Origin of the sequence: Psychrobacter sp. UBA5136, assembly GCF_002414005.1 — a bacterium.
In the GTDB taxonomy this organism is placed as follows: domain Bacteria; phylum Pseudomonadota; class Gammaproteobacteria; order Pseudomonadales; family Moraxellaceae; genus Psychrobacter.
The window spans coordinates 1-47,308 of record NZ_DHYG01000033.1 but is presented as its reverse complement, the minus strand read 5'-3'; the positions used below and the strand labels follow the sequence as shown (position 1 = coordinate 47,308).

Sequence of the window (47,308 nt, the reverse complement as noted above, 5' to 3'; positions counted from 1 at the left end):
TTTAGGATATTTTGACTATACAGTTTGATGCGATTTGATATCAACATCATAAATATCGCTTAACTGCTCACTAGTCATCACACTATCAGGTGTTCCTTGAGCAATGATTTGTCCACCGTTTAATAGCACCACCTCATCGGTATAGCGATGCGCTTGGGTCAAATCATGCAAGACAACAAGGATACTTTTTTGTTGCTGACGTACCAAATGATGCAAATATTGAAGCAAAAAACGCTGATGACGGATATCTAAATGATTGGTCGGCTCATCGAACATCATAATTTTAGTATCTTGCATCAGTGCCCGTACAATAGCCAAGCGCTGTTTTTCACCGCCTGATAAGGTTTGCACGCGGGCATTAGCCAAACTTGATAATTCAAATTCCTGTAATAAATTTTGCGCGCGCTCAACATGATTGTTATGTGGTCGCTGATACCATGCTAGGTTTGGCGAAACGCCTAATAGTGCATAGTCGAGCACCTTTAACGGCAACTCAAAGCGCTCATGTTGTCCAACCCAAGCAATATGGCCTTTATTCATAACCTCATTGACCGCTTGACCTTGGATAGTGATATGCCCGCCAGCTTTAAGACCAGTACCCGTATGCTGACCCAACACCGTATGCAGCAATGTACTTTTTCCCGCCCCATTTGGCCCAATAAAAGCAACCAGTTTTTGACTGGTTACTGTTAAATGATCTACCTTTAACAATACCTTGTTACCATGCGAGATATGTATGTCTTGCATGCATAGCAATTCAGCGTCCTTACTATAAACATCAGTATGAACGTTAATATTTGGGCTAGATGTAGAGGTAAAAAACGTATCAAACATAACTATTACTCTATTGAAATGGGCTTAACGGCGGCTACTACGCACAAACAACCAAATAAAGAATGGACCGCCAAGTAGCGCCAAAACGATGCCAACTGGCACATCCACAGGATAAGCAATATGCCGCGCCGTACCATCGATGACAAGTAGTAAGATCGCCCCAAGCCAGCCAGACCAAATCATCAGCCGCATACGGCCGCCACCAAACAAAATAGCCAGTAGGTTTGGCACCATCATGCCAATAAAGCCAATGACGCCTGCTAAAGACACTGCTGCCCCTGTCAGTAATGCCGAGGCAATCACGACCAGACAACGAACCACGCCCACCTTGATACCCAAGGATTTAGCAGCGGCTTCACCCAGCATAAGACCATCCAATTGGCGACCTAACGGTAGTAAAATAGCCAACCCTAATACCATACTGCCAATTGAGTAACGCAGCGGCACAAAACCTGCTTCCGTCATACTGCCTGACAGCCAATTGGTCGCCGAGCGCAGCACCATATCATCAGACATAAACAAAATCAGGCTGACCACAGCGGCACAAAAAGCGCTGATAACAAACCCTAATATCAGTAAGCCCATCTGCCCGCCACCCAAAAAGCGATGGCAAGCAAGAATAAACAAACACACCAAGACGCTACCAATAAAGGCAGCAAGCGGTATGCTAACGCCACCAAAGCCTAGCGCCAGCACCAATACAACTCCAAGCGCGGCGCCGCCTGAGGTACCGATTAAACTTGGATCAGCCAAAGGGTTTTCAAATAAAGCCTGGAGTGCGGCGCCACTAACTGACAACGCCATCCCCACTAATAATGCCGTCACCACCCGCGGATAACGTAGCTGCCAGATGGTGTCATCCAGATGGTTAGGACTTGACCAGTCGCCAAAGCCAATACCAAGACCCAACCAAATGAGCAGCCCAGATACGACAGCGGCGAGCATGTAATACAGTCTGGTCTTATATTTAACACTTTGAGTAGGGATAGAAGCAGAAATCGTGTGAGCCATTTGAAATATCGTTTTATTGGTATAAGTTATTATTTGTTGGGCTGCTTATTTGCTTAGGCTATTTTGCTAATGAATGCAGTCTTTTTAAAATTTGCGGTGAGTTTAAGCCATACCGTAAGAAGTCATCAGCTGGCCAAAAGTATACGCCACCATTTTTACCAGCAGCACTAGCCGCAATCTCTGGGCGCTTACTAAATTTACTAACGCCGCCGACGACCGCCTGATTATGATCGGCGATGATAATGACGTCAGGTTTGGCCGCAAGCCAACCTTCACGTGACATGGGTTTTAGCCCTGTGACGTTTGCAGCATTTATGCCGCCAGCTCGGCGAATCAGCTCATCCCCTACCGTCCCTTTTCCTGCCACGATACGGCCATCGTAACTCAGCAAATACCGCTTGCCAGTTTTTGCTAATGGACTCATTCCGGCATTCCAACGCTTCGCAAGCTGCGCCCCTTGGGATTTTTTACCCACGTAGCTGCCAATGGTTTTGATACTACTGGTAAAGGTGGCTACTTCCTCTTTAGGCGCCACATTAACGGCTTTAATCTTTAAACCATTTAGCCGCTGATAAATACTCGCCGGCTGTACCATATAACTCCCAAGCGCCAAATCTGGTTTGACGGCCAAAACCGACTCGGCGGTGATATTGCGGTGCATGCCCACGGCTGGCACGTTTTTTAACGCTGGGTTGTTATTGGTCGCATCTTTACCAACCAATTTATCGCTCGCGCCTAGTGCCACCACGATATCTGCAACATCTGGGCTCATCGCGACAATGCGCTCATAAGCTTGAGCGGAAAGCGATGGCACGGCAACTGTTCCAATCATGATGGCCATGTTAAATGCTGCTCTGCTAAAAGATGAGCTTGTTGTTAAAGAACTTTTTGCTATTATTTTTTTTGTATATTGTGCTAATTGAAAAGACATACGCATTCCTAATTTGCTAACGTAAAAACGACCCGATTGATAGGACAATTGGCGTTTATGAATTATCCAAAAGCGCTCACACAACCGCGATGCTTTATCCGTTATGTGAGTGGCAGTTGTATGAGTATCAGTTATATAACTGGCAGCATCGCAAAATTTAATGACTGATTTTTTATGACTGGTTTACGCGCCCTCTGCTTCAACCATTATCACGGGCACTAACGCTTCTGTGTGTGAGTGTTTTTCGACAATCTGAGCGACGATTTGCTGCCACTCTACAAGCTCAGGCGTGCCTTCAATGCGCTGACCAAATACGCTAAATACACTAGATCCTTTATTATCAAAACCTTCAATACAAGTCACGATGCCATCTTTGGTTGGACGCTTAACGCACCATACTTGCGCCAATGCCTTGTCCTTTAAGTGCAAAGTGAAGTCATTATGGTCTTTATCTAACACATTAAACCAATCGCCCACACGCTTGAGCGTCTGTACGGTGCCCGTTTGAATTTGTACCAAACCACTATTGCCAACAAACGTCATAATTGGACATTTGGCATCGCGGGCCTTTTCATACACCGCTTCGATAGCGCTCATATTCAGTCGATGCGTCATTTTTTCAGGTGCCTGCTGGTAGCTGCTAGCACGATCGATATCAAGATTTTTTAGTAATGAATGAAACTGGTGCACATCCGTCATCTCTTGCCAGCCTTTTTGTAGCTGCGTACGCTCCGCCTCGCTCAGCGCCTTATAGCGCCACTCATTAAGCGGCTCTTGCGCTTTTAATGTCACCTCAGCTGCACCAACCGTTTGCAACTGCGCCCCAATCATCGCTTGCCAACGGCTAATATTCTCATCACTTAATTCTCGTAGATATACTTTATCAATCGCGCCGCCCTCTGCGTTATAAAACTGAATACTATAAGAAGGCTTGTCGACACGGCTGGTATCGGTTACTGCCAGCATGTGCTGCCATTGCCACATAAAAAATCGCAGATCTAAACCACCGACATTGAGCGCCAAACCCATCTTTTCACCAAGCTTAAGATTGTGATATGGCGCGGTTTTTTCATGTACGGCCAGCTCATTTCTGACGATGCTTTCAACCTCGCCAAAGTTTTCAAATTGCTTTAACACCGCTTTGCACTGCTCACCAATGTACTGACTGTAAGGTGATGCGAGCATTAGCTCAAACTCACTCACTCCTAGCGCCGCTGCCCCTTCTGTCGGAAACAGCATCGACGTTCTTGCTTTGAGCGTTTGGTACTGTTGCCACAGCTCAGTATTTTTTTTGGTTAACGATAATGGTTGACGCATAATTCTCTCCATAAAATAGTTGGTAATAAAAAACCAATCAGCTTAGCTTTATCAGTTAAAGAAACAAATGCATAAAAAATAGCAGCGATATTGAACGGAAAATATTATGGCAACATTTTTTCGGTTTGTAAATAAAAACAATTATCATTTACATGTTGATAATTATTATCGTTTGAAATATGATGTCTTGGCTTTGTTACTGCCGATAATGAATTGCGTAACAAATCCTTGAAGAATTACACCCAAGAAAGTCTCTTTATAAGCATTTTTGCCTGTAAAGCATTTTGATAGAAAAAAGTATTCAGCAACTCTATTTTCCTTCTTTATTTACGATGGTTGTTTTATTTATGTCGATTTTAGCGCCTCAACTTCCTTTAACTTATCCAAGATTGCCCACTGCTCCATCACAGCTGCGCCGTAGCCCTTTAGCTATTAGCATCGCGTTAGCATTGTTTGCATTAGCGCCAGTTCCAGCGCAGGCCGCTCCACTTCTCGCAGAAAATAATGTTGCCACCACTGACGACGCCATGCCAAGCATACGTTTAGACCCCATCGTCGTAACTGCCACCCGCTCTGAGCGCGCCTTAAGCGATGCGCCAGTTGCAATGCAAGTGCTTAGCCGCCAACAGCTCGATGACAACCAAGCTCATACGTTAAAAGAAGCGCTAGCCCTCCTGCCCAATGTTTACTTACGCGAAGTCCATGGCAAGACAGGCTACGAGGTCAGCATGCAAGGCTTTAGCGGTGATCAGGTATTGGTATTGGTTGATGGCTTACCGATTACCGCCAGCACTGGCTCGACGGTAAATTTAAATCAATACATGAATATGGATATCGAACAAATAGAAGTGGTACAGGGAGCGGCGTCAGCGCAGTTTGGTAGCGCGGCAATGGGCGGCGTTATTAATATCATCACCAAACCTATTGGCGCGGCGACGGGGCATGTCATCACCGAGGTTGCCAGTAACGGTCAGCAAAATCCGTCTGGTAAAAAGTTAGATGCCAATAAGCGTTATGTAGAAGCCAGTATTGAGGGCGCATTGGATAAAGACCAGCGTTTTCATGCTCGCCTATCAGGCTCGTATCTTGATAATGATGGCTTAAGCTTAGACCATAAAGCATGGCCCAGACTAAAAGATGCCAGCGAGCAATCACAAGTCAGCGCCCGCCTGAGCTTCCGCCCTGACGGTAAAGGCATATCAGACGATAACAATGACAGCGACGATAGCCGATTAATCAAAAATTCTCAGTATTGGTTGGAGGCCAGCCACTATATAGAGGATGATATTAGCCGTTTTAATTATTATGTGGCGCCGCGCTATTTGGCCCAGCAACGAGATGAGCAGATTACTAAGCAGCGCTTTAGTGTTGGGGCGCGTGCTGATATCACGCCGCATAAAGATGATGCTAGCAAGACTTATCGATTGTCGGCGCAAGCGCTCCATGAAGCGTATCAAAGCAAATCCAATACCAAAACGCAGCAAACCCTCACCAGTGCCCGTGATACAGACATTAGTACCACGCTGGCACAAGCACAGCTCGATTTCCCGGAGTTGGCTTTATCCGATAAACATATTCACTTTATCCAAGTCGGCGGTCAGGTTCAGCAAGACAAGCTCAGCCAAACAAAAAATCAAGTCAGCGAGCTTATCAGCGATGAGGTCAGCCGCGATGTCGGCGAGCTTTACCTACAAGACGATTGGCTGATTGGGGGTAATTGGGAGGTGCTAAGCGGTATTCGCTATCAAAACGATGAGGACTTCGGCGACCATATTGCACCAAAGGTATCACTCAAATACAACCATTTAGATGCGAGCGGCCGTGACCATATCTTTCGCGGTAGTATCGGCGGCGGTTATCGCGTGCCCAATCTAAAAGAGCGCTACTACGTCTTTGACCACAGCAATTTGGGCTACAAAGTCATGGGCAATCCGAACTTACAACCCGAAACCTCAACCAGTTATCAAATCGGCTATCAAGGTCAGCTAAGCGATAGTATCAATTTGACGGTCAATGGTTTTTATAACGAGGTTGACGACCTAATCCAAACCGACGAGGACAACGCGACCTTTGATGGCAACATTGCCATTTATCAATATATGAACGTCGATAGCGCCAAAACCTATGGCGGCGATATTGCTATTGACTGGCAAGTGGACGAGCGCGCCAAACTGCAAGCCAGCTATGCTTATTTAAAGACCCACAATAATGTGACCGATACTGAGCTGACTTATAAGCCCAATCATAAAGCGATGCTGGCACTTGATTACCGGATTAGTGACAAATTACAGCTGATTCCGCGCCTCAATTATGAATCTAAGCAGCTCATTAGTACCAGTGAGCAAGCGTATTCACCTGCTTGGTGGACGCTTGATAGCAAGCTTAATTATGACGCCACCGCAAACTTAAGCGTGTACGCGGCGATTAATAATATCTTCGATGTGCAGCGAGATGTCAGCGATGCCAGTGACTATCGCCCAATTGACAATCGCGAATGGTTACTGGGCGCCAGCTATCACTGGTAGTTCTTTATTAACAACAATTCTAAATTTACCGTATCCGTACCACTATTTTTCCGCCGCTGTTTTTTACATTTTATATAAAACCACCATTATTAAGGAGCATGTCATGACTCAAATCATTCCCTTATTTAAGACCAAACCGAAAACACTGCTGATGCTAATAACCACCAGCATTTTAACACTCAGCATGACCGGCTGCGGTGGCGGCAGTGATGGCTCGAGTAATGACAATACTGGAAATGGCGGCAATAGTGGCAACAAGCCGCCTGTAAGCACAGCTAGCTTTAGCGAAACGGCCACTTGGCAGGTCACCAACTTGGCGCTGGGCTCAGCGACGTGTTATGACTTTGATGCCAGAGCAGAAAGTTCGTGTGAGGAAGGCAAATGGGATATTAAGTTTGAAAATGCAGCGCGGGCACCTAAACTGTGGTCAAATAGCGGCGATTCTGGCACAGGTAAAGGCGGGGTATTTGGTTTGATTGATTGGTCAGATTTAAGTCGTTATAAAAACGCCACTCAAGATCCTGATACAGGTCGCGACATTACCATGCATTATAACGAAGATCGCAGTGGCGGGATTTTCGATGTCAAGCCTTGGTTTGAGTACAATTTAAAAGGCAAGCATCAGCTTTACCCTAATAACCGCGTCTATCTTATCACCACGGATAATAGCAGCGCTATGACAGACAGTAGCGTCCAGCAGCCTATTTATACGATGCAGATTATCAACTATTATAACGAGGCTGGTGCCTCTGGTTATCCGACGATTCGCTGGATTGATACCGCGCTACCAAGCAAGGTACAGACAAAAACCATTAATGCTGCAAACAATGATAACTGGGTGTATTTCGATCTAAAAACAGGCCAAAGTAGCAGTGACAGAAACAGCGCTTGGCAGATTGGCTTTAAGCGCAATGATGTGATTTTAAATGGTGGCGATTCTGCTATTGGCGCCAATAAAGACAAAGTCGGTGGTTACCTTGCTGCCACGCCAGCCGGATATTATGACGCACAAGGCGAGCCTGTGACGAGTCAGTTTATCACCGATGGTAGTGCGGTTACCTTATCCAACCTCACCAGCACTGCAAACTATGACAAACCACTAAGCGCCAGAAGCTGGGTGGTTGACAGTAAAGGCTCGGATCTCAATCCTGCTTATACGGGCAATTTTCCAACTCTAGACTTTGGCTGGTATACCTATAATGGTATGACCCATCAGCTAAATGCCAAACCTGTTGCTACTGCTCAAGGCGCGCTCATCAGATCCGCTGAGGGTAATAGCTATGCTCGCGTGCGCTTGAATAAAATCAATTATCCTAATGCAACAGCCACGACTCCAACTTCATGGGAGTTTAAAATTGATATTCAGCCTGCCTCTTAATGTACAAGAATGTCTATTACTTAATATGACAAATCTCAGATGAAAACACATTGCATTAGGTCATTATTGACAATAATCTAAAATAATATCTTCGTTTAGCTACCTATTTATTGTGCTAAGCCATGGCTTTTTCGTCAGTTAGATTAATAAATTCATAAGAACCAATATAGGCGATGACCTTAAAAAATAAGGCTCGCTAACAGCGATTGACATCGTTTTTGCAAAACGTACCGCCCGTGAAAATTTTCTTCAGTTATGTATGTTTATCTGTTTTATTTAGGTCTGACGATGCCCTAGCGTATGGAAAACAATAAGGTATTAAATTCCAAAATGAAAATTAAGGAAAACGTCATGAATGATTTTAAAGAGCTCAGACAGCAAATGATAGAACGCCAACTTGCGGCGCGCGGTATTCGCGATCAAACGGTGCTTCATGCGCTGGGTACCGTTCCGCGTGAAGCATTTATACCGGCAGATCTTGTTGAATTTGCCTATAAAGATGCGCCCTTACCTATTGAGGAAAATCAGACCATCTCACAGCCTTATATTGTTGCCTTGATGACGGCTGCACTTGAGCTAAAATCAGATGACCGCGTCCTTGAAGTCGGGACAGGTTCGGGATATGCCGCCGCCGTGCTCGGGGAGATTTGTGAGAACGTCTATACCATTGAGCGCCACAAAGTTTTGGCAGATACAGCGCAAGCCAGACTCAAAGAGCTGGGATATACCAATGTTCAGGTCAGACATGGCGATGGCACACTTGGGTGGGAAGAACAAGCTCCCTTTGATGCTATCATTGTTGCCGCAGGCGGGCCTGAAGCACCGCAGTCACTCAAAGAACAGTTAGCGATTGGCGGGCGACTGGTCATTCCCGTTGGTGAATCTTCGGAATCACAGAAACTGATTCGTATTTGGCGTGTCAGTCAAGATGACTATAAAACAGAAGATTTGGGACGCGTGCGTTTTGTGCCGCTGATTGGCGCGGCAGGTTGGCAAGAGAAAAACAATAAGCCCTCAAGTGAGGACGCCTCAAGAGCTAGGACGTTGCCTGAACTAATTGGTCAATCAAGTGAACATTTTGCCAGTATTGATGACGTCAATTTAGATAATCTAATGGCGCGTATCGGAGACAGCCGTGTCGTATTGCTTGGAGAAGCATCACATGGTACGGCTGAATTTTATGACATGCGTGCTCGTATCACCAAAGAGCTTATAGAGAAGAAAGGCTTTACTATTGTTACTGCCGAAGCTGATTGGCCAGATGCCGCGCATATCAATCATTATATTCATGGAAGAGAACAAGACGCTTTACTACAGAACAAACCTTTTTCTAGATTCCCGACTTGGATGTGGGCAAATAAATCCATGCTCAAATTTACCCACTGGCTGCATGCTTATAACGCTAAAACGGAATCGACAGAAAAAAAAGTAGGGTTTTATGGTCTGGATTTATACAGCTTATATGGCTCAATTGAAAGTGTCTTGAACTACTTGCAAGACGTGGATCCTAAGACAGCAGAGATTGCCCGCGAGCGTTATGGCTGTTTGATGCCTTGGGCCGATGAACCGTCTTTGTATGGCCAAGCTGTGATCACCCAGCAACATAAGGACTGTGAAGTTGAGGTACTCAAAAACCTACAAGATTTACTCAAGAAACGTTTAGAGTCTTCTGTCGCCAATGAGGAACAGTTTTTTGATGCTGAACAAAATGCCAAGCTGATCGTCGATGCCGAACGTTATTATCGAACCATGTACTATGCTGAAGACAGCTCATGGAACCAGCGTGATCAGCATATGATTAAAACTTTACAGGCGGTGCTTGATTTTAAAGGTCTCGAATCAAAAGCGGTCGTTTGGGCGCATAACTCCCATATTGGTGATGCTCGCGCAACCCAAATGAGCGCACGCGGCGAGTTAAACATAGGCCAATTGGCACGGCAAAAATATGGTGACAAGGTCTACAATATCGGTTTTGGCACCGATCATGGTACGGTTGCCGCTGCCTCCGATTGGGGCGGGCCAATGAAAATAAAGCAAGTACGGCCATCACATCTTGACAGTTATGAGCGTATTTTTCATGATGTGCCTACTGACAATTTTCTGTTGCCCTTACGTTACCCACTGCATGAAGATATCCGTAAAAAATTACTCCCAGAGCGCTTAGAGCGAGCGATAGGCGTCATTTATAGACCTGAGACTGAATTACAAAGTCATTATTTTTATGCCTCGTTGCCAGCGCAATTTGATGAGTATATTTGGTTTGATGAAACCCGCGCGGTTGAGGCGCTGACAAAAGAAACGGGTGACGACACACTCGATACCTTCCCGTTTGGCTTATAGATAGTCATGTATTAATAAGTGTGGTGGCATCTCATAAAAGGCGGTTTTATATATGCCTATTCTATAAGTGCTTATGTAGCGTTTAAAGCCAGCCTCTCTCTGTTTTAAGTAGATTATATCTATGTATAAGATAATTCTTAATCAGCTGAGAGGCTACTATCTATTATGAAAATCTCTGTAACTTCTGTTTAAAAAACTTAAGAGGGACCTTAAACTACTGCTCGTAAAGATATGAACCGCCCCGACTATATCGGAGAGTGATTTACTTGAGTCAGGCAGCGATGCCTGACAGGGTTAAATTATCGTAATACCGCTTTTCAAACTCAAAGGGTGACACATAACCAATCGTGCTATGCAAACGGGTTTTATTAAACCAGTCCACCCATTCAAGGGTTGCCAGTTCAACATCATTGATACCAGTCCAGTTCTCCTTTAAATAGTCAATTACCTCAGATTTATACAGCCCGTTAACCGTTTCAGCCAGTGCGTTATCGTATGAATCACCAGTCGTGCCGACCGAGGCAATGATGCTAGAGTCCTTCATCTTATCAGTATAACGAATGGATAAGTACTGAACCCCGCGATCACTGTGATGAATCACATCTTTGGGGTTGTTCCTGTCTGCAATGGCTTGATTAAGCGCTGACATTACCATATCCGTGTTCATGCGATTAGATACTTTCCAACCGACAATGCTACGGGCAAACACGTCAATAATAAAAGCGGTATATACCCAGCCGCTAGTTGTTTTTATATAGGTGAAGTCAGCTACCCATAGCTGATTAGGACGATGGGCATTAAAATTACGATTAATCAGGTCATCAGCGCATTTTTGGTCATCACGGCTATTGGTGGTGATCTTGCCCTTACCGCGCCAGATGCCTTGCATACCATACTGCTTCATTAAACGCTCTACCGTACAACGAGCCACATGAATACCATCTGCCTTCATCTGCTGCCAGACTTTACGAACACCGTAACGGCATTTACTGTCCTGCCAGATGCGTTTAATCTCGTTGATATAATAGTCGTCATGCTGCTGACGCAACGAGCGCTTTTCAGGGTAACTCTCCAAGTCTTTAGTACGGTAGTAGGTTGATGGGGCAATCGGTAGTACTCTACAGATTGGCTCGATCCCGTATTTCTGCTTGTGATCATCGATAAATGTGACCATTATTTCGGTAGACGGTCGAGCTCCGCCTGGGCGAAAAAAGCCGCTGCCTTACGTATGATCTCATTGGCCTGTTTGAGTTCTCTGCATTCACGTTCAAGATCTTTAATACGTTGCTCTTGGCTTTGAGCTTGCACTGAGGCAGGGATAGTTTGATCTATATGCTTCTTGTGCCATGAGCGCAGGGTTTCAGGCGTGCAGCCAATCTTAGGGGCAATGGCTTGAATGGCTGCCCATGTGGAGGGATAGTCGTTTGCTGCTTCGATCAGCATACGGACGGCGCGTTCTTTAATCTCAGGAGTGTAGGTTTGTCTTTTCATTGTCGTATTCTCTCAGAATGTTAAGTCTCCGACAATACCGGGGCGGTTCAATAAAAAGCCCCGCGGTAAGTTATATTTTACCTCGATAAATAGTTCAAACCTGAGGCTTTTAACTCTAAGCTCAAAAATCCGGCTCAGAAATTATACTTGGCCATTACTTCAACCTGCTGACCTTTTTTTACTTGAGAGAGAGCCTTATCGCTTCTATCTCTCCATTCAATACCAAAATCCAAATCTGGTAAATAATTATAGATAAGGTTAATACTTTTTACATTGATAGAAGTATCGGCCACATCATTTACATTAATTTCACCATAACGCATGTTACTAAAAAGCTTTTCGGTAAACTTATGCCTATAGCCTAGCGTGAAGCCAGTTTGCGAAACAAGCTTACCGTCTTCTGCATCACAGTCTGGAGCATTGATCGCTCCAAGGACTTTTCCAACGCAGACTGTAGAATAGACGCCCATACCTTTTCCGTTGTATACGCTTGCATGTAGTGAATCATTACCAAAATTAAGTTTCCCAGCGAGAGATACCCCTACGCCTATATCTGAATCGTCTCCATTTTTAGCCTCACGAGCAGTAACTGCCAAATTATAGCTAAGATCAGATATGTTATCCTTGTAGCTAACAACCATATCTGGCAGATCAGCCTTATCGTAAACCGGGTCTTGCGCCGTAAAACGAAATCCCTTATGAGTATAATGCACCGTCAAATCTGGACGAATATCGGCGCCGCCGCCAGAGATAGTCCCTAGTCCCGTACCTCGAAAGTCAAGCTGTTCAGTCAAAAGAGGGTACACTGCTAAAAATTGACCATTCCACGTCTTACCTATCGTCAAATCATCAAGCTGAACATAAGCATGGCGAAGCCGTAAGTCTGAACCACCATTGGCGGCATTGCCATAAAAATCCCCTTCAATAAAACCCGTTAATTTTTTATCCTCTACATTCTTGGTGGTTTTGATATTAATTCGTGATTGCCGTGCGCTTCCTTTGAACTCGGACTCGCCTTCATCTGGAGAATAAAATATACCTTCCGCTTTGACATAGCCACCGATACTTAAAGTAGCATCTCCCTTTGTGACAAGATCTATTGCTTGCGCTTGTACACCCATTCCAAGAACTGCCAAACCAAAAGACAAATTTTTGATATAAAGCATGATCCACACATTCCTTGTGTTGTTTTAAAATCCATTTAAGTTAATTTAAATCTCTTCAAATCTTTGCTGTTACCGTATTTTTTAACCCTATAAATACCAGCACCATCTCCTTATACAAAAAACTTACCTCCTAATTTAGCTAAAACTCTCAAAAGCGATGATCGCAGCTTTTTTTGTTTCATCAATGTTCTTTTTTTGACCACTGGCTTTATCAAGATACACCAACACTGACTCACCACGGGCGACAATGGTACTCATAGCTGTACTATAATAGGTATATTCATGAATCACGCTGGCATTGCCAATCTTCTTGACTCGAACGCCAATCCATAAAGTATCGGGGTAAGTCACGGGTTTGAAATATTGGCAGGATGACGCTGCCATGACCGAGAAAGTGCTTTCATTAAATAGATTTAATTGAGTGTTATAGTGAATACGTGCGTTTTGGGCATAAGTGTAATAGACCACATTATTGACATGACCAAAGGAATCCATATCGCCCCATTCTACTTGTTGAGAATAAACAACCGCAAAACCATGCATGGGGTGGTGTTCGTCTTTATTAAGCGTATCTTGTATTTCCGGTAATATCGCTACAGCTACCATAGTATTCTCTTCTAATTAGACCGATTAACATAAGTATTAAAAACGTTCAGTAAGATCGAATGATTGTTTTGCGCAATCATCGCTAGAGTTTTCTGGGTTAAATTAATTTTTCTGTGTACATCATGCGCATCTTTTTCTTATCAAGTTTACCCACACTGGTTTTTGGCATTTCTAATAAAAACTTTATTTCACTTGGTACGCTATATTTTGGCAAACGTCCTTTCTCTACTGCTTGATGACCTAAAGCTAGTATATCTTCCGCTTTTGTATCGGTGTACTCAGGTTTTAACACGGCTAAGGCTAAGGGTTTTTCGCCCCATTTTTCATCTGGTACGCCAATCACTGCAATATCAGCAATACTAGGATGAAAAGATAGAATAGTTTCGACTTCTAACGAGGATACCCATTCACCCCCAGACTTAATAACATCTTTGAGTCTATCGGTAATTTTTAGAGTGCCATCAGGGGTAATACAAGCTATGTCTTGAGTGTGCATCCAGCCACCACGCCATAACTCATTGCCAGCCTCTGGATTTTTGAAATAGCTTTGGGTCAGCCATGGCGCTCGCATAACTAACTCGCCTGTCGACTCTCCATCCATTGGTATTGGCTTGCCATTTTCATCCCAGATTTCCATCGACACCAGCATAATGGGTGAGCCAGAAAGACAACGATAACTTATCTGTTCGTCCATGGACATTACGTCTATTTTATCATCGAATACCGCTCTAGCTACCACAGGGCAGGACTCTGACATTCCAAATCCAGGCATAAACTCAATACCACTATCAATGGCATTTTTGGCTAAGCCTTCATTTATTTTGGAACCTCCTACCATTAACTTAAGACCTTTAAATCTGCGTCCTCGTGCGGCTATCTCTTTAAGTAGCATTTGTAAAATTGTTGGGACACCATGTGAGAGGGTCACCTTATGGCGTTCAATCAAGTCAACCAATACTTCGGAGACATATCGCCCTGGATACACTTGTTTTAGCCCTATCATGGTTGCGCCATACGGCCAACACCATGCATGTACATGGAATAATGGCGTCATTGGCATGTATACATCGTTATAGCGCACGCCTTGACCTTCGGCATTGAGCGCTGTTGCTAGCGTACTCGCCAAAGTCTGCAATACGATTTGTCGATGGGTAAAGAAAACGCCTTTTGGGTCGCCTGTGGTACCACTGGTATAAAATGTGGTAGCGATGGTGTTTTCATCGAAATCTGGAAAGTCAAACTCATCACTGGCAGCTGCTAGCATGGCTTCATACTCACCTTCGACATAGTCTGGCATGCTAACTTGCGCAGTTTTTGTATCGTTTTCGCCATACTCAGCATCATCAAAGCCAGTATCATCGAGCCAAATAATCTTCTCAATAGAAGGCGCTTCATGACGGTAGTTTTTAGCCATTGGCTCAAATTCAGCATTTAACAACAAGGCTTTGGGTTTGGCGTGATTAATGGTGTACAACACTTTATCTTCAGCTAGGCGTACATTAACCGTTTGCAGAATCATGCCAGACATGGGTACGGCAAAGTACGCTTCGAGGTAACGATGACTGTCCCAATCCATCACAGCAACCACATCACCTGCTTGCAAACCCATATTTTTAAGTACGTTTGCTAAGCGATTAACCCGCTTAAAAAATTCAGCATACGTATAAGTGATCTTATTGGCATAACTAATAGTTTGATTAGTAGAGACGATTTTTGCACGGTTTAGCAGCTGTTTGATAATCAAAGGAAAACCGTACGCTTCTCCGGCTTGTTGGTAGTTTTCATGTTGGTTAAGTATAGAAGTCATTTTGTCGTCCTTGATAGTAAAATAATGTGGAGAAGTTATAGAAATAGAAAGGCTTAAACCCGTTCTATCACCATCGCAAGTCCTTGTCCAATACCAATGCATAAACTGACTACCGCGTATTTCCCGCCCGTACGCTGTAGCTCGCGCGCCGTGCTCAACGCAAGTCTTGCTCCTGATGCACCAAGCGGATGCCCGACGGCAATAGCTCCGCCATTAGGGTTGACGCGTTTATCATCAAAGTCAATTTCTAAACCTTTTAAGCAACCAAGTACTTGTGAGGCGAATGCCTCATTAATCTCAATAATGGACATATCATCAAGAATCAAATCAGCCCGTTTCAATGCCAGTTTAATGGCTTCAACAGGGCCTACGCCCATAATATTTGGCTCAACACCCATGGCACCAGATGACAGAATCTTAGCAATAGGCTTAAAGCCCAACTTTTCCTCCGCCTGCTTAGAGCCAATAATCAGCGCAGCTGCGCCATCATTAATACCTGACGCATTGCCTGCTGTGACGATACCTTCGTTGTTTAAAGGCTTAAGTTTTTGTAACGCCTCAACAGTAGAGCTGGCGCGAGGATGCTCATCATCCAATATCGCTTTTTCTGGCAGTTTTTTACCTTGCGATACCATAATTGGCGTTATTTCATCGTCGAAAAACCCAGCTTGTTTGGCTGCTTGGTACTTCGCTTGCGAGGCTGCTGCGAATTTATCCGCTTCTTCACGAGTGATACCATATTCGCGAGCCACATTATCACCCGTTTGCGGCATACTATCGCTACCAAACTCTTTAGTCAAAAGAGGATTAGGAAACCGGCTACCAATAGTCGTATCAAATACTTTAAATTCACGACTAAAGGGTTGCTCGGTCTTAGCAAAGACAAACGGTGCGCGGGTCATTGACTCAACGCCACCTGCTAAAATAATATCCCCCTCATTACAAGTAATGCTGCGTGCGGCATCGATGACGGTCGATAATCCTGAAGCACAAAGACGGTTGACGGTTTGACCGGGTGTTTTAACATCTAGCCCTGCTAGCAACGCAGAATTACGGGCGATATTACGTGAGTCCTCGCCAGCTTGATTGGTGTTACCGATGAGTACTTCATCAAAGATATCGTTAGGTAGTTGGTGTTTTTCAACCAAAGTCTTCATTACCGTAGCGATTAAGTCGTCTGGGCGCACGGTTGCAAGCACTCCTCCATGTCGACCAAACGGACTTCTTAATCCATCATAAATATAAGCGTTTAACATAACGTTTCCTTGTTGTGCTTTGAGAGTTTGTCTGATTAAAATAGGTAATTTGTAATATTACGAGGCCGCTATAAGTAATTAGTATTAATAACGACTCTGCTGAGTAAATAGTGAGATATCTAGCTTGGCGCGGCGTTGCAACCATGGGCTTGGACGATAACGCGGGTCACCGGTTAGCTCATAAATACGTTCTAAGATGAGTAGGACTCGCTTAGCACCAAGCTTATCGCCCCATGAGATAGGTCCATACGGATAACCTAATCCAAGCTTGACGGCATTATCGATATCCTTTGGTGTGGCAATACCTTGTAGCGCGATATCACAACCGAGATTAATCATCATGGCAATGACTCGCTGCGCCACAAAGCCGGTACTTTCGGAAATTAGTGTGGCATCGACAGTAGCATTTATGTCATCATCTGAGCGTTTAGCAAATAAAGTGTAAGCTTGAGCCACAAATCTATCTTGCGTGACAATACTTGGCATCAAAGTACGATGCTTGGACAAGTCTGTCAGCATATCAATACCGACCGCTTGTTTAGGATTAACTTGATAACGCATAGCAGCATTGGTTGTATCCTCGCCATAGGTTGCTAGTAGTATCAAACTGTCAGGATTTGGCTTATCGTTATCGTCGATAGTGATGTCATTAGCGTCTAGATAATCAAACAGCTGTTTTTTATCTTCTGCTAAATCTGCTCCGATCCAAACTGAGCTAACAGCTGTTTCAGGCTCCGCTTTAGAAAATAACGCCTCAAACGATGACTGTTTAGATGGATTTGCTACAACTTTTTGACCATCTTTATACTGATAAAAGCCCTCACCAACTTTCCGGCCAAGTTTTTTACCCAACAGCATTTGACGGGTTAAAGGATGCGGGCGATAGCGAGCCTCATGATAAAATTGGTTATAAACTGACTCCATGACTGGATGCGATACGTCGATACCAGTGAGATCCAGTAGCTCAAACGGTCCCATTCGAAAGCCAGCACCTTCACGCAAAATACGGTCTATTTGCTCAAAACTTGCGACCCCCTCGCCTAATATTTTTAACGCTTCTGTGCCATAAGCCCTGCCCCCATGATTGACAATAAATCCTGGCGTATCTTTTGCCACAACGCCTAAATGTCCCATGCGCTCAGCTAACTCTTTAAGCGTCTCTACCACTAAAGGCTTGGTCGAGATACCGGGGATCACCTCGACGATTTTCATCAGCGGGACTGGGTTAAAGAAGTGAAAACCTGCTACACGCTCTGGGTGCTTGCAATCGGAAGCAATCGCGGTCACTGCTAGTGATGAGGTATTGGTGGCCAAGATCGTTTCAGCAGTCACGACACTTTCTAATTGTTTAAAAAGCTGTTGTTTTATTTCTAAGTTTTCGATAACTGCTTCAATAACAACGTCTACTTCGGCAATTTTGGCTATATCTTCAACTACGATTAGATTGGTCAAAATAGAGGTTACTTGCTCATCGGTAAATTTGCCCTTAGCTGCGAGCTTTTCGAGCGTTGCTTGAAGGGATTGGCGACCTTTCTCAGCGGCGCCTGACTTTGCATCAAATAAAAGCACCTGAATGCCGGCTTGGGCAGCGATTTGAGCAATTCCCATACCCATAACGCCGGTACCGATGATGGCCAATGATTTGATAGCTAATACATTTACGGTCATAATAATCCTTTATAAGATCTCGTTTTTAAAGTTGAATAACCATTTTTTAGTAGGCTATCGTCCCTTATATTTAGCCTCACGTTTTTCCAAAAAGGCTTTCGCCCCTTCTTTTTGGTCTTCGGTATCGAATAAAATCTGAAAAGCTTTACGCTCTAAAGCTAAGCCCGCTTGCAGCGACATATCTACCCCTAGATTTGCAACTTCTTTAATTTGCGTTAAAGCAATAGGTGAGTAATTCGCTAATTGCTCAGCAATCTCGATGGCGCGCTTAATGGTTGTTTCATCTTCGACTACTTCAGAAACCAATCCCATTTGATCTGCTTCATGAGCACTTATTATGTCGCCTGTTAAAACCATCTTCATGGCTTTGTGTTTACCAATAGCACGAAACAGCCGCTGAGTACCTCCTGCTCCTGGCATTAATCCTATTTTAATTTCTGGTTGACCAAACTTAGCAGACTTGCCCGCGACAATGATGTCAGCGTGCATAGCAAGCTCACAGCCGCCGCCAAGCGCATAGCCATTTACTGCCGCAATAATAGGCTTACGACAATTGGTGATGGCATCCCAATAACGTTCGCTATGACGTAGATACACATCAATCGTTTTCGCCGTTAGGAAATCATTAATATCAGCACCCGCTGCAAATACTTTATCACCACCAGTTAGCACAATAGCTTTGGTCTGTGGATCGTTGTTCAATTCAACAAAAATATCTGCCATTTTCTGACGTAACTCAGTATTTAAAGCATTGCGAACGTCAGGTCGATTAAGCTTTATCACACAAACACCATCAACCGGCTGCTCAATCAAAATTGTTTGTTCTTCCATGATGATTCCTTTAAATAATTTCCTTAGATAAATCCTGCGAACTTTTTAATATTCAGTAATTATCAATAATTAATACCGCATAGCGATATCTAATACCAATATATACTGTTTATTTTCATTTGTGAAGAGTAAAATTTAGCAATATCTAGGAAAATACAGATATTTATTGGTGCGTCATATTAAATTATTCCGCATTGCGGTTTTTCAAACCAAAAGTATTGTAATTTAATAAACAATCAATTATGCTGTCAGTTCGAAACAATCGTTACGACTTCATCGATTAATATTAGATGTTATTTCAACAAGGAAGATTTTCATGATTAGAGATAAGGAAGTACTCGACCATATCGTCCAAACCGTTCGTCAGTTTGTAAACAACCAACTGATACCGCGAGAAGATTGGGTAGCAGAAAACGATCGTCTACCAGAAGATATTATTAGTCAGATGCGTGAATTGGGCTTATTTGGGCTTACGATTCCTGAAGCTTATGGCGGGCTTGGACTGACCATGGAAGAAGAGGTTATCGTAGCTTTTGAATTAGGACGCACCTCACCCGCTTTTCGCTCACTGATAGGCACTAACAACGGTATTGGTTCATCCGGTCTTGTCATTGATGGCACCGAAGAACAGAAACAAAAATACCTGCCAAAACTCGCTAGTGGTGAAATTATCGGTTCTTTTTGTTTAACCGAACCAGAGTCAGGTTCGGATGCTGCTTCATTAAGCACGACGGCCATCAAAGATGGTGATCACTATGTGCTTAATGGTACCAAGCGCTTTATCACTAATGCTCCTCAAGCCGGTATATTTACTGTGATGGCACGTACTGATCCCCAAAATAAAAGAGCGGGTGGTATTTCAGCGTTTATTGTTGAGAGCGATACCCCTGGCATTACCTTAGGTAAAATCGACAAAAAAATGGGACAAAAAGGCGCTCACACTTGTGATGTTATTTTTGATAACTGCATCGTACCTGCCAGTGCTTTGATAGGTGGCGTCGAGGGGGTGGGTTTCAAAACCGCAATGAAAGTACTTGATAAAGGCCGCTTACATATCGCTGCAGCGAGTACTGGAGCAGCAACTCGAATGCTAGATGACGCGCTACGCTACGCCGTGGATCGTAAGCAGTTTGGTCAACCAATTGCAAATTTTCAACTTATTCAAGCGATGCTCGCTGACTCAAAAGCAGAAATTTATGCCGCCAAATCCATGGTATTAGATGCTTCACGCCTGCGTGATGAAGGTAGAGACGTCATTACGGAGTCTTCATGTGCCAAGATGTTTGCCACTGAAATGTGTGGTCGAGTCGCTGATAGAGCAGTACAAATTCATGGCGGAGCTGGTTATATTGCCGATTACGGTATTGAACGTTTTTATCGTGATGTGCGCTTATATCGTTTATACGAAGGAACTACTCAGATTCAACAAATCATCATTGCTCGCAATATGATTAAAGAAGTGAGCGAGTAGTTCTCGCTGATTCGAATATGTTTTGTTTGAATACTATTTATTTGGTTGATAAAAGATATTCACAATATTAAAGCATACTAAGGTATTTGCTGGGACGCTAATACCTTCTCAACGACACCATGATCATAGTCTTTTACTCTCACAACAATAAGGATATAAATTGTGAAAAGTGCTGCTATAACTTCAAATCCGAGCTTACTTCCTACCCAAAAACAACCTTGGAAATTGGCTTTTGTTTTTTGTTTTTTAGTTTTATTATGTGATGGAGCTGATATTGGTATTCTTGCCTTTACCCTTTCAAGTCTTAAGCAAGAATTTACTTTAAGTAATTTGCAAGCTGGTGCTTTAGGGAGTTGGTCATTAGTTGGCATGGGAATAGGTGGTTTTTTTGGCGGTTGGGCCTGCGACCGTTTTGGACGCGTGCGGGTAATGGTTATTGCTACCGCTGTGTTTGCGTTATTATCTGGGTCAATTGGATTTGCTCAGAACTACGAGCAGTTTATAGTACTACGTGTGTTAGCTTGTATAGGTCTAGGTAGCTTATATATTGCTTGCAATACTTTAATGTCTGAAATGGTACCTACTAAATATCGAACGACTGTGCTTGCGACAATAATGACAGGTTATACATTAGGGTCTTTAGTTATAAGTGGTCTTTCAGCTTGGATTATTCCAAGTTATGGTTGGCGTATGATTTATTTCATATCATTTACACCATTTATTCTAGCAGTACTGATGCATTTTACGTTATCTGAACCAAATTCTTGGAAAGAGTCTCGTGCCCTTAAACTAAAAGGCTTAAATCCCACTATTAGAAAGAGCGAAAATTCTTACAAAGCTATATTTGAGAATCCAAGACATCGCTTGATGTTTACTTTATGGACTATGACTTCAACTCTTTTATTATTTGGCTATTTTGGAGTAAGCAACTGGCTACCTACTTATTTAGAAACTGAACTAGGTATTAAGTTTAAAGAGATGGCTATATATATGGCGGGTACCTACTTGACCATGATGTTTGCGAAAGTAGTGGCGGGTGCAGTTGCTGATAAGATTGGTCGTAAAATAGTATTTGCCTTTGGAACTATGGGTACGGCATTATTTATTCCGGTGTTAATATATTTTCACACTCCAGAAAATATTGGTTTGTTGATGATAGCTTTTGGGTTCTTATATGGTATTCCTTATGCTATCAATGCTACCTATTTATCGGAAAGCTTTCCTACTGCTATCCGAGGCACTGCGATGGGTGGATCATATAATATTGGACGGATAGGTTCAGCTATTGCTCCTCTCGCTATTGGTTATATCGCAATGCAAGGTTCTATCGGTGCAGGTTTATTATTGATGGCAGGCGCTTACTTCTTATGTGGTCTTATCCCAACCTTATTCATTAAAGAACAACAGTACGACCCACAAAAGGCATAATATTACTCAATATATATACCGCATAGCGAAATAGCTTATAATAACTGTGCTAAGAATTTAATGGCATCTTTAATATAGTATTATTAAAGATGTCGACTACTATCAGCTTAGAATCCTTTTTTTGATTATAAAGTACAGAAAATAGTGCGTTTACTATCATATTTATATTAACTTGATTGAGATTAAAAATAATATATGACAACTAAAAACCTAGTGGATGAAGGCCCTAACAATACAACGCATATTGAATTGCTAGAACCCATTGCAGAGATGAGAGATCAAAATGATAGACAGTTTGTCACGGCATTGGCTCGAGGACTTGAACTACTGCGTTGTTTTACTCCGCAGCGTCCATATCTTGGCAATCAAGACTTAAGTCAATTAACAGGGCTTCCGAAAGGCACAATCACTCGTCTTACGTATACATTAGTCAAGCTCGGGTATTTAAAGCAATCGACAAACAGTAGTAAATATCAACTGTCTGTAGGTGTGTTAGGTTTTGGCTATACAATGATGGCGAATATCTCTATTAATAATCTGATCACACCATACATGGAAGAGCTGGCGGATTATGCCAATAGCGCTGTCGCTATGGCAACCCGTGATCGGCTTACGATGGTATATTTAAATGTCGTGCAAGGTTCAAGCACGACTACGATGCGACGCAACGTCGGTTCGTACTTACCTATTCACTTAAGCTCAATGGGAAGAGCCTGTTTAGCCAGTATGCCGCAGGCCGAGCAAGAATTTATCCTTGATGCTATTCGTACTAAACACAAAGATGATTGGTTAAAAATTAGACGTGGGCTGGATAAGGCTTTTAAGGATTATGAAGATTACGGCTATTGCTTTTCTATTAGTGAATGGCAAAAAGACGTTAATGCTGTTGCCACAGCCTTGATGCATCCTACCGAGGGTTTACTAGCCTTTAACTGTGGTGCGCCAAGCTTTGTCCTTAGCCGTGATAAGCTAGAGGAGGATATCGCGCCTCGTCTATTGCACATGAAAAATACCATTGAAGACAATCTTTATATTGGCTAGCACATATTGTTAATTGACTGTACTTATACAATCCTATATTAGTTATACACAAAAGTTTAATAAGTATATTAATAGTTTTTCCTTATACTTCAGGGTGTTATTTTGTCTCCTGTAGATAGTACATCATTAGACTTAGTGCTCTTAAAAACAGTCACTTTTAAAGTCATAGTCAAATACTCAACACGCCCTAACCTTCCTCCAAAAAAACCGCTATAAGCTTCAAAAATAAAGGCTTGTAGCGGTTTTAAATTATTTTAACTTTTCTTATATGAGTCTAAAAAAACTAGGGCTTGCCCTTCTCCTTTAACGATCCATTCTAACACTTATATCATAAACATCATAAGTCCAGCCGGCGCAATCTCAGCGCATTCCCAATCACCGATACTGACGATAGACTCATCGCCGCTGCCGCTATCATCGGGCTAAGTAGTAGTCCAAACGCTGGATATAAAACGCCCGCAGCAATCGGCACGCCAATTGCATTATAAATAAAAGCAAAGAACAAGTTTTGTCTGATATTGCGCATGGTCGCGTGACTGAGCTTATGGGCTTTTGCAATACCCATTAAGTCACCTTTTAACAAGGTTACTCCCGCGCTCTCCATGGCCACATCGGTACCGGTGCCCATGGCAATACCGACATTGGCTTGCGCTAATGCGGGCGCGTCATTGATACCATCGCCTGCCATCGCTACCAATTTACCGCTGTCTTGCATTTCTTTGACGATACGGTTTTTGTCCTCGGGCGAAACATCCGCATGGACTTTATCAATGCCTAACTTATTGGCAACGGCCTGCGCGGTTTTTTCATTATCGCCCGTTAGCATGACGACTTTTAGTCCCGCCTCGTGTAGCAGTCCTATGGCATCGGCAGTACTTGGCTTAATGGGATCAGCGACTGACACCAGACCGGCTGCTTTGCCATCGATAGCCACAAACATCACCGTTTCGCCGTCTTTTCTACGCACGTCAGCCTTGGTTGATAGCTCTTTATCAAAACTATTTAAACTCTGCATCAGTTTTGAATTACCGATGGCAACTTTTTTGCCGTTTACCACAGCTTGTACGCCCTCGCCTGTGACCGAGTTAAAGTCTTGGGCTTTAGGAATAGTCAGTGATTTGTCCGCAGCTGCTCTTACGATGGCTTCTGCCAAAGGGTGTTCGCTCGCGCTTTCTACTGCGGCGACCAGTGCCAAAAACTCATCTTCATCTTGACCTGCCAGCGCGTCAATCGCCGTGAGCTCAGGCTTACCAGCAGTTAGGGTTCCGGTTTTATCGACGACGATGGTATCGACTTTTTCCATCGTCTCAAGTGCTTCGGCGTTTTTGATCAGGACGCCATTTTGCGCGCCCATGCCCGTACCAACCATGATGGACATCGGGGTTGCCAGCCCGAGCGCACAAGGACAAGCAATAATTAATACGGCAATCGCGTTGACCATGGCATAGGCCATGGCAGGCTCAGGGCCAAATAGCGCCCACACGATAAAGGTGATGATAGAGCTGACAATGACAATGGGTACAAACCAGCCTGCTACTTGGTCAACCAAACGCTGAATGGGGGCGCGGCTACGCTGGGCATCAGCGACCATTTGTACGATTTTGGATAATGTTGAATCTGCCCCGACATTAACCGCTTCTACCAATAGCGTGCCAGTGCCGTTTACGGTGCCGCCAGTTACAGTGTCGCCTTGTTCTTTAGACACCGGAATTGGTTCGCCCGTTACCATAGATTCATCGACGCTACTGCTACCGTCAATTACCGTGCCATCTACTGGTAGCTTTTCGCCAGGTCTAACCCGTAGTTTATCGCCGCTGACGACTTCATCGAGTGAAACTTCGACCTCATTGCCATTTTCATCGACACGTCTTGCCGTTGGCGGCGCTAGCTCAAGCAAGGCGCGAATCGCACCTGACGTTTGACTTCTGGCTTTAAGCTCTAAGACTTGTCCTAATAGTACTAAAGTTGTGATCACCGCTGCCGCTTCGTAGTAGACGCCAACATGTCCGGCGCTATCTCTAAAGCTGTCGGGGAAGATACCGGGAAAGAAAGTCGCCACGATACTAAAACTGAAAGCTGCGCCTACACCCAGCGCAATCAAGGTAAACATATTTAGATTGCGGCTTTTGATAGATTGCCAGCCGCGTACAAAGAACGGCGCGGCGCCCCAAACGACGACAGGCGTAGCTAAGATCAATTGTATGATTTGGCTAAGTTGCCCCGAGATATCATAAGAGCCAATTTGATCTAGATTTATCCCAACCATATCGCTCATGGCATAAATAAACAACGGTAAGGTAAGAACGGTACATATCCAAAAACGCCGCGTCATATCATCGAGCTCTTCGGTGTCCTCCTCACCGATGGTTACCGTTTCTGGCTCAAGCGCCATACCACATATCGGACAGCCACTATTTCTAACGTCTCTAACCTCAGGGTGCATCGGACAGGTATACACCGTTCCATCGTAATCATCTGGTACTTTATCGTATTTACCACCTTTGATAGATTTTACTTCAGTACTGCTATTAGCCGTATCCGTTGTATCATGACAGTGTGCATGCGCATGATCGTTTTCAGTATGGCTGTGCTCGCCGCGGCTCGTGCACGCAACTTCATCTTCAGGTTGCAGAACCATACCGCAGATTGGACAATCGCTTTTTTTAACATCCCTAACTTCTGGATGCATCGGGCAAATATAAATCGTACCGTTATAATTTTCAGGTACTTTGTCATACTGCCCACCTTTGATAGGTTTTTTATCAGCCGTATGTTTCATAAAATTATTCCTTGAAAACAATAAGTGCAGATGATAAATAAAGCTTTTGCCGCCTAAATATCAACTCTTGTTTACTTTTATCCTTACTTTCAGTTTATTTTTTTAAAATTCTATTTTTATAAGCTTCAATCGTTACGCAAGTACTTGAGCAGTGCCATAATTGTGAGTATCAGCACTATAAAAACCAGTAGCATAAACACTCCATAGACGAGCGAGCCGACCCAGCCCATGCCGTGCATCATCGAGCTGTGCCTCATACCATGCATAGCGCCATTCATCATAGCGTGCATCATGATAATCATTACAGCCTCTCCTTATTTCATTACCTTGCTATTAGTAATGATATAGTGATACAGGACAAAAGTCATCTTTTCAGCTATAACTGGGCATTGGCGCTATCAATCTCAGCATAAACGGCCGTGCTACCATCTTTATTGATTTGCATCACTTGATAAGGCATAAACTGACCTTGGTATTCCATCCCAGGACTACCCACTGGCATACCTGGAACGGCAAGACCGATAGCATCGCTTGGTGGGTTGGCTAAAAACTGCGCCATATATTTGGCGGGGACATGGCCTTCAAAAACGTAACCATCGGTAGTGACCGCCGTATGACAAGAGCGCATGTTATTAGGAACGCCATAGCGCGCTTTAAAAACCGCTAAGTCGGCAACATCTTGCCCCGCTGCGCTCATACCGTGATCCTCGGCATGGTGAATCCATTCTTTACAGCAGCCACAATTGGCGTCTTTATACACCGTAGCAGAGACGTTTTTCAGCGCTTCACTGTTCAGACCGCTAGCATCGGTAGTACTGGTAGCATTGACTTGAGACGTTTGGACTTGTAATTCTTGGCTGTTCGTTGTCGCCTCTACTGGCGCTTTGGCTGAGGTTGAGGCTGGAGTTGCGGCCGTGGTATTGGATTCGCTACAAGCAAATAGCGTCGATGTTGCTGCTAATAAGGCCAGCGCGCCGAATAACTTTTTATGGTTAAAAGCCACTCTGCTGTTATAAGCTTTCATAAATTACCTCTAGTCATTTATTGTTTAGTGTTAAATCTCAAATTTATAGCCTAAACTAGGGCGTGGGTAAGCAATTTTTAAAAAATTTTTTCTAAAAGACCATAGAACAATAAGCTGTACGCTTGTACCCACCTAATATCATTATCATGATACGTGATGCTATCTGACTGACAGATGACGTTAAGATTACAATCTTGTCATTATCATACCTTTAATTATACAAAGGTAATTTGTTTAACTGTGGTTGTTACCTGATATCATCCATGGAATAGGATTTTATAGTGACCAGTGTTTTCGAGCTATTGCAAACCATCCCAACTTGGCACTTAGCAGGCTTGTTTGTCGCTGGCATGGTCGCTTTTATCATCTCTACAGTGTCTGGTGGTGGCGGTGCCATGCTACTGATACCTCTCACCTCTTCGATGATAGGGACAGCGGTTACGCCGCCGGTGATTAATTTGGCGACGCTTATGAGTAATGCCTCGCGGCTTTACTTATTTTGGCATGAGATTGATTGGTCATTGACCAGATACTATGTTCCAAGTGCCATTGTAGGGGCGTGGCTTGCCGCATTGGTCTTTAGTCGTTTGGATGCTGGCTGGATTCAGTTATTGGTTGGCGTATTTTTGGTATCTACCATCTTTCAATATAGGTTCGGTAAAGTCGATAAAACCTTTAACATGCCAAAGGTAGGCTTTATACCTTTGGGTTTTATCATTGCTTTTATGAGTACTTTGGTCGGTGGCCTCGGCCCTATACTCAACCCTTTTTACATGAATGCAGGTTTAGAAAAAGAAAACCTGATTGCCACCAAAACCGCCAATTCCTTTTTTGTGGGTATGATACAAATCGGCAGTTACACTTTTTTTGGCGTATTCACAGCGCAGCTTTGGGTATATGGCCTTATACTAGGGCTAGGTGCAGTCATCGGCAATGTCATTGGCAAACACTTTTTGGCGGGCATGACTATCAGTCAGTTTAGAGTCATGCTGCTCATGCTTATGGTTATCAGCGGTCTGATAATGATCATAAGAAACATCAATGTGCTGTTTTAACCCGTTTATAAAAACTACGATAACCATTTAGATATAAACAAATTGACATATAATTCGATAAAGGCAACTGTTAGTTTTTAGGTGCCGTGACCAATGGACGAGCGCCTTTAAAACGTAGTAATCGCAAAGCATTTAGCGTGACAAGCACGGTGGCGCCCGTATCAGCCAACACCGCAATCCATAAACCTGTCATACCGAGTACGGTCGTGATAAGAAATACGCCTTTAAGACCGAGCGCGAAAATCACGTTTTGATGAATGTTGGACAAAGTAGCGCGCGATAGAGCAATGAGCTGAGCGACATCCGTTACGCGACTTTTTAATAAAGCAACGTCTGCCGTCTCAATAGCCACATCAGTACCACCGCCCATCGCAATGCCAACATCGGCGGTTGCGAGCGCCGGCGCATCATTAATCCCATCACCCACCATGGCTATTTCTGTATTGTCTTTCATCTCGCTGAGCAGACGTAGCTTGTCTTCGGGCAACAGCTCTGCCCTCCATTCTATGTCTAAATGGCTGGCGAGCGCATTAGCCGTCAAGCGATTATCGCCTGTGAGCATCACCGAGCGCACGCCCATTGCTTTGAGCTGAGCCACGCCTTGTTGCGCATCTTCTCGCAACTCATCTCGTAATGCTACTAAGCCAAGAGCCTCACGGCTTTTCTCATCGAACAGCACCGAAACGGTTTTGCCTTCGTTTTGTAGCGCTTCGATTTGTGCTTGTTGTTTGGCTGATAATAAAGCCTCTGCAGCGGCATAAACGGGTGAACCAATCGCTAAAGCCCGCTCAGCCACCGTTGCATGCACCGCTTTACCGGCAGTAGCACGAGCGTTAAAAGCTTTAGGTATGACAAGACCAGCGGTTTTTGCGTGCTCTACGATGGCGTTTGCAAGCGGGTGATTAGAATCCGACTCGACACTGGCAAACAGCGCTAATACTTTATCCCCACCTTGAGAATTTGTGCGACCGTCTGTAAAAGCAACCACATCGGTAACGCGTGGTTTGCCTTCGGTTAGCGTGCCTGTCTTGTCAAAAGCAACGGTATTGACGCGGCCAATAATTTCTAAGGCGCTTCCGCCCTTGATGAGCAATCCACGCCGTGCGCCGACAGCCAAACCTGACGCGACGGCAGCCGGTGTAGATAGCACAAGTGCACAAGGACAAGCAATCAGCAGCAATGCCAAACCGCGATATAGCCACGTCGCCCACGCGCCGCCCATGACTAACGGCGGAATAATAATAACCAATAAGGCAAGCGCCATCACGGTTGGCGTATAGTAGCGACTAAATTTCTCAATAAAACGCGCCGTAGGGGCTTTAGATGCTTGAGCCTCCTCAACCAGCTCAATAATGCGCGCAATGGTATTGTCAGATGCTGTTTTTTGTACGCGCACCTGTAGCGCACCATCTAAGTTAATCGAACCAGCAAACACCTTATCGCCTAACGCTTTAACCACAGGGATAGACTCGCCAGTAATGGGCGAATCATCAAGGCTGGATGTACCCTGCGTAATAACGCCATCGGCAGATACCTTATCGCCCGGGCGTACGAGTACCATATCATTCACCTGCAGCGATGCCGCAGGAACGTTACGCTGGCCGCCTTGTGCATCTAGCAACACCGCCGTCTTTGGCGCCAGTGACGCTAAAGCTCTGATGCCAGCACGCGCCCGATCCGCCGCCACGCTCTCTAAAAGCTCACCGACTGAAAACAAGAAGACAACGGCAGCAGCCTCTTCAGCCTCACCGATGATAAGCGCACCAAGTGCCGCGACTGTCATCAACATTTCAATCGAAAAAGGCGATCCCGACATTGCCAGTACCGCAGCTTTACGGGCAAATGAATAAACACCAGCCAGCACCGCTACCGCAAATACCCATACCCCGTAAGCAGGGAAAAGTAATGATATGACGTAGGCAACACTCATCAAAATACCAAGGCCAACGACCTGTTTGCCTTTTAATGTTTGCCACCAACGCTTTTCAGCTAATAGGACATCTTGATGGTTATCATCGCTACCCGTGTCCGCAGCCGTTTTTTTGTCGGTATAATCAGTGATGCCAAACCCTAAGCGCTTGATGGTTTTTTCGACATCACTGCGCTGAGTGGTGGCATCGGGCGCCAACGTCAATTCTAACTTTTCTGTCGCAAAATTAACCTGAACGTCAGTAACGCCGGGCATACGGGCGAGCGCGGTTTCAATTTTGCCAACGCAACTGGCGCAGTCCATTCCTTCAACATGATATTGCATAATAATTTTTCCTTATATTAAAGGTATTATGAACCCTGTAGTGGCTTTAGAGTCAAGGCTAATGGCGAGCAAAACTAAGGTTTGATTTTTCTAACCTTAAACCTTATTGTTACTTTATGGTTTAAATTTTTAGAAATTACTATTGATGGAGGTTGCTAGTTATGAAAGTAAAAGTGCCAATCAAAATCGGTGAGCTTGCCAAGCGCACAGGTGCCCCTGTGGAAACCATTCGCTATTATGAAAAAGAAGGACTATTACCCAAGCCTGCACGTAGCCAAGGGAATTATCGTTTGTATCGTGAGGAGCACATCGAGCGCCTGCAATTTATCTTACATTGTCGTACGCTCGATATGACCCTGGACGAAGTGCGAACCTTGTTGCAATACTGGGATGAGCCTGATAGGAACTGCGGCGATGTGGACAACTTATTGGATGAGCATATTCGCGCGGTAGAAATACGCATGGAGGAGCTGGCACAATTAAAGCAGCATCTAACGACATTGCGGCAAAAATGTGTCAACAGCGCAGCGGCGGTGTCGTGCGGGATTTTAAACACCCTTGCTGATAACGCTTGTCATAAGTAAAATTTAAGATAAAAGCAGCGACGCCAGAAGTGGGCTTATACCTGTGTTCAGGCCTGTGTTCATACTATAGATAAGGGCGTGGATAAAGGCGTGTCTTCACTTTAAAAATAAAGCTAAAAGCGAGATAAATTAACGTGAAATAATAAAGCTAAGACACACCCTAATGCCAAATCAACCATTAACGTAAGTCATCAACGACCGCAAGCATAGCAACTAACGAGGCTTCACCTAATTTTATAGAACGCTCAGGTGACCAGCCTGTGTCCTCAAAAGGTAAATTATCATTGTCTTTAAATGGCATCTCTAAAGTGTTGGCAAGGCAATCAAAGCGTTCAGCTACCCAGTGCGTGGCAATCGTCATATTTGCGGTACCCGGCGCATCAATGTCATAACCAAATTCGGATTGAAAATCGGCACTGACTAATTTTAAGGCGTCTGAAAATTTATCACGTAAACGTGCAAGGCGGTCGTTATAGCTCGGCGTGCCCTGCGAACCCGCTAAGAAAACATAAGGCAGCGCTTCATCACCGTGCACATCATAAAATAAGTCAACGCCAGTTTCTTCCATTTTTTTGATGACATGAAACACTTCAGGACTTTTTTCTAAGCTTGGATTTGCCCATTCACGGTTTAGATTGGTCCCTACAGCATTGGTTCGCAGATGACCGCGCACACTGCCATCGGGGTTCATATTCGGCACAATATAAAAATTGGCTTTTTCTAGTAGCAACTTAGCCGTGGCATTATCTTCGTCCAACAAACTGTTCAATAATCCCTCAACCAGCCATTCTGCCATCGTCTCACCCGGATGCTGACGCGCCGTAATCCAAATACTGCGCTTCTTCGTATCGCCATTACCAACTTTTACTAAGGCTAAGTCGCGCTTATCGAGCGTTTCGCCTAAGTGCTCTAAACACGCTATCGGATGCACTTGCACGGCGGCCAATAAATCTTGGTGACGCTCATAACTGTACGGGGCAAAATACGCAATCTGAATACTTTCACACGCAAGTTCTGCCGTGATGGTCAACTTGCCATCTTTATAAGAGGTCGGCAAACGAAACCAATGCTCGCGATCATAAGAAGCCACCGCTTGGTAATTCTCCCAGCCTGCAAGGTAGGCCGCCTCCCCTGCATTCATAATATTTAACACATACTGCTCGCCAACCTCACCTGATAGGCGAAAGTTAAACCACTGAAAAAACTCTTCGCCAACGTCTGGACGAATCGCCAATTGAATATTGGTTTTATCTTCTGCATTGATAACATCGATATTACCTGCGTCAAAATTTGCCGTGATATGCATATCCTTTCCTTAATGGTTTTTGTAAATTAAAAGACAGATACTAAAAAAACTTATACTAAATACGACATTTTGTCCATCGCAGTATGGCAGACTTATTATGAAGCTTGATTGCTTAGCTTTATTAATCAGTTTTGTTCGCTTAACTTTAATAGCTTAGATTGGCTCAATTGGCTTTTTTAATTAACTTTGATGAGCAGGGTTTTCTAGCAGTTCAGAATAAACCCGCTTTAGCCCAAATTATATAATTTTAATAAAAAGGAAGACCGGTGACTTCAGGAAGAGGCTCCAAGGCACATAATGCCCCTACATACATAACGCCAAACCGTTTTGCTGATTATCTCTCTCATCGGCAGCGCTACTGCTTGTTTTTAGACATCGACGGCACGCTTGCTGATTTCACCTTAAACCCAAAAGATAGCTTCATCCCGCCTGCCACCTTAACCCTTTTACAAAAAATACAGAATCATGGCGTCAGTATCGCTGCCGTGTCGGGGCGCAGTCTGACTGAAGCAAGGCAAATGCTGTCTCCTCTAACATTACCTATTGGTGCCACTCATGGACTAGAAATAGCGTTTGACGATGACCATGCCAATAGCAATGCCAAGGATAACGATAATACCAACGTAACCTTTGTTGACACCGCTGAGCTTGCCGTCATAAGGCAAGCTATCAGTCAAGCTTGCACGTCCTATGATGACTTTATCATAGAAGACAAACCCTACTCCGTCGCCCTACATTATCGGCAAAATCCTGCGTTAGCCAATATGGCCTATGACATTGTAGCAGCAACCTTAAAAAATCATACGAATTGGATGTTAAAAAAAGGCAAATACGTTTGGGAGATTGCGCCCAAAGGTGCCGATAAAGGCAGCGCGATTTTAACTTTGCTAAAAAAGATGCAGTCCGATGAGACCATTTGTCCTATTTTTATCGGCGATGATATTACCGATGAAGCAGGATTTATGGCAGTACAAGGTGATGATCAAACCAGAGAAAAACATCGCTTAACAGAAAATCGCTTAACAGAGAATAGGACGCCAAAAGAAAATCTGCACAGAACAATAACGGGCATGGGCATCAAAGTAGGCTATGACCCCGATGAACCAACGTGCGCCCACTTTTACGTCAATAACATTTTTGAGGTCACGGTTTTACTCGAGAGCTTTTTAGAGTTTTGCCAACAACGCCTCACTTCATCGTCTGATTTCGCAGATACCGATTTATTTTTAACAGACGCCAATCCACTACCATTAAAAAATATAACGAGACCAATAATATGAGCCGTTTAATTGTTCTATCTAACCGTGTAAAAATGCCCGACAACAATCCTATGGCAGGCGGACTTGCCGTCGCGTTGCAAGACGTCTTAATCGGAAATTCAGTGGTCTGGATGGGCTGGAATGGCGAAGTCATCAATGATGACAATAGCAGCGATGCCAATGAATTTAGCAGCGTGAAAAAAAGTGCTGGGGCGATTGCCGACCTACAAGGAACCAACACCCAAATCACCTATATGACCACCGCCTTCAGCGCTGAGCAATATCAGCATTTTTACTGCGGCTTTGCTAATAATGTGCTGTGGCCGCTGCTGCATGAGCAAACGGCTCTTATTAGCCAAGCACCAGATGATTATGCAGGCTATCAAGCCGTTAACCGTTTGTTTGCTCGCCAATTAAAACAAATCATCCAACCGGGCGATGTGATTTGGGTACATGATTACCACTTTTTAAGCGTGGCCTATCATTGCAGAAAGCTTGGGATAAACAATCGCATCGGCTTTTTCTTGCATATTCCCTTTGTCGCGCTTGAGTTTTGGCAACAACTTGAGCAAAGCGCTGAGCTGATTCACCATCTGGCGCATTATGATGTGCTCGGCACCCAAACCCAGCAAGGTAACGCCAACTGCCTCGCTGTGTTGCAATACTACTTAAAAGGTAGCTTGATGGCAGAGCATCCAGTAGAAGACCGCTCACTAAAATACAGTTTTTTAGAAAACAACCTGCTAAACCACTCATCAATCAATCTTTTGGACACCAAGTCGCCTGTCACCAAAACTCATCTGTCATCTGGTAAGGAGCTGCTGCTCAATTTAGACTTAAAACCCCAGCATTCGTTACTGATTAACGCCTATCCTATTGGCATCAATGTGGCGCGAATCCAGCAGCAAGTCCGTCATTTAGCCTCATCTTTACCGTCAGATTTTACAAAACATATTACGCATAAAAAAAACATCAAGACTACTACACAACAGATTATTGCGGTGGATAGAATTGATTATTCCAAAGGCTTGTTAAGACGTTTTTCAGCCTATCGCGATTTTTTAGCACAGTATCCAAGCTATCAAAATCAGCTGCAATTATTACAGATTGCTTGTCCGAGCCGCTTAGCTTTACCGACGTATCAACGACTTTATGAAGAAGTTAAACAAGCAGTTTATGACGTCAATCAGCAATTTTCATCTGATAAAAGTACTTGGCAGGCTATCAACTATAGCGAAAGCGTCTTAAACCATGAACCACTCATGACGGCATTTTGGCAGAGTGATATTGGCTGGGTCAATTCATTAAAAGACGGCATGAATTTGGTGGCCAAAGAGTACATCGCCGCGCAAAATCCTGATAATCCTGGGGTGCTTATGCTATCGCGCTACGCAGGCGCCGCCGAGCAAATGCAAGCGGCGGTTATCATTGATCCGCATCAGCCTGACAGTATGATAGAGGGGTTAAAGACAGCATTAACGATGCCTCTAGAAGAGCGGCAGTCTCGCCATCAGGCACTATTGCAGGGACTGTACCAAGATGATTTACACGCATGGCAGCAACGTTTTTTAGACGATTTATATTTAGATGACCTATATGATAGTAAAAAACAGCCAACAGATAATGGAAATTTAGATGCCGTTCAAATGTCTGATTCATAATAATTAGGAGACTTTATGCTAGCACTTAATGCACCAAACCCTTTATTGTCAAATATAAAAACTGCTGTAGAAGCGCTCATCCGCGCGAATAATCAAACGGTAAGTGGACTGGTGATAACCGATGTATTGCGCCGTGATATATTAAATATCTTAGTCGGCTATAGCGATAAAATCCCTCACCCTGCTAGCGGTACTGACGAGGTTATCAGGGCTAAAAGTACTAGTACGGATAAAAAAAACATACGGGAAACCTACTCAAATACATTGATTCGCTGGCAAGTTTTGGCGTATGTTGCCAGCATAGATTTAACGATTGCAAAATGGTTTGAGTCGCATCTCGATGCGTTAAGTATTTTGCATGAAGTGGGCTATGATAAAGCGCCTCAAGGATTGTGGGCGATTTGGGCAGCAGAAGGACATCCTGATCCTATACGCTATGAGGAGGGTAAAGTCAGCGGTACCAAAGTCTGGTGTTCGGGAGCTAACATGGTGGATTACGGCCTCATGACTTACCGTGATGAGCATGGGCAGGCGCAACTGCTGATGGTGGATATGCATCAGATTGGCATCGATATTGACAATACAACTTGGCAAGCAGTGGGCATGCAAGACACTGATACCGCTACCGTGCATTTTTATCAAGTAGCGGCAAGTAACGTCGGTGCGTCAAATGCCTATCTAGAACGAGCGGGATTTTGGCATGGGGCGGCAGGTGTTGCTGCTTGCTGGTATGGCGCGGCGGCTTGTATAGCCAGTTATTTGATAACCTCCTATAAGCGCAAACCTAACGATTATAAAGCCATGTATTTGGGGCAAATCAGCACAGCACTGGCCGTCACTCAGCAATACTTTTATCACATTGCTGATTTGATAGACAGTGAGCCGCAGCAAAGTCATGAACTCATCATTCGCCAATTACGCGCCAACGTTGAGCAGGTAGCGCGCCAAGCAATGGAGGTCGCCGGACAAGCATTAGGGGCAGCACCATTTTGTAACAATGCTCATTTTGCTAGATTGTCAGCGGATTTGGCTGTATTTATTCGTCAAAGTCATGGCGCCTTTGATTTACAAAAAATCGGCGAGCTATCTAGTGTTTTGGCTAGCGCCTCAACCACCGATTTGACCGGCAAGCAGGACAATATATGGCAACTGTAATACCCAAAACGAATGTAGCACTAGACCTTACCCTCTCCAGCTCTGAGGCAGAAAGAGGCACTCAGCCTTTAACGGCTCATACCGTCATGCCTGTTCACTTATCCAAGCCCAATCATCCGATTGTTGGTGACCGTATGATTGAAGGGGATGGCACCAGTCGCGACGCTTGGCAAAACTGGCAAGGCTTGCATGATATACCTCGATTGGATATGGCAAAAAACTTTCCACCGCAGCAGCGCGTTTGCGTGTTTGCGCCGCATCCTGACGATGAGATATTGGGCTGCGGCGGACTGCTACAACAGCTAGCCGCCAATGGCAATCCTATCAACCTCGTTCACGTGACCAACGGCACAAAAAGTCACCCAGACTCGCAGCTTTATCCTGCGCAAATGCTTGATACCATTCGGCCGCAAGAAAGCCTAGCAGCGTTAAAAGTTTTGGGCCTGTCGCATCAGGTGACGTGTATTGCCCTCGAGCTAACCGATGGCGACGTCTTTAATCAAAAATATCAATTCCATAAAAAATTAGCCGCCATTATCCAGCCAAACGACATTTTAGTAACGCCCTTTATGCGTGATGGGCATCCTGATCATGAGGCAACAGGGCAAGTGGTCGCCGCCTTTGCCAAGCAGCATCATTTGGCCTGTTATCAAGTTTTAATTTGGGCGTGGCATTGGGCAAAGCCTGCCGACAGTCGCATTCCTTGGTACTGCGCCGTCAGAGTGGATTTAACGCCTGAGCAATTACAGCGAAAAACTCAAGCCATTGCCTGCTTTAAAAGCCAAATAACCGTTGATGAGAGTACGGGTAACCCGCCTATTTTGTCGGCTCAAACCATCGCTAGAATCAGTCAACCTTGGGAAGTTTATTTATATGAGCCACAACCTTAACACTATGCCCACGATGAATAAAGCCAGTAAGTTGCGTATTACAAAAACCGACTTGCGTGCTTCTAAAGCGGGTTTGCATCTGTCTAAAAACCAAACGGCGAACGACACTTCTATTGATAAGTCATCTGATACTTGTTCCGCTAATACCTACTCAGAAAGCTATTTTGATGCTTTATATAACGACAATAGTGACCCATGGCAGTATCAAACCCGCTGGTACGAAAAACGCAAACGCGATATGTGTCTAGCGGTGTTGCCACAAGCTAAGTATGCTAGTGCTATTGAATTAGGCTGCGGTAATGGCGTGTTTAGTGAGCTACTTGCCCGCCGTTGTCAGGCGCTGCTAAGTATTGATGGCAATCATCAAGCGGTGCAACTTGCCAAACAGCGCTTGGCAGAGTCCGCGCATGTAAAGGTCATTCAAGGGGTTATTCCTGATGTATTAACGAATAATAAATCATCCTTTGATTTAGTCGTTATTAGCGAGATTTTATATTATTTACCACCAAACGATATCGATACCGTTATCGCTTGGATTAAAGAAAACCTTGCGATAGGTGGTACGTTGCTCTGCTGCCATTGGCGCTATGCGATTGATGGCTTTGCCATGACCGGCGAAACGGTACATCAGCGCCTGCACCAAGCATTCAACAAGGTAAATAGCAGGGTAAATAATGAATCAAACCCTGAACGGGGACAGCGGATAGATGCTAGGCATTCAACTTTTACTCATCAAAGTAAAATTATCGATAGCGATTTTTTATTAGACGTTTGGCAACACACTTCAGAGTCGGTCGCCATGCAAGAAAATTTGGTATAAAGAGAGATAACCGTCAGTAAAGCAAGTGGAAATATGGAAGATATAAAAGTATATGGATGATATAAAAATTGGAATTGTCATTCCGGCTCACAACGAAGCGACGACTATTACTAACTGCCTGGCAGCCGTGCAGGCCGCCATTGAGCAGCTGCCCTCCACTATTATGGCAACTGTGCTGGTGGTGCTTGATAGCTGTAGCGATGATACGCTTGCATTGGTTCAAAGTGCAAGGGACGAAAGAAACGAAAGAGGCGACATTGATTATCTCTGCTGTGATTATCAATGTGTGGGTCAAGTGCGGGATTTGGGCATTCGTCATGCGATTGCCTCTGGTGCGACTTGGATCGCCTGTACCGACGCGGATTCGGTCGTCCCGCCCGACTGGCTGATCCAGCAAGTCGCTCATATTAAAGATCAGCCTACCGATATGATTTGTGGCGTCGTGAGCGTTGATAGCTGGGCACATCTAGCGCCCAAAACGCGCCAAGCTTATGTCAGCCATTATCAAGACATGATGGGTCATCGTCACATTCATGGGGCAAACTTAAGTTTTAGTAGTGAGGCTTATCTCGCTATTGGCGGCTTTGCACCTCTGCCCTGCCACGAAGATGTTGATTTGGTTAAAAAATTTGAAACCCAAGGTTATACGATTACTTGGAGCAATCGCGTACGGGTTATTACCAGTAGCCGCCTACAAGCTCGGGCAACAGAAGGTTTTGCCGCATTTTTAGCGGATTTAGAAACAATCAATTCACCGTAAATATCTTCAAAAGTGCGGCATCTTTTATAAAAAATGCAGCACTTATGACATGACATATACTTCAATAACATAATTCATCTGTCACTAAGGTTTGGGTAACACTCCAAACATTCACTCTACAGACAATGAGAGGCTCAAAGCGTACAGTGGTGTTGTCAGTTAGGGATTTGTACCAACTGATAAACCCATCTATGAGAAGTATAAGAAACCAAATGGATGGGTTTTAATGTTTAATAAATTAAATCTAATAACCGGAAAAGGAATACCACTATGAATGAACATACTCTAAAAGGTGATTGGAACCAACTTAAAGGCTCAGTAAAACAAAAATGGGCAGATTTGACCGATGATGACCTCACCCACATCGAAGGCGACCGTGATAAGCTGGTTGGCCGTGTGCAAGAACGTTATGGACGTAGTAAGGAAGATGCCCAGCGTGAAGTGGATGATTGGCGTCAAAGCAATAACTATTGATTAAAAGTTAAAACGGCTACTCGTCAGATTACTTATTATCTAAAAGTCAGTCGTTTGAACTAAAGGCAGTTTTAAACATAGAGTTTTTTAAAACACAAGAGTTTAAAACACAGTAGTTATTGACGAAATATAAGAGCGTATTAGACATTTTGGGTTTTTACCCTTTGTTGTCTGATGCGCTTTTGTCGTTTTTATACCTGAGCGTATCTCAAAATTTACTTATTTAGTAGATGTTTTAAATATACGCCCTTCCTCTTATAACCGTACTTCTAACTTCTATTTTCCACTCATTTCCGCTCTTCTCTTCTCTCCTCACTACAGCTCTTTCGCGTTATGGCTGACGCTCTTTTTTCTACAACAAAAGCTTTTTTGTTTTGTAACACAAACTGCGTTTAAGCATTGATATGCATACCGATACCCATAAAACTGGCTCAATTAATTACGTAGATTTACACTCTTTAATATTTACCAACACTTCACAGTCTAAAGGTTACGGAGTTTTATATTACTATCTATAGAGTAATTGATGAGGTAATAACAACTACTACATTATAACTATTAATAGCCTCAATTTTTTATACGTTCTTTATAAACATTTTGCCTGTCGTATGTGCCTAAGGATAAGCCATGACTATTAATAAGAAAAATCTTTTAGCTCCTGCGTCGCTAAGCTTTCAATTAATGACACGGTCTGAACCGCCAGAGTTGGTGATTGCCACCATCCAGTCTTTGCTGGCGGTAAAATATGCCAATGATGAGATACTTATTATTGATAATAATAATACGGACACCTCATTGTATCAGCCATTGGCAGCGTTTTGCGCAAGCTTAGACCCAAAGCTCAATGTACGTTTTTATCACATTGATGCTGTAGAAGGTTTTAAGGCTGGGGCATTAAATTTGGCATTGGGGCTTATGAACCCAGACTGTAGTCACATTGTGGTGGTTGATAGTGATTATCAAGCGCTGCCCCATGCAAGAAAATCGATTGCCAATGCTATCGAGCGTTATCCTGATCACACTCTTTTGCAGTTCCCGCAATTTTATCGCAATACCGATCAAGTGGACACGCACAGCGAACTTAACCACTATTTCAATCATCATTTATACCGCCCTTTTAATCGTGAGCGTGCGCTATCGACAGGAACTTATGCGGTGATTCGCCGCTCGGATCTTTTGAGTTTGGGTGGTTGGTCAGGTGCTTCGATTACCGAAGATGCCCAAATGGGCGTATTGATGCACCAAAGAGGTTTTCGCAGTCGCTTCATAACAGAAGTCATCGCAACGGGTTTATTGCCCAACAGCTTAAATGATTTGATGTCCCAACGTCGGCGCTGGATCTATGGCAATATGCAGGTGCTAAATGACTATTTCTCACTCACACTGCCAACTAAATCTCAAGATTCTGTAAACACGCAGCAAGTGGATATGCCGCAAGTAGCAAGCCCAGTTATTGCCGCGCATCAACGCGCTAAGAATAGCTTAAAAAAGAATAGCCCAAAAGTAAAAAGTATCGCTGAGCGCCTAGCCTATGCACGTGCGCATCTATCGCAGCTGAGCGCTTGGATAAACTTTACTGGCTTCTTTATTTTTTTGCAGACAGCGACATTGTTCATCCTTAGCTATGCGCTCTTGAGTGCTCAATTCTCAGGCGCTATGCCTGATATATCCTTACTTGCGCCTTTATACTTGGTATATGCCAGCTATGCTGTTTTTGTCATCAGACGGCTGTGGGCATACTCACAGGATCAAGCGCCGTTGAATAAACAGGTCAATAAAGACCATCAGCCAAGTATGAAGATGCGCATAAGAGCATGGTTGATGCACCTGAACTTTTGGGAGCTTGGGGCATTATCTTGGTTGCCTGTTTTATGGGGTAGCGAAAAACCCTTTGTCTGTACGCCAAAGCAAGAATACATTCGTACCCATAGCTCGTTACGCCAGGCAAATATGGTGGCATTACCCAAGCTGCTTTTACTGCTCAATATCCTTACTGCTTTTGTTGTAGCGCCATTTTCTCCTCTCTATTCTCCGCTATTATTTGTCTGTGCTTTGACGGTTTGTGCGCTAAAAATCGGCGCAGCAAAAGTGGCATTTGATAACTTTACGGTAACAGAACAAAAGCCTACCAGTATTAGCATTAAGTCTAAGCCTACGGTTGCGATTTCGCGCAAGCAAGCCAAGCCGCTCACGCCGCTTGAGCCAAAAATCGATATCGTATTTGAAGATAAAAAAATTATTAACTCTTAATTGTTTTATTTAATAACGCATTTCTGGTTATTAACTTAAAAGCGCTTAAAACACTGAATGCTTAAAAGCGGTAATCCACTATGGAGAAACCGCTTTAGAGCGTTCTAGTCATTTATTTTTATAAAGAAATTTATTTTTGCCAATTTAAAATATTCGTCAGTTTAACTTTGAGGTTTCTATGTCTTTTGCTAGTGCAAAGTCCTTCCCTGGGTTTTCGTCTTTCGCTAACCCTATTGATCTTGTGGATTCTATTCACACTAATGACACTCACCCTGCCCCAATAGCCGATAAACCACTGCGCATCGCGATCATCGCCCACTGCTTATACCCTATTGCTCAGCCCTTTGCGGGCGGGCTTGAGATGATTACTCAGCTTATATGTGACGAGCTTGTTGCCCAAGGTCATGAGGTGCTGCTTTATGCGCACAAAGACAGTCAAACGCAAGCTCATTTGATACCAATGCTAACACCAGAGGAATTTGAGGCGATCGCCTATCCTAATGAGCATGAGTCCTTAGAGATGAGCCGCAAGGAGATGTACCAGTATTTGGTCTATCAAGGTGTACTGCGCGATATTATTGAGCGGGATGCGCGCGGTGAGATTGACATCGTGCACAATCACAGCTTGCACCATGCCCCAATGATGACAGGTCAAACCTTTGGCGCCCGATTTTTTACCACCTTTCATACGCCTATTTTTCCTCAACTGCGTTTGGCGCTGTTGACCTTACGCCACGGCACCACTACGCAATTTACCGCCATTAGCAAGCACCAACAGCAGCTATTTTCTGAGTTTGTGCCGTCACAAGTGGTTTATAACGGCATCGATGTAAAATCCTTTACCGCAAATACTGAAACCATAGATAATTTTACTCGTGAGCATGGCGAGGTGTATTTTTGGTACGGGCGTATTTGTCCTGAAAAAGGCACGCATTTGGCCATGCAGTATTGTATGGAAGCGGGAAAAAAACTTATTATCGCTGGTCCTAAAAGTAATGAGGCGTATTTTGAGCAACAAATAGCGCCTTTGTTGGCTAAAGATGGTGAAAATGGCGCACAAAAACTGTTTGATTATGTTGGTCACGTGACCAAGGACGAGATAAATCGCTACCTTTGCCAAGCGACCGCCATGCTATTTACCAGCACATGGGATGAGCCTTATGGATTGACATTGGCTGAGAGCTTGGCGTGCGGCACGCCGGTCATTGGTTTTGATGTGGGTGCTAGTGCTGAGATTGTTACGCCAAACACCGGGGTTATCGTTGCCAAGGAAGACAAAGAAGCCTTTATAAAAGGTTTTGCTAAAATTAAAAACCTATCACGTCAGGCCTGCCGAGAACGCGCCTTACAGTTTTGTTCCGTCGCATCGATGGTAGAAGGCTATCTAGCCCTGTATAAAGAAGCCGTAGCAGAAAACGAGCAGCAGAAAATTCAGCAGGAAATAGAGTCTGATACTCTAGCAGATGCGCGAGCGGCGTTAAATTTATTTAAGCGTGATAATGGTGAGGATAATAAGCTAAAGCCGTTCACTCATTCATTAAATCTTGTGGAGCAAGGATAATGCGACTTGGTTATTACGCCCATCATCACGGCTCAGGACATTGTCGCCAAATCGATAAGCTTGCTGCCCTCTTACCCACTGAAGCAAGAAAACAATTAACAGTATTTACCAGCCTAACCCCAGATACCTATACTTTTACCTCTATAGATGAAAAACAAATTGTACGGCTGTATGCAGAGGATGAGCGTGCAGAGGATGTACTTGTGGGCCGAGCAGGAGAATACTGGCAACCAGCCAGCCTGCATTATTCGCCAGTTGGTAACAGCGATATCCAAAAGCGCAGCCACCAAATACTCGATACGATTTATCAGCGTCAGATTGATGTAATGATTATCGATGTGAGCGTTGAAGTTGCCATGCTATGCCGAGCAGCAAGTATTCCGTATCTTTATGTTAGGCTTCCTGGTGTTCGTGATGATGCTCCGCATCTGAATGCTTTTGCTGGCGCGCTTGCTTTATTAGCGCCCTATCCTCGCCCATTAGAATCCGCGATGACGCCTGAGTGGGTAAGTAAAAAAACGCTATGCCTTGATTTTATTAGCACTGAGCAACGAACACAGCAAACCTACCCTGATTTTATAAAAGAATTAAAGGCGCTTACCACTGACAAACAAGCGCTCTCTTTGATAACAGAAGATAAAAACAAAAATGCGCCCTCTATTATTACAGTGATAAAAGGCTACGGCGGTCATAAAGCCATTGATGCAAAGCTGCCTGAATTGCGGCGCCTTTTGCCAAATGCCCTTATCATATCGCTCGGCCCTATCGACGATGAGAAGCGGTCTTATGTCGATATTGCAACTCAAGTAAGTGATGTAACGCCATTTATCGAGCATAGCGATTATCTGCTGATGGCGTGCGGTTTAAACGCCGTTGCCCAAGCCTATGATTATGCCACGCCGCTGGTAGTTCTACCTGATGAGCGTCCTCATCAAGAACAAGAAGTCATGGCGCAAGCATTAATCCATGAGGGACGTGCATTCAGCTGGCAGCAATTTAAAACCGTAATGAGCGAGGATGCCAAAACGAAGCCGGATGGGTTATTTGTCAGTCAATCTGCTAATCAACCTGTCAATCAACCTGTCAATCAATCCGCGCCAGCCAATCTAGTATCAAAGTCTGATAGCACAGATAGCACAGTGCTTAATCAGGACGGCACGCCTGCCGCGCAAGCGTTTATGCTTAGCATGACCCAGTACCCGACTACTAAAACTTGGTTTGAAAACTGGTTATTGCCGCGGCTTGAATTAAAACCTGCAAGCTAGAGCGTGACTTTATGACAAACGGCCGCAGCAATAACCTCAGTAAAACATAAAAATAATGCAATAAAATAATAGGCAACGACAAGACATGACCACAAAACCCATCACCAATTTTAGCGCGGTATCCGATCTCGTACCGATAACCGTTATCACGACTTGTTACGGGCGCAACCATCATCTTTATAATTTACTAAGTAGCCTAATGCATGGCAGCGTCAAACCCGATGAAGTTATTATTGTTAACGATGACGCTGACCCTAAGCGTCTGGCTGAATTCGCTTTAAATATTGTAAAGCTTCCTACGACCGCCAATGCAGCAGTTAATAAAAAAACTGATAAATCAAGCGAAATCAAATTTGATATTGGCCATAATCGCAATATTGGCGCCGCCCATGCCACACATGACACGCTGATATTTTTGGACGTTGATTGCATCGTAGCGCCGACCTTTATTGAGCAATTAAGCGCAAAATTGGCACAGTACCCAAACGCCTTAATCATGGGGCAACCGCGCTATCTGACGCGACCTTTGACAGCCAAAGAAAGCCAAGAATTACAAAGGGGCGCGCTATCTACCGCTTATCTGAACCGTTTATCTGTTTATAACCCTTACCGTGATAACTTCGATGAGGTGGATTGCACTGCTACTAATACGACGCATACGGCTATTAAACAGACAGATGATTACGGCGCATTTTGGAGTTTATGCTTTGCGATTAAGCGGCAGCAGTTTGAGCGTATAAATGGATTTGATACGCAATACACAGGTTATGGCGCAGAAGATACCGATTTTGCTTTTACGGCGCGTAAGTTAGCCATAGATTTTTACCTCACTGCCGACCTCATTTATCATCAACAACACGCCGTTTATCGGCCGCCTCTGAATCATTTAGAAAGCATCATCATCAATGCCAATCACTTTTATAAAAAATGGCAATGCTGGCCGATGGGAGGCTGGCTTAAAGAATTTTCTGACATGGAATTGATCGATTGGGCGGACGAGCAATCAACCCCGATTACCCTATTGCGCAGGCCCAGTAGAGATGAGATAGCGCGTGCACACTATCCCGATGCGGCTTATGTTTGAATAGCAGGCATTTAATCTATAGTTATTTAAATTATAGTCGTTTAAATTAAAAACCTTTCCTTGCCTAATACTGCCGTATGATTTCCACCTCCGCAGGCGGCGCACTCATTTCGCGACGCTCAAACGCCCAGTTATGACCGTGCCAAAAATGCGAGACTTTATCGTTATCATTAAAACCAATCATCAATAATTGCAGCGGCAGCGGGGCTTTTTGCATCAACTGTACATGCTCTCGAGCCGCTAGGAGCAAGCGATACATCAAAAACCCTGACGAAGGCGCTGAAGAGTGAATATCGCTAAAGTAAGGATAATCTTCCACGACCGGATGGCACTCCGACAACACGCTGTGATACCTCTCATCCTGCAATAATACTTGCACGGCCGGCGGTATCGTCAGTGTGCGCTCGTCAGTAATCGGATCATCATCAGGACTGGGATCATCACTTGGCGTGGGAAATTGATAAGGCTGATTACTAAGTAGGATGCCTAATGGCGCCGCTTTTGCCATTCGCTTCATCACGGCCACATTGTTACTTCTTGGCGGTAAGCCAAAATGCAGTTTACTGTCCCCAATCTGGCGAAAAAACAACAATTTTGGCAAGGTGCTGGCTAACGGATGGTTGGCAAAAAAATCAGCGTGTATAAAATGGTTAAACAACACCAAAACATCATCAGGGCGCAATAATTGCGCCAACTGATCGGTGCTAACAGTAGGGTTATTAGCAATAAATACGATTCTATTGTTTTGCTTTAAAGCATTTTGGATACTGGGTGGCAAGCTTATAAAGGCGGCGGCTTCTTTGTTTATTTCGTTGTTTATTTTATTCAAATCATTCTCATTAATGGGTGCGGTTAATAGATTGTTTGCCAAGTTTTTTGCAGATATTTTTTCAGATGCTGAGGTTGGCATATAAAAGGTGTTTTTCCTATTAGATAAAGACAAGAGTGAGCATTTATTGCAAATAGCCATTTTTAGCAGTGACATTAGATGGCAGCTCAGTTTCACCTAAGGCTTCCAGTAAATTAATTTCAATAGTACGTGATAAAGCCGTCAACGGCAATTGATTGGCCGCCAAACCAAACGGTTCTTCTAGCTCTTCACTGAGTGCATCTAAACCAAAAAAGGTATAGGCGATTACCCCACAAATCAAGGGCGTTACCCAGCCTAAAGAAGAGACCAAACCAAAAGGCAGCATAAAGCAATACAGATAGGTCGTGCGATGCACCAACAAGGTATAAGCAAATGGCAACGGTGTGTTATGAATACGTTCACAAGCGGACAAAACCACCGTCATCGAGTTTAGGCGCTCGTCCATGTTTTGCAGCATATGATCCGACGTTAAGCGCTGCTGCCGACAATAGCCAAGCTCCGTGCCCAGCAGACGCAGCAAAAAATCAGGCAAATTTTGCGTCCGCCTCATGCTAGCATGATGGATGGGTGTCACAAAACGCTCAATATCTTGCCAAGGCTCGCTATCACGAAGTCGATGGCGCAAAGCATGGGTAAAAGCGATGCTCAGATAAATCATACGGCGCTGAGTATCTCGCGCCTTATCACTGTCACTGTCACTATCACTGGCCTCATCTACATAAGACAGCACTTGGCGAGTAAAGCTGCGCGTGTCATAAACCAGCTGGCCCCACAACCCTCGCGCCTCCCACCAACGCTGATAACTGGCATTGTTACGAAAGCCTAAAAATAACGACAGCGCAATCCCAAGCAAGGTAAACGGCGCAACGCTATAAGAAGAAAACGAGTTTGGAAATCCGTGCTGAATGGTGGTGATAAAGGCGCTAATGAGGCTAATCAGCAAAATTTGCGGATACACTTTTGGCAAGATAGAGCCGCGCAAGGTAAAAAGCAGTTTGATGGGGCTTAGCTTTTGCTTGACGATCATTTTAGGGCGTGTCATCAATTAGCAGAGATATGGTAAAATAAGCGATACTAATTCTATAGATAGCAAACGGAGCTCAACTATTATGACAAGACAACATGCCCTACGTGATGACCAATGGGAGCGTAGTA

Annotated in this window: 37 protein-coding genes and 1 other annotated feature; of the genes, 19 read left to right on the top strand and 18 right to left on the bottom strand. The window is 44.1% G+C overall.

Annotated features, from left to right (window positions below):
• Positions 1 to 15: 15 nt before the first annotated feature.
• From B4240_RS04675 to B4240_RS04660, 4 genes are all read right to left on the bottom strand, one after another.
• On the bottom strand, positions 16 to 834 hold the full coding sequence (locus tag B4240_RS04675; RefSeq protein ID WP_296237077.1) for an ABC transporter ATP-binding protein: 819 nt from the start codon (positions 832 to 834) through the stop codon (positions 16 to 18).
• Positions 835 to 858: 24 nt separating this feature from the next.
• On the bottom strand, positions 859 to 1,845 hold the full coding sequence (locus B4240_RS04670; RefSeq protein WP_296237076.1) for a FecCD family ABC transporter permease: 987 nt from the start codon (positions 1,843 to 1,845) through the stop codon (positions 859 to 861).
• 58 nt (positions 1,846 to 1,903) lie between these two features.
• Positions 1,904 to 2,686, bottom strand: a complete 783-nt coding sequence (locus B4240_RS04665; protein ID WP_296237075.1) for a heme/hemin ABC transporter substrate-binding protein — start codon at positions 2,684 to 2,686, stop codon at positions 1,904 to 1,906.
• 273 nt (positions 2,687 to 2,959) lie between these two features.
• Complete coding sequence (locus B4240_RS04660; protein ID WP_296237074.1) at positions 2,960 to 4,093, bottom strand: ChuX/HutX family heme-like substrate-binding protein; 1,134 nt, start codon at positions 4,091 to 4,093, stop codon at positions 2,960 to 2,962.
• Between the two features lie 347 nt (positions 4,094 to 4,440).
• Here B4240_RS04660 and B4240_RS04655 point away from each other — a divergent pair, with 347 nt between their 5' ends.
• The 3 genes from B4240_RS04655 to B4240_RS11585 all read left to right on the top strand — a co-directional run bounded on the left by B4240_RS04655 (position 4,441) and on the right by B4240_RS11585 (position 10,336).
• Positions 4,441 to 6,618 (top strand): TonB-dependent receptor plug domain-containing protein, encoded by a 2,178-nt coding sequence (locus B4240_RS04655; protein ID WP_296237073.1) that lies wholly within the window; start codon positions 4,441 to 4,443, stop codon positions 6,616 to 6,618.
• A 103-nt stretch (positions 6,619 to 6,721) separates the two neighbouring features.
• Entirely contained in the window at positions 6,722 to 7,996 is a 1,275-nt protein-coding gene (locus B4240_RS04650; RefSeq protein ID WP_296237072.1) for an HmuY family protein, read from the top strand.
• A 351-nt stretch (positions 7,997 to 8,347) separates the two neighbouring features.
• Positions 8,348 to 10,336, top strand: a complete 1,989-nt coding sequence (locus B4240_RS11585; RefSeq protein WP_296237071.1) for a protein-L-isoaspartate(D-aspartate) O-methyltransferase — start codon at positions 8,348 to 8,350, stop codon at positions 10,334 to 10,336.
• 271 nt (positions 10,337 to 10,607) lie between these two features.
• Here B4240_RS11585 and B4240_RS04640 read toward each other — a convergent pair.
• From B4240_RS04640 to B4240_RS04610, 7 genes are all read right to left on the bottom strand, one after another.
• Positions 10,608 to 11,827, bottom strand: a protein-coding gene (locus B4240_RS04640; protein WP_414707097.1) for an IS3 family transposase whose coding sequence is annotated in 2 segments (ribosomal slippage) — positions 10,608 to 11,551 and positions 11,551 to 11,827 — 1,221 coding nt in all. Because the reading frame shifts where the segments join, the coding sequence is not laid out codon by codon here.
• Positions 11,436 to 11,552: a sequence feature (AL1L pseudoknot), on the bottom strand. It overlaps the preceding gene by 117 nt.
• 134 nt (positions 11,828 to 11,961) lie before the next feature.
• Positions 11,962 to 12,993: a hypothetical protein gene (locus B4240_RS04635; protein WP_296237069.1), complete on the bottom strand. Its 1,032-nt coding sequence runs from the start codon at positions 12,991 to 12,993 to the stop codon at positions 11,962 to 11,964.
• A gap of 135 nt (positions 12,994 to 13,128) precedes the next feature.
• Positions 13,129 to 13,599, bottom strand: a complete 471-nt coding sequence (locus B4240_RS04630; RefSeq protein ID WP_296237068.1) for an acyl-CoA thioesterase — start codon at positions 13,597 to 13,599, stop codon at positions 13,129 to 13,131.
• A 97-nt stretch (positions 13,600 to 13,696) separates the two neighbouring features.
• Positions 13,697 to 15,406, bottom strand: coding sequence for a fatty acid--CoA ligase (locus tag B4240_RS04625; protein WP_296237067.1), 1,710 nt, complete (start codon positions 15,404 to 15,406; stop codon positions 13,697 to 13,699).
• A 53-nt stretch (positions 15,407 to 15,459) separates the two neighbouring features.
• Complete coding sequence (locus tag B4240_RS04620; protein ID WP_296237066.1) at positions 15,460 to 16,662, bottom strand: 3-oxoadipyl-CoA thiolase; 1,203 nt, start codon at positions 16,660 to 16,662, stop codon at positions 15,460 to 15,462.
• A gap of 84 nt (positions 16,663 to 16,746) precedes the next feature.
• Positions 16,747 to 18,330, bottom strand: coding sequence for a 3-hydroxyacyl-CoA dehydrogenase (locus B4240_RS04615; RefSeq protein WP_296237065.1), 1,584 nt, complete (start codon positions 18,328 to 18,330; stop codon positions 16,747 to 16,749).
• Between the two features lie 54 nt (positions 18,331 to 18,384).
• Positions 18,385 to 19,161, bottom strand: coding sequence for an enoyl-CoA hydratase (locus B4240_RS04610; protein WP_296237064.1), 777 nt, complete (start codon positions 19,159 to 19,161; stop codon positions 18,385 to 18,387).
• 316 nt (positions 19,162 to 19,477) lie between these two features.
• Here B4240_RS04610 and B4240_RS04605 point away from each other — a divergent pair, with 316 nt between their 5' ends.
• The 3 genes from B4240_RS04605 to B4240_RS04595 all read left to right on the top strand — a co-directional run bounded on the left by B4240_RS04605 (position 19,478) and on the right by B4240_RS04595 (position 23,101).
• The gene (locus tag B4240_RS04605; protein ID WP_296237063.1) at positions 19,478 to 20,632 is read left to right on the top strand and encodes an acyl-CoA dehydrogenase family protein; all 1,155 of its coding nucleotides are present in this window, start codon (positions 19,478 to 19,480) and stop codon (positions 20,630 to 20,632) included.
• A gap of 162 nt (positions 20,633 to 20,794) precedes the next feature.
• Positions 20,795 to 22,060 (top strand): MFS transporter, encoded by a 1,266-nt coding sequence (locus B4240_RS04600; RefSeq protein ID WP_296237062.1) that lies wholly within the window; start codon positions 20,795 to 20,797, stop codon positions 22,058 to 22,060.
• Positions 22,061 to 22,255: 195 nt separating this feature from the next.
• Positions 22,256 to 23,101 (top strand): IclR family transcriptional regulator, encoded by an 846-nt coding sequence (locus B4240_RS04595; protein WP_296237061.1) that lies wholly within the window; start codon positions 22,256 to 22,258, stop codon positions 23,099 to 23,101.
• A gap of 337 nt (positions 23,102 to 23,438) precedes the next feature.
• Here the strand turns inward: B4240_RS04595 and B4240_RS04590 are convergent, their stop codons facing one another.
• The 3 genes from B4240_RS04590 to B4240_RS04580 form a co-directional block, all read right to left on the bottom strand.
• Positions 23,439 to 25,880: a copper-transporting P-type ATPase gene (locus B4240_RS04590; protein WP_296237060.1), complete on the bottom strand. Its 2,442-nt coding sequence runs from the start codon at positions 25,878 to 25,880 to the stop codon at positions 23,439 to 23,441.
• 125 nt (positions 25,881 to 26,005) lie between these two features.
• Complete coding sequence (locus B4240_RS04585) at positions 26,006 to 26,182, bottom strand: hypothetical protein (protein WP_296237059.1); 177 nt, start codon at positions 26,180 to 26,182, stop codon at positions 26,006 to 26,008.
• 74 nt (positions 26,183 to 26,256) lie between these two features.
• Complete coding sequence (locus B4240_RS04580; protein ID WP_296237058.1) at positions 26,257 to 26,904, bottom strand: DUF411 domain-containing protein; 648 nt, start codon at positions 26,902 to 26,904, stop codon at positions 26,257 to 26,259.
• 281 nt (positions 26,905 to 27,185) lie between these two features.
• Here B4240_RS04580 and B4240_RS04575 point away from each other — a divergent pair, with 281 nt between their 5' ends.
• A complete protein-coding gene (locus tag B4240_RS04575; protein WP_296237057.1) occupies positions 27,186 to 27,959 on the top strand; it encodes a sulfite exporter TauE/SafE family protein in 774 nt (257 codons plus the stop codon).
• Positions 27,960 to 28,029: 70 nt separating this feature from the next.
• Here B4240_RS04575 and B4240_RS04570 read toward each other — a convergent pair whose 3' ends face one another.
• On the bottom strand, positions 28,030 to 30,213 hold the full coding sequence (locus B4240_RS04570) for a heavy metal translocating P-type ATPase (RefSeq protein ID WP_296237056.1): 2,184 nt from the start codon (positions 30,211 to 30,213) through the stop codon (positions 28,030 to 28,032).
• A gap of 173 nt (positions 30,214 to 30,386) precedes the next feature.
• Between B4240_RS04570 and cadR the strand changes: the two genes are divergently transcribed.
• Positions 30,387 to 30,797 carry a Cd(II)/Pb(II)-responsive transcriptional regulator gene (cadR, locus tag B4240_RS04565; protein WP_296237096.1) on the top strand — a complete coding sequence of 137 codons (411 nt, stop codon included), beginning with the start codon at positions 30,387 to 30,389 and terminating at the stop codon, positions 30,795 to 30,797.
• Positions 30,798 to 30,975: 178 nt separating this feature from the next.
• On the opposite strand, the gene B4240_RS04560 is transcribed toward cadR, so the two are convergent.
• Positions 30,976 to 32,103 carry a M14 family metallopeptidase gene (locus B4240_RS04560; RefSeq protein ID WP_296237055.1) on the bottom strand — a complete coding sequence of 376 codons (1,128 nt, stop codon included), beginning with the start codon at positions 32,101 to 32,103 and terminating at the stop codon, positions 30,976 to 30,978.
• 266 nt (positions 32,104 to 32,369) lie between these two features.
• Between B4240_RS04560 and otsB the strand changes: the two genes are divergently transcribed.
• The 11 genes from otsB (at position 32,370) to B4240_RS04505 (ending at position 45,282) form a co-directional block, all read left to right on the top strand.
• On the top strand, positions 32,370 to 33,383 hold the full coding sequence (gene otsB, locus B4240_RS04555) for a trehalose-phosphatase (protein ID WP_296237054.1): 1,014 nt from the start codon (positions 32,370 to 32,372) through the stop codon (positions 33,381 to 33,383).
• Positions 33,380 to 35,023, top strand: coding sequence for an alpha,alpha-trehalose-phosphate synthase (UDP-forming) (locus B4240_RS04550; protein WP_296237053.1), 1,644 nt, complete (start codon positions 33,380 to 33,382; stop codon positions 35,021 to 35,023). Before otsB ends, B4240_RS04550 begins: the two co-directional genes overlap by 4 nt.
• Positions 35,024 to 35,038: 15 nt before the next feature.
• Positions 35,039 to 36,178, top strand: a complete 1,140-nt coding sequence (locus tag B4240_RS04545) for an acyl-CoA dehydrogenase (protein WP_296237052.1) — start codon at positions 35,039 to 35,041, stop codon at positions 36,176 to 36,178.
• A gap of 86 nt (positions 36,179 to 36,264) precedes the next feature.
• On the top strand, positions 36,265 to 37,068 hold the full coding sequence (locus B4240_RS04540; protein ID WP_296237095.1) for a PIG-L deacetylase family protein: 804 nt from the start codon (positions 36,265 to 36,267) through the stop codon (positions 37,066 to 37,068).
• A complete protein-coding gene (locus B4240_RS04535; RefSeq protein ID WP_296237051.1) occupies positions 37,052 to 37,888 on the top strand; it encodes a class I SAM-dependent DNA methyltransferase in 837 nt (278 codons plus the stop codon). The genes B4240_RS04540 and B4240_RS04535 overlap by 17 nt, the downstream gene beginning before the upstream one ends.
• A gap of 61 nt (positions 37,889 to 37,949) precedes the next feature.
• Positions 37,950 to 38,648: a glycosyltransferase gene (locus tag B4240_RS04530; RefSeq protein WP_296237094.1), complete on the top strand. Its 699-nt coding sequence runs from the start codon at positions 37,950 to 37,952 to the stop codon at positions 38,646 to 38,648.
• A 270-nt stretch (positions 38,649 to 38,918) separates the two neighbouring features.
• On the top strand, positions 38,919 to 39,122 hold the full coding sequence (locus tag B4240_RS04525; protein WP_296237050.1) for a CsbD family protein: 204 nt from the start codon (positions 38,919 to 38,921) through the stop codon (positions 39,120 to 39,122).
• Between the two features lie 627 nt (positions 39,123 to 39,749).
• Positions 39,750 to 41,372 carry a glycosyltransferase family 2 protein gene (locus B4240_RS04520; RefSeq protein ID WP_296237049.1) on the top strand — a complete coding sequence of 541 codons (1,623 nt, stop codon included), beginning with the start codon at positions 39,750 to 39,752 and terminating at the stop codon, positions 41,370 to 41,372.
• 178 nt (positions 41,373 to 41,550) lie between these two features.
• The gene (locus tag B4240_RS04515; protein ID WP_296237048.1) at positions 41,551 to 42,933 is read left to right on the top strand and encodes a glycosyltransferase; all 1,383 of its coding nucleotides are present in this window, start codon (positions 41,551 to 41,553) and stop codon (positions 42,931 to 42,933) included.
• On the top strand, positions 42,933 to 44,198 hold the full coding sequence (locus B4240_RS04510) for a hypothetical protein (RefSeq protein ID WP_296237047.1): 1,266 nt from the start codon (positions 42,933 to 42,935) through the stop codon (positions 44,196 to 44,198). Before B4240_RS04515 ends, B4240_RS04510 begins: the two co-directional genes overlap by 1 nt.
• 85 nt (positions 44,199 to 44,283) lie before the next feature.
• Positions 44,284 to 45,282, top strand: coding sequence for a glycosyltransferase family 2 protein (locus B4240_RS04505; RefSeq protein ID WP_296237046.1), 999 nt, complete (start codon positions 44,284 to 44,286; stop codon positions 45,280 to 45,282).
• A gap of 64 nt (positions 45,283 to 45,346) precedes the next feature.
• Here the strand turns inward: B4240_RS04505 and B4240_RS04500 are convergent, their stop codons facing one another.
• Complete coding sequence (locus B4240_RS04500) at positions 45,347 to 46,192, bottom strand: hypothetical protein (protein ID WP_296237045.1); 846 nt, start codon at positions 46,190 to 46,192, stop codon at positions 45,347 to 45,349.
• Between the two features lie 43 nt (positions 46,193 to 46,235).
• Positions 46,236 to 47,180: a bestrophin family protein gene (locus tag B4240_RS04495; protein WP_296237044.1), complete on the bottom strand. Its 945-nt coding sequence runs from the start codon at positions 47,178 to 47,180 to the stop codon at positions 46,236 to 46,238.
• Between the last annotated feature and the right edge of the window lie 128 nt (positions 47,181 to 47,308).

Excerpts from the sequence above, each read along its gene's own strand:
- B4240_RS04655 (WP_296237073.1), top strand. The coding sequence starts at position 4,441 with ATGTCGATTTTAGCGCCTCAACTTCCTTTAACTTATCCAAGATTGCCC.
- B4240_RS04500 (WP_296237045.1), bottom strand. The coding sequence starts at position 46,192 with ATGCCAACCTCAGCATCTGAAAAAATATCTGCAAAAAACTTGGCAAAC.
- B4240_RS04570 (WP_296237056.1), bottom strand. The coding sequence starts at position 30,213 with ATGCAATATCATGTTGAAGGAATGGACTGCGCCAGTTGCGTTGGCAAA.
- B4240_RS04630 (WP_296237068.1), bottom strand. The coding sequence starts at position 13,599 with ATGGTAGCTGTAGCGATATTACCGGAAATACAAGATACGCTTAATAAA.
- B4240_RS04610 (WP_296237064.1), bottom strand. The coding sequence starts at position 19,161 with ATGGAAGAACAAACAATTTTGATTGAGCAGCCGGTTGATGGTGTTTGT.
- B4240_RS04560 (WP_296237055.1), bottom strand. The coding sequence starts at position 32,103 with ATGCATATCACGGCAAATTTTGACGCAGGTAATATCGATGTTATCAAT.
- B4240_RS04520 (WP_296237049.1), top strand. The coding sequence starts at position 39,750 with ATGACTATTAATAAGAAAAATCTTTTAGCTCCTGCGTCGCTAAGCTTT.
- B4240_RS04545 (WP_296237052.1), top strand. The coding sequence starts at position 35,039 with ATGCTAGCACTTAATGCACCAAACCCTTTATTGTCAAATATAAAAACT.
- B4240_RS04665 (WP_296237075.1), bottom strand. The coding sequence starts at position 2,686 with ATGGCCATCATGATTGGAACAGTTGCCGTGCCATCGCTTTCCGCTCAA.
- B4240_RS04580 (WP_296237058.1), bottom strand. The coding sequence starts at position 26,904 with ATGAAAGCTTATAACAGCAGAGTGGCTTTTAACCATAAAAAGTTATTC.
- B4240_RS04505 (WP_296237046.1), top strand. The coding sequence starts at position 44,284 with ATGACCACAAAACCCATCACCAATTTTAGCGCGGTATCCGATCTCGTA.
- B4240_RS04535 (WP_296237051.1), top strand. The coding sequence starts at position 37,052 with ATGAGCCACAACCTTAACACTATGCCCACGATGAATAAAGCCAGTAAG.
- B4240_RS04540 (WP_296237095.1), top strand. The coding sequence starts at position 36,265 with ATGCCTGTTCACTTATCCAAGCCCAATCATCCGATTGTTGGTGACCGT.
- B4240_RS04675 (WP_296237077.1), bottom strand. The coding sequence starts at position 834 with ATGTTTGATACGTTTTTTACCTCTACATCTAGCCCAAATATTAACGTT.
- B4240_RS04515 (WP_296237048.1), top strand. The coding sequence starts at position 41,551 with ATGTCTTTTGCTAGTGCAAAGTCCTTCCCTGGGTTTTCGTCTTTCGCT.
- B4240_RS04510 (WP_296237047.1), top strand. The coding sequence starts at position 42,933 with ATGCGACTTGGTTATTACGCCCATCATCACGGCTCAGGACATTGTCGC.
- B4240_RS04595 (WP_296237061.1), top strand. The coding sequence starts at position 22,256 with ATGACAACTAAAAACCTAGTGGATGAAGGCCCTAACAATACAACGCAT.
- B4240_RS04525 (WP_296237050.1), top strand. The coding sequence starts at position 38,919 with ATGAATGAACATACTCTAAAAGGTGATTGGAACCAACTTAAAGGCTCA.
- B4240_RS04660 (WP_296237074.1), bottom strand. The coding sequence starts at position 4,093 with ATGCGTCAACCATTATCGTTAACCAAAAAAAATACTGAGCTGTGGCAA.
- B4240_RS04650 (WP_296237072.1), top strand. The coding sequence starts at position 6,722 with ATGACTCAAATCATTCCCTTATTTAAGACCAAACCGAAAACACTGCTG.
- B4240_RS04605 (WP_296237063.1), top strand. The coding sequence starts at position 19,478 with ATGATTAGAGATAAGGAAGTACTCGACCATATCGTCCAAACCGTTCGT.
- B4240_RS04495 (WP_296237044.1), bottom strand. The coding sequence starts at position 47,180 with ATGATCGTCAAGCAAAAGCTAAGCCCCATCAAACTGCTTTTTACCTTG.
- B4240_RS04635 (WP_296237069.1), bottom strand. The coding sequence starts at position 12,993 with ATGCTTTATATCAAAAATTTGTCTTTTGGTTTGGCAGTTCTTGGAATG.
- B4240_RS11585 (WP_296237071.1), top strand. The coding sequence starts at position 8,348 with ATGAATGATTTTAAAGAGCTCAGACAGCAAATGATAGAACGCCAACTT.
- B4240_RS04585 (WP_296237059.1), bottom strand. The coding sequence starts at position 26,182 with ATGATTATCATGATGCACGCTATGATGAATGGCGCTATGCATGGTATG.
- B4240_RS04620 (WP_296237066.1), bottom strand. The coding sequence starts at position 16,662 with ATGTTAAACGCTTATATTTATGATGGATTAAGAAGTCCGTTTGGTCGA.
- B4240_RS04590 (WP_296237060.1), bottom strand. The coding sequence starts at position 25,880 with ATGAAACATACGGCTGATAAAAAACCTATCAAAGGTGGGCAGTATGAC.
- B4240_RS04550 (WP_296237053.1), top strand. The coding sequence starts at position 33,380 with ATGAGCCGTTTAATTGTTCTATCTAACCGTGTAAAAATGCCCGACAAC.
- B4240_RS04615 (WP_296237065.1), bottom strand. The coding sequence starts at position 18,330 with ATGACCGTAAATGTATTAGCTATCAAATCATTGGCCATCATCGGTACC.
- B4240_RS04670 (WP_296237076.1), bottom strand. The coding sequence starts at position 1,845 with ATGGCTCACACGATTTCTGCTTCTATCCCTACTCAAAGTGTTAAATAT.
- B4240_RS04625 (WP_296237067.1), bottom strand. The coding sequence starts at position 15,406 with ATGACTTCTATACTTAACCAACATGAAAACTACCAACAAGCCGGAGAA.